This is a genomic window from Pseudomonas sp. MT3, assembly GCF_054720805.1.
This window is the reverse complement of the sequence record NZ_JBTVPY010000011.1, coordinates 1-57,671: the sequence shown is the minus strand read 5'-3', so window position 1 is coordinate 57,671 and position 57,671 is coordinate 1. Positions and strand designations below refer to the sequence as shown.

Genomic DNA, 57,671 nt, shown 5'->3' with positions numbered 1-57,671 from the left:
CGCCGGTGCCACCGTCACCCCGCGCGCCGTGGTGAAGGCTACGCACAAGGCGCTGCAGTACTTCGATGCGCACAAGGCCGAACTGCTCGCGCCCGCCGCGCAAGCGGCCACGGGAGACAGCCATGAGTAACCCCGGCTACCGCGAACTGGCCCTGCAAGGGCTGTGGAAGAACAATCCGGGGCTGGTGCAACTGCTCGGCCTGTGCCCGCTGCTGGGCACCAGCAACTCCGTGGTCAACGCCCTCGGGCTGGGCCTGGCGACCCTCTTCGTGCTGGCTTGCTCCAACGCGGCGGTGGCGCTGATCCGTGGGGCGGTGACCGAGGCCGTGCGCCTGCCCGCCTTCGTCCTGATCATCGCCGCGCTGACCACCTGCATCGAACTGCTGATGCAGGCCTGGACCTACGAGCTGTACCAGATCCTCGGCATCTTCATCCCGCTGATCACCACCAACTGCGTGATCCTCGGCCGCGCCGAAGCCTTTGCCTCGCGCCACGGCGTGCTGCGTTCGACCTTCGACGGCCTGATGATGGGCAGCGGGTTCGCCCTGGTGCTGCTGGTAGTGGGTACGCTGCGCGAACTGCTCGGACATGGCACCCTGCTGGCCGGCATGGAGCTGCTGTTCGGCCCGGCGGCGGCGACCTGGAAAATCCAGATGTTCCCGCATGGCCAGGGCTTCCTGCTGGCCATCCTGCCGCCCGGCGCCTTCCTGGTGCTGGGCCTGCTGATTGCCCTGAAAAACCGTATCGATGAGAGCCTGGCGGAACGCGCCAGGGCGCAGGCGGGCGATGGTCCCGCGAGCGAGCGCCAACGCGTCCGCGTGACCGGAGTGATCGAATGAATGCCGCCAAGCGCGCGGAAATTTTCCGCCGTCTGCAAGAAGACAATCCCAACCCCGAAACCGAACTGGCCTACAGCACGCCCTTCGAGCTGCTGATCGCGGTGATCCTCTCCGCCCAGGCCACCGACGTCGGGGTGAACAAGGCCACGGCGAAGCTCTATCCGGTGGCCAACACCCCGGAGGCCATCCATGCCCTGGGCGTGGACGGGCTGTCGGAGTACATCAAGACCATCGGTCTGTACAACAGCAAGGCCAGGAACGTCATCGAGACGTGCCGCATCCTCGTCGAGAAGCACGGCAGCCAGGTACCGGACAACCGCGAGGACCTCGAAGCCCTGCCCGGCGTCGGCCGCAAGACCGCCAACGTGGTGCTCAACACCGCCTTCCGACAGCCGGCAATGGCCGTGGACACCCACATCTTCCGCGTCGCCAACCGTACCGGGATAGCCCCGGGCAAGAATGTGCTGGAAGTCGAGAAGAAATTGCTGAAATTCGTCCCCAGGGAATACCTGCTCGATGCCCACCACTGGCTGATCCTGCACGGGCGCTACGTTTGCAAGGCGCGCAAGCCGCAGTGCGGCAGTTGCCGGATCGAGGACCTGTGCGAGTACAAGTACAAGACGTCCGACGATTGAGAAATATCGGAAAATTCCTTAGGACTCATTGAAAAAATCTTTTTTACCACCCGGTTCTTTGTCGATATAAGGGGCGCCAACACACCCCGTGTTGTGGAGTGCACCGAATGGCAAACGACAAAGAAGACCTCGAACTCGAGGACGATGTCAGCACAGACGACAGCGATGATGGCGTCGAAGCCTCGGCGGAGGTCGCCAAGACCAACCTGACCAAGCGCCGCATCATCGACAACTACCTCGAAGAGCGTCGCCTGCAGCGTCAGTTGTCCGACTACGACTTCGACCTGTAAGCCTGCTCCTGAACCGTATGAAAAAGCCCCGCATCCTGGCGGGGCTTTTTGTTTGCGTAGGAGCGAGCTTGCTCGCGAACATTGCTTCCCGGCGACTCCGGTGCTGGGCGGTTCGCGAGCAATAACGATGGCGTCCCCCTCGCTCCTACAGGATCAAACCTCGACGCCGGCGCGCTGCACCACCCGGTAGCACGGCTCGTACGCCGCACCGCCCGGCAGCTTCATGCGATGCTGTTCGACAAAGGCCTGCAGCAGTGCGTCCAGCGGCTCCATGATCGCCGCATCGCCGTTGATCTCATACGGGCCGTACTCCTCGATCATGCGGATGCCATGTTCCTTCACGTTGCCGGCGACGATGCCGGAGAACGCCCGACGCAGGTTCGCCGCCAGCTCGTGAGGCGGTACATCGCGACCCAGATCCAGGCCGGCCATGTTCTCGTGGGTCGGCTCGAACGGGCGCTGGAAGCCCTCGTCGATCTTCAGCAGCCAGTTGAAGTGGTAGGCATCGTTGCGCTCGCGGCGGAACTGCTTGACCCGCTTGAGGCCGGTGCTCATTTCCCGCGCCACCTCCGCCGGATCGTCAATGATGATGCGGTAGCGCTGCTGCGCCGCTTCGCCCAGCGTCGCGCCGACGAAGGCGTGCAGTTGCTCGATGTAGGCTGCCGCGCTGCGCGGTCCGGTGAGCACCAGGGGGAATGGCATGTCCTGGTTTTCCGGGTGCATGAGGATGCCCAGCAGGTAGAGGAACTCCTCCGCCGTACCGACGCCGCCGGGGAACACGATGATGCCATGACCGACGCGGACGAAGGCCTCCAGGCGCTTCTCGATATCCGGCAGGATCACCAGTTCGTTGACGATGGGGTTCGGCGCCTCGGCGGCGATGATCCCCGGCTCGCTCAGGCCCAGGTAGCGGCCATCGGTGATGCGCTGCTTGGCATGACCGATGGTGGCGCCCTTCATCGGGCCCTTCATCACGCCCGGGCCGCAGCCGGTGCAGACATCGAGGCTGCGCAAGCCCAGTTCGTGGCCGACCTTCTTGGTGTACTTGTACTCGTTGGTGCTGATGGAGTGGCCGCCCCAGCACACGACGATCTTCGGCTCCACGCCAGCGTGCAGGGCGCGGGCGTTGCGCAGCAGGTGGAAGACGTAGTCGGTGATGCCGGCCGAGCTGTCCAGGCCGAAGCGCCGGCTGTTCAGTGCGTTCTGCGTGTAGACGATGTCGCGCAGGGCGCTGAACAGCATCTCGCGGGTGCTGGCGATCATCTCGCCGTCGACGAAGGCGTCGGCCGGCGCGTTGAACAGCTCCAGGCGCACGCCACGGTCCTGCTGGTGGATTTCCAGTTCGAAGTCGCGGTAGGCGTCGAGGATGTGCTTGGCGTTGTCGATCTGCGTGCCGGTGTTGAGGATGGCCAGGGCACACTGGCGGAAGAGCTTGTAGGTACTGCCCGAGCCCGCTTCGCTGAGCTGGTGGACTTCACGCTGGGAGAGGGTTTCGAGGCTGCCCTTGGGGCTAACCGAGGCATTGTTTACCGGTCTTGGGGACATGCTGTATTCCATGACTTAGGACGCCGGGCGCCTGGGCGCGGGGCCTCCGGAAAATCGGTGCGGCCGCCCATCGGCCGTCATTGCCAGGTGCGGCGCGGCGGGGATTGTCCGGCCCGCGCGCTGCTCCTGAGTCTCTGACAAGCGAATGGCGGAAACTGCTTCCGCAATCGACGCATCCCGCGCCGACGCAGGGTTGAGTATGACCGCTCCGGTGTCGTTCTGATGACCGCCGGGAAAGAAAAACCCCGCCAGGGAGACGGGGTTTCTCGAAGAGTGCGCGGGGGGAATGATCGAAGGATCAGTCCTTGCGCTGCGGCGAAAGCAGCTCGATCTTGTAGCCAGAGCTACCCCAAAGCATCCAGGGATATGGACATCAAAAAAGGCAGCTTTTTCAGAGGGTTAACCGTTTGCCCGCTGTCCATAGAAATTAGCAGACATGGACAAGGACAAGGACAAGGAAAACAGCTAACGACCTATCTCCCGTAGCTCATCCCGGATTCGAACCAGAACCACATCGGTGTCAGAGTTCTCTTCAAGGGCAAGGTACCCGGCCAGGGGTTCTACCCCGTTAGCACGGACACTTTCGAGTAAGCTCACGCCGAGCTGAAGGAGTGTTCATGTCCAAGCGCAAGAAATACAGCCCCGAGTTCAAGCGGGAGGCCGTCGAGCTGGCCCGTTGCTCAGAAACCAGTTGCCGCCAAATCGCACAAGAGATCGGGGTGGCCCCGAGTCTGTTAAACCGTTGGGTTCGAGAAGCGCAGCCTGGTGCAGAAAAGGCCTTTCCTGGCACGGGTAGCCCGCGAGACGAAGAGCTTGCCCGCCTCAAGCGTGAGCTGGCCCGAGTGACCAAGGAGCGTGATTTTTTAAGAAACGCGGCAGCGTACTTTGCCAAGGAGTCATCGAGCGGTACACGGTGATCCAGCGCTGCCGCAACGAGTACCCGGTACGACTGATGTGCCGTTGCCTGAAGGTTTCTGCCAGTGGCTATTACGCCTGGCAGGATCGCGAGCCAAGCCCACGTGCTCAAGAGAATGCGCGCTTGGTGAAGCGCATTCGCGAGATCCATGAAGACAGCCGTGGCGTGATCGGAGCGCCGCGTATGCACGAAGACCTATGCGATGAAGGCGAAACCATCAGTCTGAATCGCGTCGCCCGCCTGATGGCGGCAGAACGCATTCAAGGTTGGCCTCGCCGGAAGAGGCGTGGCTTGGGTCAAGTGGCTTCTGGTCGTCCGGCAGGCGTGAGAAACCTGCTGGAGCGCGACTTCACCGCCCTGGAGCCGGAGCGCAAGTGGGTCACGGACATCACGGAAATTGCCACTCTGGAGGGCAAGCTGTTTTTGTGCGTGGTGCTCGACCTATACAGCAAGCTGGTGATTGGCTGGTCGATGCATCACCGCCAGGATAGGCAGATGGTGATCCGAGCCGTGGAGATGGCGATCTGGCAGCGCCAAGGTGATTGGTCAGTGATCCTGCATTCGGATCGCGGCAGCCAATTTACCAGTGCGGACTACCAGCGCTTTCTGAGTCGCAATACGCTGATTTGCAGCATGAGTGCAGTGGGACATTGTGGCGATAACGCGGCCTGTGAGGGATTCTTCGGCCAACTGAAACGAGAGCGTGTTGTCCGGCAATCGTACCGAACTCGCGATGAGGCACGGGCGGATCTCTTCGACTACATCGAGCGGTTCCATAACCCACGGATGCGTCGTAGAGTCGCCCGGCAAGATTTGAAGTTTTCAGCCCTTTTCAAACCGTCCGTGAAAATGGGGTAGAACCCTGCGAGGCTTAAAGTTCAAAGCCAGAACAAAAAATCTCCTTTGCGATAGTCTCATTTCTCATCGTCGACCAGTGGCGTGCTCCAGATCACTAGCTCAAGGGCCGCAGCGATCTGAATACGGTGATCAGCAAGCGGCACAGGCAGCAGGTCCTGAGCGCGCTCCAACCGACGCAGCAAGGTGTTGCGATGTGTGCCAAGTACTTCAGCGGTCTGAGTGATGTTGCAGCCATTGGCCAGGAAGGCGTGCAACGAATGCTGGAGGCCCCTGGGTTCCGTGGCCAACCGCCCCAGCGTGCTCAAGACGAATTGCCTGGCGGCGCGCAGGTCCTGGGTCATCAGCGAAACCATCCTGACTTGATCGACCGTGGCGACGGAGGGAGCACCCGCCAGGCGCCCCATCAAGCGCTGGGTGGTTAGGGCCTCCAGGTGTGAGCGACGGAAGCCATTCACCCCCATTGCCTGGGAGCCGATTGCCGCGCGTGCTTTTGGAAACTGTTGAGCGACACCTTGCAGCGCGTTCAGGTCCAGCGGCTTTGCCGCACTCATCCAGACCCATAGCGTTGCCGGGCCTGCGAACACGATCAGCGGCGCTGCCGTGCCGGTAAGCTGTGCCAAAGCGCGTGCCATACCCTCCAGAGGTTGGATATCTGCATCGGCGATTTCGCTCCAGATGAGGCAAGCGTGGTGCTTCTGGAAAAGGCTGTAACCGAGTCGCCTGCCGAACTGTTCGGTGTCTACATCTCGGCCAGTGAGCAGGCGACTGACCAGCGGCCGCTTATCGATAGGGTCGTCATGGGGCTGGGCGTTCTTTTCTTCCAGGATAATCTGGGTCACAACCCGCATGTTGCCGTCGATGAACTCCGAGATGGAGCGCGACGAGACCTCCAGGAACTCCTCGAGCACCACTGGGTCCTGCGTCAGACTGAATGCCATCTTCATCCACAACTCCCACGCGGTGTTCTGGGTAGACCTAGCGACATTCATCAACAACTCGGACAGCCCTCTACGGGCAAGCTCCTTGGCAGTGTCCACCATGTCGGCTGCCACGTAAGGTTCCACCGGTTCCCCTGGACGCTGCAGGTTGGAATGCGCCCAATGCAGCAACTCTGCGCGATTGGCGCGCCGACACGCCGCGAGGATGACCGGGTCCTCCAACAGCTCTGCATCTTCTGGTGACGAGAAAAGCGACTGGTTCAGGCGCTCGATCCACTCGGGCGGCAGCGTCTGAGCGATCTCGGCGCCTTTACGCATGAGCTCACGAACGGTTTCAGAGGGGCGTGGCCAGGGGGACGGAGTGCTGGTCATGGGCAGTACAAATCACTCAAAAATACCGAGGAGAAAGGTGCAGTTTGTACCTTGGCGACAGGCAGGGTGAAACCTAGCATGACCTCACTGCCTGAGCAAAAAACACAAGGAAGCACCGTGACGCTCCATGTCCCTTTTTTGGGTTTAGCGCAGTGGCAAGCAGGTCCGTTATTGACGCCCGGAGGTCGGGCAACCATCCGCCTGCGCATCCGTTCCTCTCTATCTGGAGTGTTTTCAATGCTAGCCTCTCGCGATTCCTTGCCAGGTCTACCCTTCGTAACTCGATCGAATTCAGCAGAAGAAATTGCGCTGCTGAGCGACCAGGCGGGTGCGGTCATCATCCGTAACTTCCTGACCCCTGAACAAGTCAGGCGGATCAACGACGAACTCGAAGCACCGCTTGCCGCGCTCGATGCAGGCTCCAAGCACGAACACGCATTGGTTGCCGAGTTTCATGGTCATCAAACCAAGAGGCTCACCAACCTCGTTACCCACAGCAAGACCTTTCGTGAGGAAGTCCTGGATGACGACCTCTTTCACGAACTGGGACGCGTGCTCTATGAGCCGGAGTGCGGTGACTGGTGGCTGACCACGGCTCAACTGATCGAGATCGGCCCCGGCAACAAAGCCCAAATGCTGCATCGGGACATGGCGCAGTACCAACCGTTCGTTGCCATGAACAAGCATGCACCACGCGCCATCACCAACCTGATGCTGGCACTCACGGACTTCACCGAGGAAAACGGCGCGACCCGCTTGATTCCAGGGAGCCAGGACTGGGATGACTTCGAAGAAGTGGGAACGCCGGAGATGACGATCCCCGCCCTATTGAACGCCGGGGATGCCGTACTGTTCGGTGGGAAGGTCGTTCATGGCGGCGGAGCCAACGTAACAACCGACTACTACCGTCGCGGCCTGACGATCCCGATGCAGGCCTCGATCATCACGCCTGAAGAAGCCTATCCGCTGATCGTGCCTCTTGAGGTCGTAAGGACCTTGTCCCCCCGAGTGCAGAAGATTCTCGGTTTCCGCTCTCAGTACCCCAATGGCAGCCCCGGCCTGTGGCAGCACAACTACGCGGACCTGGCGGATTATCTACAGCTCTAGACGCCTCCAACGCAAGGAAAGAGGCTAGGCATCGGATTGCGATGCCTGGCCTTTCGGCAACCAGCCGGTGAACACTTCACTCCTGATAGGCAACAACCCCGAGACGTGAAAACAGTACAGGGGCACCTTCAGTGTCGAACAATGCCGCTGTCAGCGAAAGACCGTCTGCCGGCTGCTTTTCCTGGAAGCTGTGCCCACTGTCACGACGACTCGACAACCATCTACCGCTACGGAGGTAACGGAGCCCTCGCGTTGTGTCAGCAATCTGCGGAAGCTCTTGCCACCTGATTGCCCAAGCGTGCCCGTACCTGCTGTCCACCCAGGTCAAAGCCCTTGCTCACCCAGAGATCCAGCAGGCGAGCCTTGAGTGCAAGGTCGTCGCAGGCGTCGTCGCTGAGCCCATTGCTGCCGACACTTTCAGGCGTGTTGAACGACAAGGTACCCGTAATATCAGTGACGAAGTCGCGAATCCAGCTGCCCCGCGCCATGGCGGTTACGTCTTCCGGCATCTTCAGCAACAGCCCTTGAGTGCCCTTGAGGTAGTTGGGGAAGAGGTCGCCGCGGGCGTAGTTCAGGTCACCCTGATCAGCCACACCTGAGCTTTGCGCCAGGCAGCCGGAGGGTACATTGTACCCGGTCGGGCCCTGGTTGATGAGATTGAAACCGCGCGACTCCGTACGCAGGCCCATGCCAGCGGCGATCGGCGATCGTGGAGTCGAACGAACCGTGAAGGGTTTCGGTTTCGAAGGTGAACCCCATAGCCAATGGAGTTGCGCACACAATGGCAAGGCCTGACGCTTTCGTAATTGTTCTTTTCATGCTGGCTCTCGGACTGACATCTTTTAGCGCTCGCTGATAGCTCGCAGGTTGTCGGAGGTGAAGAAGTCGCGTTTCAGTCGAGGGTTGCCGCTGTCTTCGGTGAGCTAGCGGATGTCGCTCTTGCCCGCGCCGATCGTGGTCATGTCAAAGAGATAACGGTTGTCGACCAGGTGGTACCTGTCTTGTTTTGTCATTGTTCTGTCCAGGAAGCCTGGCCAACCGGCTCGGCCTGCCGGATGCCAGCCACCACAGCGCCCTTTTCTCCCGCGACCGCAGTTTGGCATTACCCGCTCGGCGCCGTCATAATCATCAAGCATGGTCATGTGATCAAGTCTTTTGATTTTTCCCACTCGAGGATAGCATTCGTCACCGCCGGCCCCGGCGGCTGGCGGCAACGCCGAAAGAGGAGAACGCTGAATGGCTCGGATAGGCGCAGAAGAGCGCAGACAGGATTTTATTGAAGCGACCATCAAGGTGATCGCGGAACACGGCATCGCCAATGCCACGACGCGACGCATCGCGGCGGCGGCGGATTCGCCGCTGGCCTCGCTGCATTACGTCTTTCACACCAAGGAGGACTTGTTCTATGCGGTCTACGAATCCTTGATCAACTTGCCGCAGCAGTCCTTGGGACAAGCTCCGGCAGGCGCCACCCCCGCGGAATCGGTAGGGGAAATGCTGCGCCAACTGGTCAAGTGGTTCATCGCGCACCCCGAACGGGCCATCACACAGTTCGAACTCTTCTTCTGGAACCTGCGTAACGACCCGGAAATGGCAGCGAAGATCTACGCCGTTTCCATCGAGGCGACCCAGCAGGCCATACAGAAAGCCACGGCCGATGCGCTGGATCAAACTGCACTGACCACCGTCAGCCGGCTGCTCATCAACCTCTTCGATGGCTTGCTGCTTTCATGGACGGCCCACTGCGACCCCGAGCGCATCAAGACCGAGACCGAGACCGCCTGCAAGGCGGTGGAGCTGCTAGTGGCCAGCTACTGAGACGCCATCCGGATGCGCCGTGCTTCCGTGTGACACGGCAATCCGGGGATCTATCTGGACTACAGACAAGCTGACTGGCGCATCTTGACGCACCGACCACTACCATGACGACCCGAAGTCCTGAAAGCGTCTGGCGCTAGTTCCCCCCTCCCAAGCCACACAGCCAGATAGCCCCCTAGCCCCTCCCCTTGATCACGACGCCAGCGATAGCAGGTCGATTCGGCGCCTTCACGACTGAACTGTTCAAATCGCCCCAAAAAAATAATTTCGCTGTGCATTTTGCATCTTGTCCCGGCCAATCGGCCGTCTCATCATGATCAAACGATCAAGTCAAAAGATCAGTCTCTATAACACAACAATAGGAGGCCATATGTCCTCGCACACTGCTCTTCCGGTTGAGCCACTCGATATTCTGATCATGGGAGCCGGTGTGTCTGGCATCGGTGCGGCCGCCTATCTGCGACGCCATCAGCCCAACAAGACCTTCGCGATTCTCGAGTCCCGTGAGCGAATGGGCGGCACCTGGGACCTGTTCCGCTATCCCGGCATTCGCTCCGACTCCGATCTGTACACCTTCGGCTTTGATTTCAAGCCCTGGACCAAGGCGAAGTCCCTGGCGGACGCCGCAGACATTCTCGAGTACCTGCGCGAGGCCATCGACGAGTATGAACTGGAGTCCCTCATCCAATACAAGCAGACGGTCATCTCGGCGAATTGGCAAACGGACAAAGGCCTGTGGGCGGTGCTGGTAGACGATGGCCACACGGCGCAGCTCCGCACTATCGAATGCCGCTGGCTGTTCAGCGCGGGCGGATACTACCGGTACGACCAGGGGTTCAGCCCCCGCTTCGAGGGAACTGAACGGTTCAAGGGACTGATCGTCCATCCGCAACACTGGCCGGAAAACCTGGACTACGCGGGCAAGCGTGTCGTCGTCATCGGCAGCGGCGCGACGGCCGTGACCCTGATCCCGGCCATGGCGGACAAGGTCTCCAGCATCACCATGCTGCAGCGCACGCCTTCCTACATCATCAACCAGCCCGCCAATGATGCGGTCGCGGCGTTTTTCCGCAGGGTCCTGCCCGAGCAAGCCGCCTACTCCCTGACGCGCTACAAGAATGCCAGGATCACCCTGGCCTTCTGGGCCTTCTGTCAGCGCTTCCCCAAGCTTTCCCGCAAGCTGCTCCTGTGGCTGACCCGCAAGGAGCTGCCGAAAGACTACCCGGTCGACGTCCATTTCAATCCGCCCTACAACCCCTGGGACCAGCGTTTGTGTACGGTTCCCGAAGGCGATCTGTTCAAGGCGATCAGCGCGGGCAAGGCCGACATCGTCACCGACCATATCGAGCGCTTCACTGAGTCCGGCCTGTTGCTGAAGTCCGGCAAGACGCTGGAAGCCGACATCGTGATCACCGCCACAGGGCTGAACATGCAGATGTTCGGGGGCATCAGCCTGTACAAGGACGACAAGCCCGTCGTGCTGAGCGAAACCCTCGCCTACAAGGGCACCATGCTTTCCGGCGTACCCAACTTCGCCTTCGCCGTGGGCTACACCAACTCCTCCTGGACCTTGAAGGTGTGCCTGCTGTGCGACCACTTCTGTCGTTTGCTGGGCTTCATGGACAGCCACGGCTACGACGTCTGCGAACCCACGGCCCCGGACGGGATCGAGACCCGCCCGCTGCTGGATTTCGGAGCAGGCTACGTGCAACGCGCACTGGACAGCATGCCGCGCCAGGGGCCGAGCGAGCCTTGGGTGATGTCGATGGACTACTTCCGCGACGTCAAACTCCTGCGCCGCGGCACAGTGGCTGACGAGTGCCTCGCGTTCACCTCCGTACCCAAAGCGCCGTTGCGCGCAAAGGTTGAGCTGCAACGAGGTAGCCGCGGATGAGTTCCGATCACTTCTGCGAACTGCCTGGCGAGCGCAGGATCTGCTATCGCAGCCACGGCCACGAAGACGCACCAGCGGTGCTGCTCATCGTCGGCCTGGGGCTGCAGTTGACCTACTGGCCGCACTCGCTCATAGCCGGATTGGTCGAGCGGGGATTGCGCGTCATCACCCTGGACAACCGGGATTCGGGCAGATCCTTCTTTACCGAAGTGACACCGCCCTCGGTCATGCAGCAGTTCTTCCGCAAGCGGACCCCGGGCTATGACCTGGGGGACATGGCCGACGACGTAATTGCCCTCATGGATGGCCTGAGGCTGGAGGCGGCGCATGCCGTGGGCATGTCGATGGGCGGCATGATCGCCCAGACGCTCGCAGCGCGTTACCCCAAGCGCATCAGGACCCTCACATCCATCTTCTCCACGACCGGTTCACTGCGCGTAGGCCAGCCCGCGCTCAAGGCCATCCTAAAACTCCTGCGCCGCCCTCCGCGCAATCAGCAGGAAAGCGTTCGAGACTACCTGGACATCATGCGTGTGATCGGCTCGACGCTCGAGTGGGACGAGCAGGGGATGCGCGACTACGCCACGCAAGCCTGGGAGCGAGGTGGCGGCGAAGCGAGCAACCTGGGCACGGCCAGGCAGATCGGCGCAATCATCAACTCGGGTGACCGCACCCAGGAACTCCAGCGCATCCGTTGCCGCACGCTGGTCATTCATGGGGACAAGGACCTCATGGTCGCCACCAACGGAGGCTTCGCCACCGCTGCGGCGATACCCGGCGCGAACCTGGTGCTGCTGCCCGGGATGGGCCATGACCTCCCGGGCTGCCTGTCAGGCACGTTGCTGTCGCTGCTGTCGGGGCACCTGCGCTAATACCAATTTCCTTTAGGGGCGTGCAGCTTGCCGCCCCTTTTTTTATTCAACCGGAGGCTTCTCGCAGCACCTTTGCAGGACACAGAACAACAAGATTCGGGCTTGTTGAAACCGTCAAGCCGTATTCCAAGCGCCCCAGCCGTCAAGACGAACTCGCGCGGGTGCTCCTCCACTGCCCTTTCGACAATCACAACAATCAAGCAAGAGGTATGTATGGAATTCAAGTTCTTACTCCCCAGCAAAGTCGTCATGGAGCCCGGGCTGCGCCAGCGCACCGGTGAACATCTCCTGGCACTTGGCCTGAGCCGCATCCTGATCGTGACCGATCCCGGGGTGAAGGCAGCTGGCCTGCTGGACAGCGTCTACACCAGCCTGGAGAAGGCAGGCATCGCCTTCGAGGAAGTGGCGGATATCAAGGCCAACCCTCGCAGCGAAGACATCAACCAGACGGCGCAGCGGTACCGGGGCACAGGCATCGACGGCCTGCTGGCCGTGGGCGGCGGCAGCGCGATGGATGCAGCCAAGGCCATCAGCGTGCTGCTCACTCATGACGGCCGCATCGAAGACTACGAAGGATCATTCACGCTCTCGCGTGCCATACCACCTATCGTCGCCATTCCGACCACGGCGGGCACCGGCAGCGAGGTGACCTGCTTTTCGGTGATCACCGACACTGCCCGTCATTTCAAGATGAGCGTCCATGATTACCGGGTCGGACCGGTACTGGCTCTGCTTGACTCCCGTATCCTCGACACACTGCCCGCGTCAATTGCCGCCGCGACCGGCATGGATGCTCTTACCCACGCGATCGAGGCCTACACCTGCCGTGTCTCGAACCCGATCAGCGACGGCCTGGCGCTGCATGCCATCCGCCTGATCAGCCAGCACCTCAAATCCGCCGTGCAAGAGCCGGACAACCGGGAAGCCCGGGAGCAGATGCTGGTGGCGAGCCTGATCGCCGGCATGGCATTCGGTAACGCGGACGTCGGCAGCGTGCACTGCATTTCCGAAGCGATCGGCGGCATGTACGACACGCCGCACGGCGTGGGCAATGCGATCTTCCTGCCCTTCGTATTCGACCACAACCGTGACGCCGATATCGTCCGCCATGCCCAGGTGGCCTATGCGCTGGGGATCGATCCCACGCTTTCGCCGGTCGATGCCGCCGAGGCAGCGGTCGGCCATCTGTTCCAGATGAGCAAGGACCTGGGGATCCCCTGCTTCGCCGACGTCAGAGGCGTGCGCGAGGAAGACTTCCTGACCCTGGCGGAGAACTCCAAGCAGAACTTCTCGGACGCCAGCAATGCCAAGTCGATGTCCGTGCAGGCCTACCACGACATCATCACCACCGCTTACCACTTCGTCGCATGAGGGGTGCCGGTCATGAATCAGTCAAACCCCGGCGCCTCGTTGAGACGCACCCTGGGCCCGTTTTCCGTGCTGCTGTTCGGCTTGGCATTTCTAGCCCCGCTTATCGTCTTCGGCACCTACGGCGTGATCTCGCAGGCAAGCGGGAACACCACGGCGATGGCCTATCTGGTCGCGGCGACCGGCGTGGTGTTCACGGCGTTCAGCTATGGCCGATTGGTGAAGGTTTTCCCGGTGGCCGGCTCGGCCTACACCTATACCCGCAAGATGCTGAATGCCAATCTCGGCTTCATGGTGGGTTGGGCCGCCCTGCTCGATTACTTCTTCATCCCGATGCTGATCTGGCTGCTCGGCGCCAGCTACCTCAACATGGCGTTTCCAGAGGTACCCCAGTGGGTGTGGATCACCGGGTTCATCCTCTCCACCTCCTTGCTCAATGTCCTCGGCATCCAGGTCGCCAACCGCTTCAACCTGCTGCTGATGGCGGTGCAGCTCGCCATCATCGCCGTGTTCATCGGCCTGTGCGTGCACTACATCGTGGTGGCCAACGGTCCCGGCGGGCTGCTGTCGGCCAGGCCGTTCTTCGACCCGAACGTGCCCTTCGCCACCACCATGGCCGGCGCCGCCATTGCCGCATACTCGTTCCTGGGCTTTGACGCGCTGTCCACGCTGAGCGAGGAGACCCGCGACCCGGGCCGGACGCTGCCGCGCGCCATCGTGCTGGTCGCGTTGATCGGCGGCACGATCTACGTCGGCTCCTCTTACTTCATGTACCTGGCGCACCCCTCCCCCACCTTCGAGCAGGTGGATGGGGCAGCCTTCGAGATTGCCCGGATGATCGGCGGCGACCTGTTCTTCGCCGTGGTCCTGGCGGGGATCATCGTCGCGCACTTCGCGGCGGGGATGTCCTTCCAGGCCAGCGTCGGCCGGCTGCTCTACGCCCTCGGCCGGGACAACCAACTGCCCCGCAAGCTGTTCGGCGTCCTGCATCCGCGTTTCAAGACTCCGGCCTTCAACATCCTGCTCTGCGGCGTTTTCGGCACCGCCGGTTTTGGCTTGACCATCGCCACCGCGACGTCACTGGTCAACTTCGGCGCTTTTCTCGCCTTCACCGCCGTCAACCTGTGCGCGTTACGGCTCACCTTCGATGCACGCACCAAGGATGGCGCCGGCCTGCTGCTCGGCGTGCTCTTCCCCTTCATCGGCCTGATCACAGCCGGGTGGATGCTGGTCAGCCTGGATAAGGACGCGCTGATCATGGGCTGTGGCTGGCTCGCCCTGGGGGCGGTTTATCTCGCCTGCCGAACCAGTTTCTTCCGCCACCCGGTACCTGACGCGCTGGTGTAGCGACCGCTTTCCAATCGACCCCCTGACGACAACCCCAAGGCAAGCCCCTGGCCTTGCCGTTCAATGGCGAGAATCGACATGCAAACAAAACTCCTGATCAATGGCGCCCTCGTGGCCGGCGAAGGCGAAAGCCTGGCCGTGTACAACCCCTCTTTGGGCAGCGTTCTGGTGCAGACCACCGAGGCCAGCAGTGCCCAGGTCCAGGCCGCGGTGCAGAGCGCGGATGCGGCCTTCGACGCCTGGTCGCAAACGCCGCCCAAGGACCGCGCGGCACTGCTGCTCACCCTCGCCGACAGCATCGATGCACAGGCACCGGTGTTCGCCCGCCTGGAAGCGGACAACTGTGGCAAGCCCTACAGTGCCGTGCTGCAGGACGAACTGCCGGCCGTGTCGGACGTGTTCCGCTTCTTTGCCGGTGCCGTCCGCTGCCTGCAGGGCTCGGCGGCGGGCGAGTACCTGCCGGGGCACACCTCGATGATCCGTCGCGACCCTGTGGGCGTCGTCGCGTCCATCGCGCCCTGGAACTACCCCTTGCTGATGGCGGCCTGGAAGCTCGGCCCGGCACTGGCCGGCGGTAACACCGTGGTCCTGAAGCCCTCCGAGCACACCCCGATGAGCACCCTGAAGCTGGGGGAACTGCTCGCCGAGATCTTCCCTGCCGGCGTGGTCAACATCGTCCATGGCCGTGGCGCCACCGTGGGTGAACCCCTCACCAGCCACGCCCGGGTCCGCATGGTGTCGCTGACCGGCTCCGTGCGCACCGGCAGCCGGATCATCGAAGGCACGGCCGACAGCGTTAAACGTATGCACATGGAGCTGGGTGGCAAGGCGCCGGTGCTGATCTTCGACGATGCCGACATCGACGCCGCCGTCGAAGGCATCCGCGCCTTCGGTTTCTACAACGCCGGCCAGGACTGCACCGCCGCGTGCCGCCTCTATGTGCAAAAGTCGGTCTACCCGGAGTTCGTTCGCAAGCTCGGCGATGCGGTGTCCAGCATCAAGTGCGGGCTCCAGGACGATCCGTCGACCGAGATGGGCCCGCTGATCACCCAGGAGCACCTGGAACGCGTCGAGGGCTTCGTCAACCGCGCCAGGGAGCTCCCGCATATCGAGGTGGTCACCGGTGGCAAACGGGCGACGGGGAACGGGTTCTTCTTCGAACCCACCGTCCTGGCCGGCGCCACGCAGGAGGATGAAGTGGTGTGCCGTGAAATCTTCGGCCCGGTGGTCACGGTTACGTCGTTCGAGGACGAAGCCCAGGCCCTGGCGTATGCCAATGCCTCCGACTACGGCCTGGCCTCGTCGGTGTGGACGGCCGATGTGGGGCGCGCCCATCGCCTCGCCGCCCGCCTGCAGTACGGCTGCACCTGGGTCAATACCCACTTCATGCTGGTGAGCGAGATGCCCCACGGCGGGGTGAAGCTGTCCGGGTACGGCAAGGACCTGTCCATGTATGCCCTCGAAGACTACACGGTGGTGCGCCACGTGATGTTCAAGCACTGAAGGCCCCCAAGACAAAGCTTCCCCACTATCTCCAAGAGGTTATGCATGAACAATATCGAGACGTTCGAGAGGCTCGAGTCCAACGTGCGGATGTACTGCCGTGACCTGCCGCTGGTATTCGATACCGCCCAGGGCAGCACGATCCGCGGCGAGGATGGCCGCGAATACCTGGACTTCTTCGCCGGCGCCGGCGCCCTGAACTACGGCCACAACGACCCGCGCATGCGCGATGCCCTGATCGCGTACCTGTCGTCCAACGGCGTGACCCACGCCCTCGACCTGCACACCACCACCAAGCGCCAGTTCCTGGAGTCGATCGAGCGTGACCTGTTCAAGCCGCGCGGCTGGGACTACAAGGTTCAGTTCACCGGCCCGACCGGTGCCGATGCCGTCGAGGCAGCGCTGAAGCTGGCGCGCAAAGCCACGGGGCGCACCAAGGTCGTCTCGTTCTATGGCGCCTACCACGGCATGACGGCCGGCGCGCTGGCCGTCACCGGCAACCGCACTCGCCGAGGTCCCGGGCTGTCCAGCGACGTGGTGTTCGTGCCGTACGAAGACAGCCCCTACGGCGCGTTCGACAGCATCGGCTTCCTCGAACGCCTGGCCAACGACCCGGGCAGCGGCTCGGAAATCCCCGCTGCCGTGATCGTGGAATCCGTGCAGATCCAGGCGGGCGTCTACCCGGCCTCCAACGCCTGGTTGCAGCGGCTGCGCAAGTGGACCACCGATCACGGCGTGCTGCTCATCTGCGATGAGATCCAGGCGGGCTGCGGCCGCACTGGCGACTTCTTCGGCTTCGAGCGCTCCGGGATCGTGCCGGACCTGATCACCTGTGCGAAATCGATCGGCGGCTTCGGGCTGCCGATGGCGATCGTGTTGATTCGCGCTGAACTGGATGTGTGGCAACCCGGCGACCACATCGGCACCTTCCGTGGCAACCAGCTGGCGTTCCTGACGGCCCAGATCGCGCTCGGTTACTGGCGCGACGAGCCGTTCCTGAAGCGGCTCGCCGACAACTGCGCGGCCATGGAACGCGCGGTCGCCGGCTACGCCGAGATTCCAGGCGTAGCGTCCGCGCGCTGCCGCGGCATGATCGCCGGTATCGACTTCGGCCGCGGCAAAGTGGCCTTCGCCAAGGATGCCCAGCAGCGTGTGCTGCAGGCAGGCGTGCTGGTCGACCGCTGCGGCCCGAACGGCGAAATCATCAAGCTGATGCCACCGGTGAACACCCCCACCGACCAGCTCGAACAGGGCCTCAAGGCGTTCGGCGAGTCGGTCGCGGCAGCGCTGAGCCAGTAACGGCACAAGCCTGCGTGCGGCCTGTACCGATACAGGCCGCACGCAGCCCATCGCATGCAGCAGACAATCCGTCCGTGGCAGGAAATCACGCCAATGACCAACGTCAATTCGATCGTGCAGAACGATCTGTCTTCGCTGATCCACCCCTACACCAACCTGGCGCAACACCGTGAGACAGGCCCTTTCGTGATCACCGGCGGGGACGGCGTGCGGGTCTTCGATGACCAGGGCAACGCCTATATCGAAGCCATGTCGGGCTTGTGGAGCGTTGCCCTGGGCTTCAGTGAACAGCGGCTGGTCAACGCCGCCATCGAGCAGTTCAAACAGCTGCCCTACTATCACAGCTTCAGCCACAAGACCAGCGCACCGGCGGCGGCGCTCGCCGCCAAACTGGCCGAGCTGGCGCCCGGCGATCTCAATCATGTGTTCTTCACCAACTCGGGGTCCGAGGCCAACGATTCGATGGTGAAGATGGTCTGGTACATGAACAACGCGCTGGGCAAACCGCACAAGAAGAAGTTCATCTCCCGTCAGCAGGCGTACCACGGCACTACAGTGGCCTCCGCCAGCCTGACCGGCATCCCGTCGATTCATCGCGACTTCGATCTGCCGGCCATCCCGGTTCATCACCTGACCTGCCCGAACGCCTACCGATTTGCCCGGCCCGGAGAAACGGAAGAGGCCTTTTCGGCGCGCCTAGCAGATGAGCTGGAGCGCTACATCCTGGCCGAGGGACCGGAAACCATCGCTGCCTTCATCGGCGAACCGGTGATCGCGGCGGGCGGCGTGATCCCTCCGCCACAGGGCTATTGGGCGGCGATCCAGGCGGTGTGCAAACGCTACGACATCCTCGTGGTGGTCGACGAAATCGTCACCGGCTTCGGCAGGCTCGGCACGATGTTCGGCTCCCAGCTGTACGGCATCCAGCCCGACATCCTGGTGCTCTCCAAACAGCTCACCTCCTCCTATCAACCCCTGGCGGCCCTGGTGGTTTCCGACGCCATTCACGACGTGCTGGTCAACCAGAGCCAGCGCCTGGGTGCCTTCGCCCATGGGCTGACCTGTACGGGCCATCCCGTCGCCACCGCTGTCGCACTGGAAAACATCCGCATCATCGAAGAGCGCGACCTGGTGGGCCATGTCCAGCGCCTGGCCCCTGAATTCCAGCGCCGCCTGCGCGCATTCGCCGACCACCCGCTGGTAGGCGATGTCCGGGGTGTCGGGCTGGTGGGCGCTATCGAGCTAGTGGCGAACAAGGCCACCGGCCAACCGTTCGCCCAGCCCGGTGTGTTGGGAGGCTACCTGTTCAAACAGGCACACAAGCACGGGCTGATCATTCGCGCCATCTACGACACGATCGCCTTCTGCCCGCCATTGATCACCACGCAAGACGACCTCGAAGCGATCTTCAGTGCATTTGATCGGGCGCTGGCTGACGCGACGGACTGGGCCCGGTCACAGAACCTTCTGTAAACAAAAACAAGAACCTGGAGTGTTGAATCATGCATAACCCCGTTGATACCTGTTCAGGCTTTGACGTATCCGTCGTGGGGCTTGGGGCCATGGGCACGATCATGGCGCAAGTGCTGCTCAAGCAAGGCAAACGCGTAGCGGTCTGGAATCGCTCCCCCGACAAGGCGCAGGTGCTCGTGGCTGCCGGCGCCCACCTCTGCGACAGTGCGCACGCCGCGCTGGCGGCGAGCCCGGTCACCATCCTGGTGCTTCTGGACAACGCGGCGGTACTCGAGGTCCTGCAATCTGCCGAGGTGAACCTTGCACTGGCCAACCGCACGATCGTCAATTACACCACCGAGTCCCAGGAAGAGAGCATGGTGCTTCAGGCGCTCGTCAACCGTGCGGGCGGGCACTACGTCAAGGGCATGATCGTGGCCTACCCGCGCAACGTCGGCCACGCGGAAAGCTACTGCATCCATACCGGCGAACGGGAAGCCTTCGAGCAGCATCGCGCACTGCTGCACGTGCTGGCGGGCCATACCCTGTTCCTGCCCTGGGAGGAAACGTACGCGTTCGCCGCCCTGCTGCATGCCCATTCGTTCGCCGCGATGGTGGCGTTCTACGAAACCGTGGGTACGAGCCAGGCATTTGGCATGCCCGTTGCCAAGATGGCCCGGCTGATTCTCGACACGTCGCGCTTCTTCGTCGCCGATGCACTCGAGGAAGCCGTGCGGCGCCTGGAGCAGCAGGACTTCGCGGGTGACCAGGCAAGGCTCGACGTACATGCCAGTGCCTTCGCAGAGATTGGCCAAGCCATGCAGGCAGCCGGTGCCTGGACGCCGGTGTTCGACGCCGTATGCCAAGTGGTTCAGCGTGCAACGTCGATGGGTTACGGCGACCAGGACATCGTGGCCACCACCCAGGCATTCGCGGCAGCGGCCCTCCCCTCGAAACCCGAGCGTTAGCCGGCGCTGACCCGCCCCGTCATCACGGGGCTTTCCAGGTCCGCTCCAGCCTCACAAAGGCCTATTTAATGGCGCGCTTTATCAAGTCTCCGCAGGCGCCAGGGACCAGACTCGACGGCAATTACAACAATAAGTCCGGAGGTTCCTATGCGTGCTTTTGCTTTTCTACTGGCAGGCCTGGTGCTCGCCCTGCTCCTGACGACCAACACCCCGAAGCCTTACGTAGAAAATCGCGCGGCCGTGCGCACAGGGCACCCGGTCGCGAGCATAGGCGATATCTTCCGCCACTATTGATGGGCGAGGCCCGGCGCTGGTTGCTCTCTGCGCAGGCCAGCTCCACCTACAGTCACGTGCGCCCTCGCCCCAGCAAATGCGGCTGGCGCTTGATACCCCGGCTCTTCTGCCAGTTCAACGGGCTCATGTGGAACCAGCGGTGGAAGGCGCGGCAAAATCCGCTGGCATCGGAATAGCCAAGCATCGTGGCCAGCTCGCCGATGTTGACCCAAGGCCTGGAAAGATACGCTTGCGCCATGCACTGCCGGACCTCATCCAGCAACTGCTGGAAAGCCAGGCCTTCGTGCTCCATGAGCTGACGCAACTCGTTCGGCGTCACCGCCATGACACTGGCCACCCTCTCCGCCGTAGCCCGCCCAGCGGGCAGCAGTTGATGTAACAACTGCTTGATCTGGTCGGACAGGTTGTGGCTGGAGAGCGGCTCCAGGCGCTGCATTCTCCTGGCGACCACCTGGTGCAACGCCTCGTCGGAGGCGGCATTGGGCCGGACCAGGATCGACGGCTCGAACACCATGGCCAGGGAGTGCGCGCCAAAGGTTGGCACCATGCCCAGGGCTTGGGCATAAAGGGCCGTGTCGGTGCTGGCCGAGTGCCTCAGCAACACGGCGCTGGGCAACCAGTGCTCCCCCACCAGCGCCCGCATCAATTGAATGCCCACCGCGCAGGCCAGCTCCTCGGCCTGGCGCACGCCGGGCACGTTCGACTGACGAACGCGATAGCTGAGGGTGACCCACCCGCCTTGATGGTCCAGCCCCTCCTCGGCGGCACCGTTGTAAAGAGCGTAGTGGTTGCGTAACTCCAGCAACACCTCCCCGACCGTGCACGTATTGCGCAGCAGGTAGAGCAGATCGCCAAAGACGCCCGGTGCCCGGAACAACCCATATTGCAGGCCGAACAGCGCATTCCCCGAATGCAGGCTGCAGGCCTCCAGCAAGGCGCAATATTGCTGGTAGGGGAAAAGGCCATCCTCGTGTTGCACGCTGTGGTTCGGCAAGCCGATGTGCCTGAGCATCTGCAAGGGATCGAGTCCCTGCGTCGCAGTGAACGCATGGAACCCGGTAAGGCTGATCGCCCGAACGAAACGAACGGTTGCCATGCGGGTCACGCCTCCGCGGATGGCGGTGGCGACGCGGGGCACGTGGCGTTCGGATCGAGCGCCGGCGCCTGGTGCAATTGGCGTTTCCATTGTTGCGGGCTGACGCCATGCCAGCGATTGAATGCCCTGGAGAACGCACCGAGCTGGGTGTATCCCAGCAAGTCCGCCACCTGCGTCAGGCTGACCGAGGCATCACGGATCAGGCGTGTAGCCATCGCCTGGCGCGTCTTGTCCAGCAGCGCCTGGAAACTCGTGCCCTATGTCAGCAGGTAGCACTATTGAAGGTCCGGCTCACGACTTCTGGTCAATGATGGGTGCATGGATTTTGGCGGGTGATGTGAAGCCTTTCCTCGGGATGATCCAGCAGACTCGATCGGCCTGGCGGCTGGCCAGAAGGGTGACCATGCGTCACCCTTCCGATCGGTCGCCGCATACCGAGCGACGACAGGCGCAGAAGCGCAGCTCGATCAGCCTGCGCGGTCTGCGCTTTCCGCTGCCTGTTGCCGAGCCCACTCGCGCAGGACGAACTTCTGGATCTTGCCGGTAGCGGTCTTGGGCAACTCTGCCAGCGTTACATGCCGTGGAGCCTTGAAATGCGCCAGGCGCTCGCGGCACCAGCGAATCAGATCGTCCCCCGTGGTCGTTGCCCGGGCATCGGCACACAGGGTGACGAAGGCCTGGGGGGTCTCACCCCAGCGCGCGTCCGGGCGCGCCACCACAGCGGCCTCGATCACCTCGGGGTGCTGATAGAGCACCTCCTCGATTTCCAGCGAGCTGATGTTCTCGCCTCCGGAAATGATGATGTCCTTGCTCCGGTCCTTGATTTCCACATAACCGTCCGGATGCAGCACGGCCAGGTCACCCGTGTGCAGCCAACCGTCGGCCAGGGCGCTGCGGGTCGCCTCCGGGTTATGCAGGTAGCCTTTCATCACCGTGTTGCCGCGCACCACCAGTTCGCCAAGGGTGGTTCCATCAGCGGGGACCGGCTGGCCGGTGTCGGCGTCCAGCACAGTGGCTTCCTCCAGCATCGGGTGGGCTACGCCCTGGCGGCTCATGAACCGGGCCCGGTCCTCCAGCGGCAACTCGTCGACGCCCGGCTGCCAAAGGCACAGGGTGCTGGGGCCGTAGCTTTCGGTCATGCCGTAGGCGTGGGTGATGCTGAAGCCGAGCGCCTCCATGGCGGCGATCACTGCGCTGGGTGGCGCAGCGCCGCCGGTAATGACCGATACCGGCCCACCGGGCGCACCGGCATGCTTGGCATGGATCAGCATCGACATCACCACCGGTGCGGCACTCAGGTGGGTCACGCCATGCACGGCGATCGCGGCGTGAATCGCTTCCGGCTGCACCTTGCGCAGGCAGACGTGGGTGCCACCCGACAGGGTCACGGCCCAGGTGTGGCTCCAGCCGTTGCAGTGAAACATCGGCAGGGTCCACAGATACACGCTGCGCGGCCCCAGCTGGAAGATCAGGGCACCAGCGCAGGCATTGAGGTAGGCGCCGCGGTGGTGCAGGACCACGCCCTTGGGATCACCGGTGGTCCCGGAGGTGTAGTTGATGGCGATGGATTGCCACTCGTTGCGCGGTGCGCTCAGCGGTCGGTTGACGTCGCCCTGGGCCAGGAAACGCTCGTAATCCAGATCAGCTACCGGGTCACCGCCCTCGGCCTGGGCATCGTTGATGCCCACCAGCAAGGGCGGCGTCTCCAGCATCGCCAGCGCCTGGTGGATCACGGCGCCGAACTCACGGTCGCAGATCAGTACCCTGGCTTCGCAGTGACGCAGGATGAACGCGATGCTGCGTGCCTCCAAGCGGATATTGATGCACACCAGGACCGCTCCGGCGCCGGGTACGCCGTAGTGCGCCTCCAGCATCTCGGGGATGTTCGGCGCCAGGATCGCCACCCGCTCGCCCGGCTGTACGCCGACCCGCTCGAGGGCGCTGGCCAGGGCACAACTGCGCTGGTGCAGCTGCTGGTAGCTGTAGCGACGGTCGCCATAGACCACCGCATCACGCTGCGGGTAGACCTGCGCAGCGCGCTTGAGGAACGACAGCGGCGACAGCGGCACATGGTTGGCCGCATTGGGGGCCAGTTCGTGTTCGAAGCTCGGCGTCATCATGCCAGGCACCTCGTCCATGGGCAGTCCAGGGGTTGCACGCACATATCCATCTCCTGTTTCTTGTTGTCTTGACCGCCCCTGCAGCCCGGTGAACACCGGCGCCGCAGGGCCAGTCACCGCGGCGCCTACAGGCTGCTGCACTGATGGCCGCCATCGACCACGATCTCGCTACCGCTCATGCCCCGTCCGGCGTCGCTGGCGAGCAGCAGCAAGGCACCGTCGAGGTCCGCCGGCTGGTTGAAACGCCGGCTGGGAATACGCGCACGCAACTTCTGCCCCGCTTCGCCGGCCAGGAACGCCTCGTTTAGGTCGGTCATCACATAGCCCGGCGCCAGGGCGTTCACCTGTATGCCGTGGCGCGCCAGCTCCAGGGCCATGGCCCGGGTCAGGTGAGCCAGGCCGGCCTTAGCCGCGAGATAGGGGCCAACGGCGCCGGCCACGCGGCTGGCGAGGATCGAGGTGACGTTGATCAGGCTGCCGCCCTTCCCCGCCGCAACCATGCGCCGGGCGCTTTCCTGGGCCACGGCCCAGGCGCCCTTGAGGTTGGTATCGAGCACGCGATCCCAGCTGTCATCGTCGCAGGCTAGCAAGGGTTGGCTATCGCTCACCCCGGCGTTGTTGACCAGCACATCCAGCGGGCCCGCGGCATCGAGCACCCGGCAGATATCCTCGCGGCAGGTCACATCGAGGGCGAAGGCACGGGCACGTCCTCCCGCCCCCTCGATGGCCTCCACCAGTTCCTGCAGCGGCGCCTGGCGCCGGGCAGTCACCACCACCTCGGCGCCCGCGGCGGCCAGGGTCATGGCGAAGTGTCGGCCCAGGCCACTGGAAGCGCCGGTAACCAGGGCGCGACGACCGGCGAGGGAGAACAGTCGAACCAGGTCGGGCTGCATCAGTGACTCCCCGGGCGCTGGCCGAGCAGCTTCTTCGCCAGGCTCATCCGGTGCACTTCGCTCGGACCGTCGTAGATGCGGAACGGGCGGATGTCACGGAAGATGCGCTCCACCACCGTGTCCCCGGTCACCCCGCGCCCGCCCAGCACCTGCATGCAGCGATCCACCACCCGCCACAGCGCCTCGGAGCTGATCACCTTGGCCATGCTCGAATCGACATTGCCCCGCTGGCCCTGGTCGAGCACCCAGGCGCAGTGCCAGACCGCCAGGCGCACCACATGCAGGTCCATCTGGTTGTCGGCCAGCATGAAGCCCACGCCCTGGTGCTCGCCCAGCGGCTTGCCGAAGGCGTCGCGAGTGCGCGCATAGTCGCAAGCGATGTCGTGGGCACGGCGCGCGGCACCGAGCCAGCGCATGCAATGGGTCAGGCGCGCAGGCGCAAGGCGCACCTGGGCGTAACGGAAGCCCTTGCCGATCTCACCCAGTACATCGCTCGCCGGCACCCGCAGGTTGTCGAAGCGCAGTTGGCCGTGACCGCCGGTGAAGCAGCGGTCCAATGAATCCAGCTGACGCTCGTGGACGATGCCCTCACGCTGCATGTCGGTGAGGAACATGGTCGCCGTGCCATCTTCCATGCACGCCATGACGATGGCGAAGTCGGCCCCCTCGGCGCCGGTGATCAGCCATTTGCGACCATTGATCACGTAGTCGTCACCGTCGCGGGTGGCGGTTGTGCGCAGCATCGACGGATCAGAGCCCGAGCCCGGCGCCGGCTCGGTCATGGCGAAGCACGAGCGGGCACGCCCCTGGACCAGAGGCCGCAGCCAGCGGTCCTTCTGCGCCTCGGTGGCGACCACGTCCATCAAGTGGATGTTGCCTTCGTCCGGGGCGTGGATGTTCAACGCCACCGGGCCCAGCGGCGAGTAGCCGGCCTCTTCGAAAACGATGGCCTTGGCCACGTGGCTCAGCCCCAGGCCGCCCATCTCGCGGCTGGCATGGGGGGTCAGCAGGCCGACATCGCGTGCACGGTCCAGCAGGTCCAGGCGCAGGGCGTCACTGGGACCGTGGCCGCCCTGGCGGGGGTCGTTTTCAAAGGGGATCACCTGTTCCGCAATGAAGTCTCGGGTCTTGGCCTGCAGCGCCAGGAGTTCGTCCGGGAGGGAGAAGTTCATGGTTGTCCTTGTGGGCGAGTCGGTAACGAGGAGTGGGAGTGGCCAGCCGTGCTCAGGGCACGGCCTTGGGATTGCTGATCGCCAGCTGGGCGAGCGTGATTGCGCGCAATGCGCCAACCAGGTTGCGGCGGGCGTGCGGGGCATCATGTGCACCGGCGCGGATCGCGTCTGCCAACTGGCGGCGGGTCTCGGGCAAGGTGGCGGGCGCCCCATCCACCAGGGCCGCCAGGCGCGTCCGCTCCTGGTCTTCGAGCACGGCCTTGGCGCGGCTTTCCCGAGCGGCGATGGCCATGGCGTTGGCGATCATCAGCACCGGATAGCGCAGCTCGCCAGGCGAGGCCGGCAAGACCTGTTCCAGCAGCGTCTGGCGAGCAATGTCGAGCAGTTCAGCGGCATTCGGCTGGGTCATGGCGCATCGGCTCCAGTCATGTTCAGGATGTCGAGTTCGAGCTCGGGCAACAGGCGTGCAGTCAATGCCAGCTCGAGGGAAGGCTCCTCACCGGAGAGGTGGCGCTGACCTTGCTGCAGGGCGATCACCGCCCAGCGCAAGGTGGCCATGACCTGCCAGTAGTGCAGTTGGCTGCGCTCGATGGAGAGAGCGGACAGCTCGTGGTAGCCCTGCAGGAAATCCTCCAGCACGCCGATGCCACCCGCTTCGAGGTCGGGCCGGGTGAAGCGCCAGCAGGGGGCGGTAAACCAGCCCAGGTCCTCGCAGGGGTCGCCCCAGCCGGTGAATTCCCAATCAAGCACGGCCTCGAGGCCCTGCTCGCTGGCCAGGTAGTTGCCCGTGCGGTAGTCGCGATGCAGCAGGCACAGGCCGCTGCTGGGCGGAACCTGCAGCTCGCACCAGCGCAACCCCCACTCCAGCACCGGATAGGCATCGGCGAGGGTGTCTAGGTAGCGGCGGTAGGCCTGGATGGTCACCAATGCCGACGAGCTGTCCGGCATGGGCAGGAAATCCAGCGTGGCGCACGGCGGGCAGACCTGATGCAGACGCGCCAGGTTGGCACCGAGCTGCGCCGCCAGCCGCGCCTGGCCCTGGGACCCGGCGCCCGCGCTGAGCAACCGCCCGGCGGCGACACCCGGCACGTACTCCATCAGGAAGAACACCCGGTCATGGACGCGAACATCGCGGCATAGCCAGAGCGGGCGCGGCACCTTCACGCCTGCCTGGTGCACCACCTGCAACACGGCGAACTCCTGCTCGCGATCGAGGCTGGCGGGAAGCGCGGAGAGGGCATCGCTACGCAGCACCCAACGCCGGGAACCGGCCCACGGGCCGCCCTCTATCTGCAGATCCAGCAGCCAGTTTTCCTGGATGGCGCCACCGCTCAGGCGCTTGCGGGCCTGGATGACCACCCGAGTTGCCGAAGCCTGTTCGCGGATGAAGTCGGCCAGGCGGTGATCGTCGGGCCTGGCCTCCAGCGCATCGCTGGCCGGATAAATCGTTGGAGAACTGCTCATGGATCGGTGGGCTCTGCCTGGGTTCTGAATGGGCAGAAACCCGGAAGCAAACCCCGGGCCAATTTCCCAATAGTTCGCTGCAGGCCTCATGCAGCCTGGGATTGGGCATTCCCCGGGAGCGGAGCGACAGACCTGTTATTGCAAATATGCAACCAACTAATTCAGTATCGAAACACTTCAACAATGAACAGACTCAGCCATGAACCCTCCCTCCTCCCAGGTCGTCGTGCTGATAAGCCACCTGCAACGTCCCCAGCAACGCAGCCGACTCGCCCATGTGGTGACCAGGCTCACACCGGACTATCCCGACACCCATATCGAGATACTCGATACCTCGGTGACCGAAGCGTTGCAGACCGCCCGGGAACTGGAGCAGACAGGCAAGGTCGATGTGTTCGTCTGTGCCGGGGCCACAGCCGCCTACCTGCGTAAACACCTGACGCGCCCGGTCCTGGCGATGCGAGTGGGCGGCGGCGACCTGCTTCGGGCATTGGGGCAGGCCAGTGAAATCTCCTCGCAGGTGGCCGTGATCAGTTACAGGCGCATCAGCCAGGACCTGCAGGCCATGGCCACGCTCTTCACGGCGCAGATTCATCAGGCCGCCTACACCACGCTCGAAGAGGCCCGCCAGGCCGTGGAGCAGGCCGCCCGGCTGGGCTGCCGCAGCATTATCGGTTCATCGACGGTGGTGGAGCTGGCGGAACAGGCAGGGCTACATGGCGTGCTTTCGCTGAGCGAGGACACCGCGCGAAAGGCCCTGGAGGAAGCCATGGGCATTCTCGACAGCCAACGCATCGAGATCGCCAAGCGACGGCATCTGGATGCCGTGCTGAAACACATCCCCGTCGGCGTCGCGGCGGTCGACAACCAGGGCACGGTGCAGTCGCTCAATCCGGCCCTCGCCCAATTGCTGGAGCTGCCGATCAGTGCCGCCCTGGGGCGACCGCTGGAGCAATTGTGTCCGGAGCTGGACCTGCAGCAGGCGTTGCACAGTGGCGCCAGCGAGGAAAACAGGGTAATCCGCCTCGGCTCGCACGCGGTGGTCAGCAACCTGCTGCCCATCCTGGAAAACGGCGAACGCACCGGCCTGGTCCTGACCTGCCAGGACATCACGGCCGTGCAGCGCGCCGACCAACGCATTCGCTCCACCCGCCGTCCCGGCGCGTTCGCCGCCCGCTATCGGCTCGACCAACTGGATGGCAACAGCAAGGCCAACCGCGAAATGCTGCAACTTGCCAAGCGTTTCGCCACCAGCCAATCGACCATCCTGATCACCGGCGAAAGCGGTACCGGCAAGGAGCTTCTGGCCCAAGGCATCCACAACGAAAGTCCACGCTGGAAGAACCCCTTCGTCGCCATCAACTGCGCCGCATTTCCCGAGTCCCTGCTGGAAAGTGAACTGTTCGGCTACGAGGAAGGCGCCTTCAGCGGCTCACGCAAGGGTGGCAAGCCTGGCCTGTTTGAAGCCGCGCATCGAGGCACCTTGTTTCTCGATGAGATCGGCGACATGCCCGTGCCGCTGCAGACACGCCTGCTGCGCGTACTGCAGGAGCGCGAGGTCCTGCGCCTGGGAGGCACCGAGCCGATTGCCATCGATGTGCGCATCATCGCCGCCACGCACAAGGACCTCAGCGCCGCCATCAAGGAGGGCGAGTTTCGTACCGACCTGTACTACCGGCTCAACATTCTTCGCCTGCAGACCACACCTCTGCGCGAACGCCCCGAAGACATCCCCCTGATCTGCCGGGGCATCAGCCAGCGCCTGCTGGCCCAGGGGCAACCCACGGGCGCGGCCGCCATAACCGAGGCCTTGCAACCGTACCTCTTGCGCCACGCCTGGCCAGGGAATGTCAGGGAACTGGAGAACGTCATCGAGCGAGCGATGCTTTCAGCCAATGAGATCCTCCACGAGCAAGGTGTGGATGTGCAGTCCCTGGCTTACGTCCTGCCCGAACTGTGGGAAGGCCTGGCCCCGCCAGCCCCTCAGAAGCAACGACCGCGCACTAAGGAGGACTTGCACACCATCGGCAAAACCGCACAGCTGCAACACATACAGGAGACGCTGGAAAGCTGTCAGGGCAACCTGGACGAAGCGGCGCGTCGACTGGGGATCAGCCGGACCACGCTATGGCGACGGCTACGATCGGCGAGACAAGTGGATCGTGGGTGATATCTTCCAGCTATCCCGGACACGACGTCAGACGAGACGAGCAAGCCCCTAGCTTGTAATTTTCCCGAATCCACTCGCCATTTGCGGTTGCGTGTAGTCACGCTGACTGCGCCGCACACCTTCTGCCATCTGCGTTCCCCTGAATATAAGGCCAAATGTGTAAGCCCTATTCAGGACGGGACACGTCGATGAATTCTTTCCACACCGATGCCCCTGGGCAGTCGTCACCGAAAGCCAACGAGCCTGCTGCCGGCCGTTTATCGCTGAACAATCACTGCATCTGATTGACTCCGACACACCTCATTTATAAGGCTGCCCCGCCGCTTGTCGGCTGCTGGAAACGCCTCTAGCCTAAATCATATAACTTTCGTTACCACAATTAACTCAGCCGCCGATAACGGACGTAGAGAAGATGTGAGATCGACGGCCAAGCGCTGATATTGAGCGCAGGAATTTCAGGCGACCCACGGTCGTCAGCCTCACGTATGGAGGCGGGGTTATCAGAACAACAACAAAACGGATGGCTCTGCAGCAACACGGGCCACAAGTCCTGCCTTTCCACCCATCGAGGTCATGACAGTGTCAGCAATAGACTTGGCTCCCTCCAGGAGGAACGTCCTTGCGGCGCTGGCGATCGCCTGCGCCAGCGTATTGATAGGCGGTATCTACCCGGTATTCATCGGCACGCTGCTCAGCGAGAGCAGACTGAGCCTGGACAAGGTCGGACTCTTTGTCATGACCGAGCTGTTGGCTTTGGTCGTCGGAATCTTTATCGCCAGCCTGTACGTCAAGCTAAACAGGGTGCGCACAGCCAGCATTCTGGCCAGCCTGGCCGGGTTGCTGACCAATCTGTTGTGCCTGGCTGCTCCCACAGAGTTCTCGATCATCGCCCTGCGTGGTGCAACGGGTATCTCGGAAGGCATATTGGTCTGGATCGCCACAGCTGTGGTTGTCCGTGCGAGCAATCCAACACCCTACTTCGCAGTCTCCATTTTTCTACAGCTGGTTTCACAAGCCGCCACAGCGGCCACCCTATCGATCATCACCATTCCCGTTTACGGCTCGCAAAGCGTCTTCGTGACCCTGGCTGCGCTCTGCGGCCTCTCGATGCTGCTCTCGCTGCTCATCCCCCGAGCACTGGCGTCACCAACTGGCAATGGAAACCGTGGCTTCATCTGGCGACTGCAGCATTTCAGGCCGCTGGCCATAGCATTTCTTCAGATAGCCGCTATCAGCGCCTTCTGGGCTTATCTCGAGCCGCTGGGGGAATCCCTGGGTTATGACGCCCAAGGCATTCGCTCGCTGGTATCCGCCACCCTGTTGGTCGGCGTAATGGGCGCGAGTCTTTCCATGCTCACCGTGCAGCGCTTCCGCTCCGGAATCACCGTCTTCTTCGCGTCATTGGGGATGATGATTATCGGTACAGCCATGTTAGCAACGCATGCCGGCGAGCTGTACCGCTTCGCCATCCTGCTGTGCGCCTACCAGATAATCTGCACCTTCATCGTACCCTTCCAGTCGACGCTGGCCATTGACGTGGACAGAACCGGAAGGGTTGCAACGGCCATTCCCATGGCACAACTGTTCGGTCAGGCGATGGGGCCCTTCATTGCCTCGCTCGCGGTCCACAACGCCCCAGCCCCCGCCTTGCTGACCGCAATCGTCATGGCGGCCATCGCCACACTTTTGTCGGTCCGTGTGCCCAGGCGCGCATTAGTCAAGGCATAACCAGCAGCTCACCCGAACCACCGGTTGTCATCTCTTTATAGTGTCCAGTCCTGAAATAGGTTTACACCTCTCAGGGCGGTTTCTAGACCTCAAAACGCCCGATGCACCGCGTCGGGCGTTTTGTATTTCAGGGCGAGGTGAGGCCGCTCCTGGTTATAGATATCGACCGCCTTGCACGCCATGCGGCGTGCCTGGATCAGGTCTGAATATTGCCGGCTCGGCGCAAGTGTTTTACAGAGCTTTGTAGACACGACCATCAAGACGGCAACCTCATTCAGCCCAAACCAAAAGAGAGACCGTGCTCCAGACGCATAAGACCAAGGCCGCACCATAATTGGGATTAGAAGGTGTATTCCAACCCCGCCCCCGCGTACCACGATCGCCCCGGCGCTGCCTCGTAATAACGTCCGTTGCTGTCGCCGACTATCACCGAGCCGACGTACTGGCGATCCAGCAGGTTGTCCAGGCGCACCAACTGGTGGAAGGTCCAGGGCCCTAGGTGCTGCTCGAAGCGGGTGCGCCAGTTGAACACCGCGTAGCTGGGCGCCGGCTTGTCCTCGTTACTGTCCTCGACATAGACCTTGCTGCGGTACTGGCCCTCGAAGCCCATGCTGATGCCATCCTGGGGCTTCCACACCAGCTCGCCGAACAAGCTGCTGCCGGGCACGCCGGGCAGGTGGTTGCCCTTCTCGATGGTGCCGCCGCTCTCGACGAAGTCCTCGTCGTAGGTGGCGTCCAGTCGGGTGTAGGCCAGGTTGGCCTGCCAGTATTCGGACAGGTCGCTCTGCACGCCCAGTTCGAAGCCGCGGCGCAGGGTCTTGCCGGCGTTCTGGTAACTGGTGCGGCCGCCGCTGGAGCTGGCGACGACGATCTCGTCGTCGGTGCGTATCTCGAAGATCGCCGCGTTGACCCGCGTATTGCCGGCCACCTTGGCCTTGAGGCCGATCTCGTACTGGGTGCTGGTGGCCGGGTCGAGGCCAAAGTTGAAGCTCTCGGTCAGGCCCGGCGCGTAGGCCATCTCGGCCTGGGTCGGGGTCTCGAAGCCCTTGCCGGCGCTGACGTAGCCGTGCAGCTCGGGGGTGAAGGCGTACATCACCGAAAGCGACGGGTTGTTCTGCTGGTACTTCTTCGAGCCGCTGGAGTCACCGTTGGCGAGGTAGCGGTCGTCCACTTCCATCTTCATGGTGCTGTGCCGCAGGCCGGCGTCGAAGGTCCAGTTGCCCAGTTCCCAGCGCGCCTGCACGTAAGGGTCGAGGCTGGTGGCGATGTCGTTCTCGTTACGGCGCATCTCGCCCTTCACGCCCAGCTGGTCGCCGCTGAAGTTCTGGAAGCCCTTACGGTCATCCTCGCTGCGGTCGTAGTCCACCCCGGTGGTGACGGTCAGCTCGCCCGGTACGCCATGCACCGGCTGGATCCAGCGCAGGGTACCGCCGTGGAACTCGCGGTCGAAATCCACCACGCCACCGCCGCGCTGGGAGTTGGAAGCCACCGTCCTGGGGATAGACAGGTACTGCACCACGCTGCGCTGGCCGGCGTAGAGGTTGAACTGCAGGGTCGCGTCGCCGAAGTAGCGCTCGTAGTTCATCCCCAGTTGCTGGTGGTCGATGCTCTTGCGTGTGTTGTACAGCTCGGCGGCCGGGGCAACGGAGCGCGGGTCTTGCTGGTAGGCGTCCCAGGTCTGGCCCAGCGGGTCCTGCGTGTTGTTCTGTTCCAGGCTGCTGTAGATCAGCGCCATCCAGCTGTCTTCGTCGGGCTTGAAGTTGAGCTTGGCGAAGGTCTGGTCGCGGCGCGCGGCGCTATGGTCGCGGTAGCCGTCGGTGTCCATACGCGAGGCATCGAGCAGGAAACCAGCCTGGTCGGTGCCGCCCTCGGCATAGAGGTGGTTCTTGTTGAAGCCGTCGCTGCCGAAGATGGTTTCCGCGCCGACTTTCGGCGGGCCGTAGCCGTCGCGGGAGAACATCTGGATCACCCCGCCGCTGTTGCTGCCGTAGAGCGTCGACACCGGGCCGCGCAACACTTCGATACGGTCGGCGACGTCCAGGTTCAGCGTGGCGGCCTGGCCCTGGCCGTCCGGCGTGCTGGCGGGGATGCCGTCGCTGAGCAGCTTCAGCCCGCGAATGCCGAAGGCCGAACGCGCGCCGTAGCCACGGGAGGAAATCTGCAGGTCCTGAGCGTAGTTCTGGCGGTTCTGCACCACCAGGCCGGGCACCCGCTGCAGCATCTCGGAGACGTTGACGCCGAGTTGGCCATCGCCGAGCTGCGGTTGCTGCAGAACATCAACAGAAGACGGGATATCAAAAGTAGGTGCAGGTATTAATCCACCCGAAACCACCTCTGGAGTAAAGTTATATAAACCTCCCGAAACATCATCGGCATTGGAAAAACAACTGAATATAGTTCCAAACACAAGCTGAAGCGATATAACAGTCACACACCGCCGGGGCATCTTCCACCTCGAGCCGAACGTAGACAAAAAGCGCGGCTATAAACGAGAAAATATAAAAATCCGCCAACCTATTCAGCAATACCGAACCACTAGAAAAACCTGTAGATTCTAGCTATATAGCTTGGCACTCAAGCTAAACCTCAACCACTAGAAACGACGAACATCCCTGTCCGTCGAGAATATAATCTACCGAGATATATTTGAGCGGGTACCGTCAACCGGCCCTTTCCCCTCGTGAGAGTCCCAAGCCTGATTGATCAGATATGCAAAGATGGCTTTTAGCTGCTCATCAGTGAAATCTGCAAAAGCAGGCATTCCGCCGCCATTTTTAGACAATGCTCCTTGACGTACGACCGACTCAAAGAAATCGTAACTTGGAGGCGGTGCGTAGATAAGATTGGGGACGCGCCCGCCTGCGGCGTTACCGTGGAGACCATGGCACTCTATACAGCCACTTGCCTCAAACAGCGCTTTGCCAATCGCTCCAGCTTCTTCAGGCTGTCTAGGAGTGAGGGGGGCAGGCACTTTTTGCATTTGCGCAAATGGTGGGTATTCTTTTGTGCCGCCAACTTTGAAGGCCAGTAGACGCGGCGAGGTCCTAGCCTTGAGAGCAGAAGCGGCGTCCGAGTTCAGAGAACCAGTTGCAGCTGCCGTCCCCGTCCCCGTCGCCAGCAGAACGTATTGCTCGCCATCAACCATGACTGTCGACGGGGCTGCTCGCACCGCACCGCCAATCTCGTGACTCCACAACGTTTTGCCCGTTGCATCGTCCAACACCTGGAAATGCCCGTCGCCGGTGCCTTGGAAAACCAAGCCGCCGGCAGTGTGCAGCAAGCCGCCGTTAGTAGGCATCGGCAAGCGCGACCGCCACTTCACGGCGTTCTTGCGCACATCCCAAGCGACTGTCTCACCATAAGTTTCGTACTTACCGTCGGCGGAACGCTGGATAGGCTCAAACGACTGGCCACCGAGGGCAGAGTCAGGATCATCTTTGACGAGAGTCGGCTGAGACATCGCCGGTATGAATACAGTCTCGTCGTCCGGATTGAACGCTAGTGCCTCCCAGCCATGCGCGCCGAGGCCATTAGGGAGTTGCATATAGCTCTTGCTGGAATTCAACCAGTACTGCCCTTCCCGTCTCATGATAGGTCGACCATTGGCATCCAACCCAGAGGCCCATTCCATCGGCATATAAGCGCCCCCGGAAATGAACTTACCGGTTTTCGCATCTAGGGCATATGCGAATCCACTCTTCGGCACACTCAGAACAGCTCTCTTCGCTTTCCCACCCACCGTAATGTTGGCGACCATAATGCCGACGCTAGAATCATAATTCCAAGCATCCTGAGGCGTTTGCTTGAAGTGCCATTTGTATTCGCCAGTACTTGCATCCAATGCCACGATGGAGTTTGTAAAAAGCTCATCGCCCGCATTCTCACCACGCCGAGACGGATCGAACGGTGCGGGGCCCCCTACCCCGATGTAGAGCAGATTGAGCTGCGGATCATAGGTCATGGCATCCCAAGCGCTTCCGCATCCATGAGACTTCGAATACCAATCCTTGCCCCAGGTTTTGGCAGCGCTCTCATACAGCGCTGATTGAGGTTTCGAGGGATCGTCAGGAACCGTGTAGAAGCGCCAACGATGATCCCCACTCTTTGCGTCAAATGCATCTACATATCCGCGAGTCGTTCCTGTATCGAGACAGGCATTACCTGTAAATACCAGACCATTACCCACGCGTGGCGCAGCGGTGATAGCGTACATATCGGCCGAATCACACGATTTGGCTTCCCATACTTTCCTTCCGCTATGTTGGTCGACAGCGATTAAACGGCAGTCTCCCGAAGCAATAATGACATTGCTTCCGCTTAACGCCACACCACGATTGAATCGGCGCCCCCAATACCCTGCGAAAGACAAGCCCTGCTGCGCATTCTCATCCTTGAAATTCCAGATCAGCTTGCCGGTTTTCACATCGTTGGCAATTATCTGGCCGTTAGGTGCGCCTTGAAAAACAATGCCATCCTTGACCAGAGGGTTACCGACCAAGCCGTCGCTAACGGGTAACTCCACCCACCAGGCCAGCCCCAAGGACCCAACATTGTCCTTATTAATTACCTTTAATTCCGAGGAGTGTTGCATCTCACTGGAGTTACCGAGAAACTCCCAGTCCGTATTTAGCTTTTGAGTTGACTGACCTTCAACTCCACAGCCAGCAACAGCGATTGCCAGCGAAGCCAAAATTATTACCCTCATATTTCCCTCTACCTTATCAGTGCCAGAGTCGAGAAAATTTATGCAATTTCTGTCAAAAGCATAAATAGTTCACTGGACAAATCGAAGACGATTGCACATACGAAAAACCAACTAATCAGTAATTTCTCATCCGCCGTCCGAGTGGAAAACCCAATAGCCTCAAACCCTTCTGGCGGCCCGCTGTCATCTGGCCAAGTCAATCGTCCAAGACCGATGTTGGTCATTTGATCAGCAACGCAGGCGCCATGCCAGAAAAATATTTTTTACATTTAAAATCAATTACTTATAAAATAATGTCGCCCTAGGCAGCCCTGGAAGGTGTCCAAAACGCGCCATAAACTCCAGCGATACGGGCTGCCAGGCGCACCAGAAAGCAGCAAGGCGAACAACGGACAGAGCACTGCTGCGAGTTCAAGGAGCTTCGCGATGGTTGTTCCTCAATAAAATCAGCCGCCTTATCTGAGAGTCACGACGTTTTCCTATTTGCTCTCTGCAGGTACCCGACCAATAGGCGAGAATATTTTTCACAACAGAGACAATGTGTCTCGGCGCACACTACCCGGCCGGTTAGAAAACTCTTATAACCGTTCCATTCCTCACAATGGGATCATGGATTTTTCAGGATCAAGCACCCTTCAATCTCTTGATCAGTCGCTTATGCTGAGGGCCGGCTCATTACCGAAATATTCGCGGCGCCTGGGAGTTCAATCACCAAAAAGATGCTCATCGCCAGCCGGCGCATATCCTCTACCTTCGTGAAGAAGGGAGAATTGTGCAGTACGGACAAGAGCATTAGACCCAGGAATTTTGGCCCATGCGTGGATAGAAACTATTGGCAATGATGCCCGGCCTGGGGTCAATTGCGACCACTCCCCGAGAGGCCTGAAGCACGAATGGCTTCGTCACAACTGGTGGTATCTTCTGCCCAGCGGCGCTGCATGTACGTCACTGCTTTACCTTTGTATCCATCCTGGGCACAGGTGTAGGCATAGCTCTGGACATCTACCATGGACTGGCGACAGGAATCATATGAGGCGAGGGCCTGGCTTTTTTGATCTGGCCAGCCATGCAACTTTTGCAGGGCATCCTCGGCTGCCTCGTAGAGGAGCCCCGTGGCACTAGCATCATCACAGACTTCATCGACCTTGGCATGCAAGGCATATGCATCCTTGAACAGCGATCTGGCCTTATTCGCCGCCTCTGCATCGGTGTAGATGTCCTGCGCCAAAGCCGTCAGCGACCATATCAAGAGCAACACCAGGTTTAAGACTTTCATCATTCAGCATCCTCCTGCGCAGCAGTAGACCCTGTATTGGATTAAACGTGGATTTGCTCCGCGGATAGGAACAAGGAAATAGATAGAGCAGTGACACGCAGAGAAAATAAAATAAACAGAAGCCTTGCAGGAAAAATCACGATAATCGGCATTTCGCCATATGCAAAACCGTGTGGATATGCATTGCAAGGACTCCACTTCGCTAGTGCTGCACACGCATGATCAAACCAGCCAGATAAAAAGGAGGGGCCACCGATAAATAATGCCCCTCAAACTCTCACTCTAAGACTTCCCACATGGCGAGAGCACAACCATACATAGCGAATCGAAGCCGCTAATTATTTAACTTGCGCGAACACCACGCCCCGTCGTGAAAACAGTACGGGAGCGTCATGGCCGTCGAGCAGAGCGGCCGTCAGCGAGACGCCGTCAGCCGAGTGCTGCTCCTGGAAACGCTGCCCTCCATCGCTACTGCGCACCATCAGCCCATTGAGGCCGACCGCCAGTACCTGGGAACCCGACACGGCAACGGATGTGACCGAGCTCTTGCTTTCCAGCGGCACACGACGAAAGTCCTTACCCTCCGCGGAACCGTGCAACAACGTGCCACGCTGACCGCCTACCAGCAGGCTTCCATCGGGCAACGCTGCGCCAGACCAGAGGGTGCCTTCGTAGCCGGTATCCAGGTAACTCCAGTTTTTTCCCTGGTCATCGGAGCGCAGCAACTGGCCACGTTCCGCAGTGGCATAAAGGCTGCCGTGGCTGTCGGCAAAAAGCCCCATCAAATTGAGGTCGGCACGACTGGCCCCTGGAGGAGCCTTCAGCGTCTGCTCAGTCCAGGTTTTGCCAGCATCGTCGGTGGTCAGCACCAGCGACCACAGGCCAACCGCAACGCCCTGTCGGGCATTGAAGAAATGCACTGCGAACAAAGGCCTATCCTGATCGGTGGAGAGGTGCTGGATCTGCCAGGTATCGCCGCCATCGTTACTGGCCAGGATCGCTCCCCAGTGCCCAACGGCCCATCCCTGTTTGGCATCGATGAAGCTCACACCGGTGAGCGGCACCGAGACGGGCACCGACTTCGCCTGGCGGTAGCTTGCCCCTTGATCGTCCGACAACAGCACTATGCCGTGGTCGCCAACCGCAACTATGCGCCTGTCTGCCCATGTGGCATCCAGCATGGTTGCCTGGGCGGCATTATTCGCCAGCACTGCCGGCACCGAGCTCAGGGGAGCCGCCTGTGGAGAGGCCAGCGGCAGCAAGGCTACAAGAGCGGCACTCAAGACTGAGTTCAGGTATCGCATGGATCTCTCCTCAATGCGCCAGCGCGCCGATCATGCGCACAGGGCGCTTGCGCGGGAACACCCGCTCCAGCCAGACGGCAAAGGCCGGCAGCACCGTCATCGCCATGACCATGTTGACGATGAACATGAACGCCAGGAGCTTGCCCATATCGGCCTGGAACTTGAGTTCCGAGAACGCCCAGGTCGCCACGCCGACCGCCAGGGTGATGGCAGTGAAGATGGTGGCCACGCCGACCTCCAGCAACGCGTGTTCAACGGCCTTGACGATCGACTGGCCGTTGGCCTGATGCAGTTGCAGGCGGTTGTAGATGTAGAAGGCGTAATCCACGCCGATCCCCACCGCCAGCACCATCACTGGCAAGGTCGCGATGGTCAGGCCGATCTGCAACTCCTTCATGAACCAGTAGCCGATGAAAGTACCGATGGTCAGCGGCAGGCAGCACACCAGCACGGCACGCAGGTCGCGATAGACGGCGAACACCAGCAGGGCGATGGCTGCGTAGACGTAGAGCAGCATCGGCGTCTCGCTCTTCTCGACCTCCTCGTTGATCGCCGCGAGCAGGCCGGCATTGCCGGAGGCCAGGCGGATGGTGATACCCGGCATCGGGTACTGGGCGCGGAAGGCCTTGGCTGCCTCGAGCACCCGGTTGATGGTGGTGGCCTTGTGGTCCGCCAGGTAAAGGTGCACAGCAGTCATGCTGCAATCGGAACGCATGATTCCCGAGGTGCGCGCGACCTCGGTGGCCAGTCCTGAGTAGTTTTGCGGATCGATGGGGACCGCACTCATCTTCGGATTCCCCTCGTTGTAACCCTCGTTGAACTGGCGCATGTTGGTGGAGAAGGACGCCACTGACAGCACCCCCGGAACACCTTGCATGGCCCAGACGAAGCGATCCTGGTATTGCCCCAGGGCGACGTCCTCGCAGGCGTTCGCCGCACCATCGCCGGCACCGTCCGGCTTGTCCTCGAACACCACGGAGAGCCAATCCAGGCCAATGTCGTAGCTGTTGGCAATGGACACCGCGTCGCGGTTGAAACGCGAGTCCTCGCGCAGTTCCGGCGCGCCAGCCTGCAGGGTCCCCACGACACGGTCACGGCTCTGCCAGACCGCGGTGACGAACACCACCAGCGCCAGGCACAGCACCAAGCGGGCATTGCGCCATTCAGCCAGGCGCGCCACCCCGTGCAGCCAGCGGGTGCGGCGCTCGCGGGAAAGCTCCTCGGCCTGGGCGTATGCCCCGTCGACACGCAGCATCGACGCCACCAGCGGCAGCATCACCAGGTTGGTGATGATCTTGTAACCCACCCCGAGCGACGCCGTGATCGCCAGTTCGCGCACCATCGGAATGGGGATCAGCAGCAGCGTCACAAAGGAAACAAAGGCCGTGACCAGCGCGAGCGTTCCCGGAATCAGCAGGCCGCTGAAGCTGGAGCGCGCCGCCTCCTCCACGGTCTTGCCGCAGGCGATTTCCCGCACGATGAAGTTGATCTGCTGTACACCGTGGGAGACCCCGATGGCGAATACCAGGAACGGCACCAGCACCGCCAGCGGATCCAGGCCGTAACCGAGCAGGCGCAGGCTGCCGAACTGCCAGATCAGCGAGGTCAGCGAGCAGCCCAGGGCCAGCAGGGTGAAGCGCACGGAGTGGCAGTACCAGTACACCGCCGCCGCGGTCAGCAGCAGCGCCAGCAGGCAGAACTCCAGGACCGAGGACGCGCCCTTGGCGATGTCACCGATCTGCTTGGCGAAACCGATGATCTGGATTTCGTAGTCGCCATTCTCGAACTTCTGGCGGATCTGCTGCTCCAGAACCTGGTTGTAGGCCACATAGTCCAGGTGGGCGCCGGAAGCATCGAGCTCGTTGAGTTCGGCAATGACCATTGCGCTGCTTTGGTCGCGCGATACCAGGGTGCCGATGAAGCCCCCCTGGGCGGTGGAGTTGGCGATCATGCCGACGGTCTGGTCATCGAGGCGCTCCGGCGTCACGGTGCCGGGAATCAACGGGTCGGCGCGGAAGCCCTCCTCGGTGATCTCGTTGACGAAGGCGTTCGGCGTCCACAGCGAACGCACGCTGCTGCGCGAGACGTTCGGCAGGAAGGTCACCGCCTGGGTCACGTCATACAGGCGCTGCAGGCCGGCCTTGCTCCATATGCTGCCGTGCCGCGCCTTGACCACTACGGTCAGGCGATTGGCACCCAGCAGGTCGTTGCGATAGGCCTGAAAGGTCTCGACATACTCATGACCGATCGGCAACTGCTTTTCGAAGCCGGCGTCCATGCGCAACTGCACGGCGAACCAGGCCATGCCCAGCGTAAAGACGGCCAGCAACGCCAGGACCGCCCAGCGCCGCATGAATAGCCAACGCTCCAGGCGTGGCAGCACGCCACGCCTCCTCGCTTCAGTTACAGGAGTGTTCAAAGCATGCCTCACAGGGTGTGCGAAACCGCCAGGCCAACGTAATCCCGATCACGCAGCAGCTGGTCGTAAGGTGTGTCGCCATCGTTGAACTTCGCGTAGTTCAGGTTGACTTGCCAGTTCCCCGGTGTACGCACGAAGTTCAGATACAGGTTCATCGAGCTGGCGCCTTTGGTATAGGTCGAGTAAATCGATGGCGTCCGGCCGCTGCCCAGAGAGGTTTGGTAGTAAATACCCGGCGTTACCGTCCAGCCCGGAATCACTGTGCCGTCATACGTCAGGCTGAAATCCATATGGAGCCCGGAAGAGGTCTTGTCGCCATGAGCAGTAGGCGGGAAATGCGACAAGTCCTGAACCCAGCTATTGCCCCCTGCGGAAATCAGCTCGCCGTCGTAGCTGTCATGCAGCCCAGGGTATTTCACCACTACCAGCTCCGACAGGAAGGTAGCCGTGCTGGCCTTGGTGAATTCCAGGAAGTCCGGGGAGTTGGCGTTGGTCATGCTGTAGAGGCCGGTCAGATGCCACTGGAGCTTCTTGGTATCTTTCCAGCACTCCCCGCCCCGGCCCGAACAAGGCGCGGGGCCAAATGCGAGACCAGGCACGGGGTTGAGCGGCACCGCCTCCTTTGGTCGATAGGAAAGCTCGGTACCCACTGCCCAGTCGCCGACTGGCATGTTGGCGCTGATCCCGTAAAGCATGCGGTCTTCCGGGTAGACCCATTTGGGTGCGAACGTGGTCTGGTCGTATTCCACTTGCGGCAGCTTGTCGTGATAGCGCAGCACGTAGAAGCCGTAGTTGACGTCGCTATCCTCCGGCTGCCAACGCACCGAGAGTCCCCACTGACCGCTGTCACGGGCATCCTTGTCGGTGTAGCCGTACTGTTTCATGCCGTCGCCGATCACGTTGTAGGTCGACCAGTAGCTGCCCACCGGCGGCATTTCGCTCTTGTTCCAGCCGAACTGGTAGTAGAACTCGACGTTCACGCCATGGCCCAGCCCCGAGGCGAGGCTGAGCATCGGGGCCGGCAGCACGGCCTCCTTGAGCTGAACCCCCGGACTCGAGAGCGCCTGGAAGTCATAGGAGTTGGTGGCATTTATGCCGCCGATAGCGAACAGACTCTCGCCCCAGTTGATCACCTGGTTGCCCAAGCGCGCACGGACCTGATGATCACCAACGTCGAAGCTCTTGCTCACCCACAGATCGAGAAGACGTGCCTTGAACTTCAACTCGTCGCGCGCGGAATCGGTCAGCCCGTCCTTACCGATATCTGACCCCGCCGCTTGCCAGGACTGCGTTTCGGCAGCCAACGCCCCCGTGGTGTCGGTGGCAGCGAAGTCGCGCTTCCAGCTGCCGCGAGCCATGAAGGTGAAGTCCTCCGGGAGCTTCAACACCAACTCGTGGACACCCTTGATGTAGTTGGTGAAAAGGTCGCCCTTGCCGTAGTTCATGTTGCCCTGGTCACCGATACCGGATGTCGTCGGATCCAGGCATCCGGCGGGGGGGTTATGGCCGCCGGCACCGGCATTGATCAGATCGCATCCCGGCGACTGGGTGCGGATACCCATCCCTGCCGTGATGGTGGAGTCGAACGAGCCATGGACGTTTTCCGTCTCGAAGGTGAACGCCATGGCCAGCGGTGTTGCACAAGCGAGGACAAGGCCCGATGTTTGCGAAATTATTCTTTTCATGTCGGCTCCTGATTCGCGCTTAGCGCTCGCTGATGGAACGCAGGTTGTCGGAGGTATAGAAGTCGTGCTTCAGCCGCGGGTTGCTGCCAGGCTCGGTAAGCCAGTGGTGGTCGTTCTGCCCTGCGCCAACGCTGAACATGTCGTACAGGTAACGACCATCGGCAAGGTTGAACTGCACCATTGCTCCCATATCGCAGGTTCCCGTTTCATAAACGGGGATCGAAAAGGCTTCGCGCACCTTCCAGAGCTGCCCTTGCTTGTCGTAGTCGTTGGCCACCAGCAGGTTCCAGCTGTCCTCATCGATATAGAACACCCGCTTTGGAGCCATGTGACGCATACCCTGGCGCACCGTGGCCTCCACGACCCAGACACGATGCAGCTCGTAATGCCGGGACTCGGGAGCAACGAAGTCCTTCTGCGCAACGTCCGTAATCTTCGCGGAAGTGTCCAAAGCACCGAAGGCGTTGTACGGAACCAACAGTTCCTGCTTGCCCACAAGCTTCCAGTCGAAACGGTCGAGCGGCCCGAAGAACATGTTCGACTCGTCGATGGTGAACTGGTTGTCCATGCCAATTTGGGGCGCATCGTAGGAGTAGGCCGGCATGCGGCGGACACGGCGCTGGCCGGGGAAGTAATAGAAGGTCGCCGATTGCTCGCCGGCATTGGTCGCCACCACCCCGGCCTGACCAGCCAGGGAGGCCGGCTCCTGGAACAGGAAGTAGGACTCGAGCTCAACGCGCCCGGTCGAGGAGAACAGGGCACTGCCCTTCTCGGCCCATCCGGTACGAGCGAACATATCGAGCTTGGTATGCAGCCACTCGCCGCCCTGGCGTGGCGAAATCCCGGTCCTGTACCCCTTCATTTCAAGCCCCAGCCCGCGGTAACGCATCTTCATGTTCCACATCACCTCCGCACCGGTGGTGGGCATGGGGAACGGAATACCGGGGACGTGCGCCTCCTGCAGGGCCAGACCCGAAGCATCCAGGGTCGCGAAACCGACGTTTTTGCGGGTGTTCTCGACCACGAAATCCGGTGCGCCGCAGCTACGTCGGGTTGGGTAGACATCCATGCGATAGCCCGGGATCTTCTTGAACAGCTCAAGCTGACCAGGAGACAGCTTGCTCGCATACTGCGCGACGTTTTTGGCATCGATGCTGTAAAGCGGCTTATCGCCCTTGAACTTCCAGTGCTGACCTCGCACCTGACCGTAGCTCCAACCTACGTCTTGCTGGCCGGGCGAAGTCCAGGCCGGGATCACCCCATCGGCACTTGCGGCCACCTCCCCTCCCAGCGGCGTCAGCTTGGCGCCCAGTAACGCAGGATCCTTTTCCGCAGCCTGAGCCGAACAAATCGCAGTCGATGCGGCAATGGCCACGAGCAGATGCCTGACGCCACGACAGGTGGAAATGCCGACTTCTGGTCGCTCAATCACTTCATTCATTGGAGGATCCTCACGGGGCTTTGAGCGGTGGCGAGATCATCCCGGAAGGGGAATCAGCAGTACCGCGCGTTCTTAATCAAATGACATGATCATGCGACCAAGTCTATTGATTAAATAGCAATTCACATGCCAATCCATCAAAAGGCATAAATACCCTTATTTATCATTCTGTTACGATTTATTAGCCCAAAATCAGCGGTGCGCACATCGCCTGCACCGCACCAGGTGTGTCACCAGGCCGCACCACTTTGGGAATTAACGGAACACATGTTACGAATTAGTTTCCGAATTGCGGGCACAGGCGCAAATGTTCGGCATCAGTAGCGGCCGCGTAGGCGCCGGGGGCATCGCAGCCTGCACCATGGCTGGAAGAACGAGGATCCTGTAGCATCCGCGCCATTGCCACCGGGACGCTGTAAACGGCATCGCCACAGAATGGAGGTTCGTACGATATGGCTAGAGTGGGCGCTGAACTGCGTAGACAGGACTTTGTAGAAGCAACCATCAAAGTGATTGCTGAGTATGGCGTGGTCGATGCAACGACCCGGCGTATCGCTGCTGCCGCAGACAGTCCCTTGGCATCACTGCACTACGTGTTTCATACGAAGGACGACCTTTTTTATGCAGTCTATGAGTCGCTTTTCAGCCAACTGAAACAGGCCCTGGAGCATGTACCTGCCAGTGCTACTGCAGCTGAAAGCGCGGCAGAGATGCTTCGCCAATTAATCGCATGGCTAACCGCGCATCCCGATCTGACCAGGGCACAATCCGAGCTGTTCTTCTGGACCCTGCGCAACAAGCCAGATCTGGCGAGGAAGATCTACACAATGGCCACTGAAGCCACAGAACAAGCCATGGAAAGGGCTGTAGGATCGCAACTCGACAAGCCCCGCCTGAAATCCGCCAGCCGCCTACTCGTTCAGTTGGCCGATGGCCTACTCATTGCCTGGCCGGCCCATGGAGATCTGGAGCAGTTGAAGGTCGAAACGGAGACGGCCTGCCTAGCACTGAAGCTGCTCGTAGAAAATCTTTAAATCTCTCACTCCAGCCCCTGCGTTTTAATTCTGCGGGGATGGAGTAAGTTCGAACCACCTCAGAACGATCGCTCAGCACCAACGTCCTGGTAATCACACCCAGAAAGCCATGGACCGCCGCCGAAGGTATGATGCATCGGGCGCATCCGGCTCGGCGAACGGAGCCTGCCACCAAATGCTCTTGGTAACTGATGCCGTTGCCTGGACGCCGCAACCTAGATGATTGGCGGCCCCATCAGAGAAGCGCGACGGATGTCGCAAGTGTAATGACGAGTGAAGTTCCAGCCCCGCCAGAATCTCAATTTGCCTGAGGTCGAGCGCTGATCTGATGCGTTGCTCGACCGCACCAGCACGATGCTGCGCTGACTCCCGGCAAGCGCAGATCGCGCGTTGATACCAGCACTCAGTAATGCCTGAATATCTCGCCAATGCTGGCTACCGGATGTCCGATACGCGGGTCATCCACTCGACTTGGAGTGGCTGGTTTTAGAAAGTACACGGCGCCGAAGACCAGAGCGAGACTCAGAAAGGCAAACGTGAAGTGACGCATCGCGAACCTCCAGCATTGGTGCTTTTTATTATTGATGGCCCCAGTCTGGTCATTGGTCCGCGCGAAAGCTTGGCATATTGCGCCACTAAATAATCATTTTGCGCAGGATGATTCCTCGCTCCAAAGGTTGCCAAGCCATGCTGTAGTATCGTCATACCAGCACTACGCAAAGTGGCGTGTTATCCCCGCCCCACTAGCGTTGGCCGCTGTACCGCACCTTGCTGAATGAATCGCCCAGGCATCCAAATGGCTTCTCTTGTCCGCGGTTTCGCTCTATCAGAATTTGATGAGTTCGCGATCAGCCAAGGGCTCGAACCGCAAACCATCCTGGCTGAAGTCGGACTCCCCAACGACGCGATGGACGGTTTGATCTCCGGCGCCCAATTCGTTGCTCTGCTGGAGCTGTGCGCGACGCGATCACGCAATCAACTGTTTGGGCTGCAACTCGGTCTCCACCAGGGGGCACAGGCCCTAGGCAGCTTGCTATACGTGGTGAAAAGCACCAGTACATTGGGCCAGGTGCTCGAGGCATTGACTCAGTGCTTCCACTTTCATAGCACCGGAGCGGACCTCCACCTTGAACGACAAGGCGGGACTGCGCGACTTCTCTACGATGTGACCGACGGCGATATCATGCTGGTAAGGCAGACTGTGGAGCTGGCCATGGGAGTCTGTGCTCGGCTCATCCAGGACTTGCTGGGGCACCCATGGAACCCCCTCGGATTGCTACTGCGACATCCTGCAGGAGAAAAGCCAGGCGCCTACAGGCACTTTCTCGGTGTCACACCGCACTTTGGCAGTTCGGTCAATGCGTGGGTTTTCGATGAGTCGTTGCTGGAGTCACCGCTGAGCGCCATAGATGAAGGGTTCCATGTGCTAGCCAAACATCATATTGGCGAACTGACCCAGATCACCTCGCAGGAACTCCCCTCTTACGTAAAAAAGCTGCTGCGCAGGCACCTGCCCAACAGCCGGGCCACTCTCGATCAAGTCGCCGACCAGATGCGGATCAGTCCTCGAAGCCTGCAACGATACCTGCAATCAGAGAGCACGAGCTTTCAAAAGCTACTCGACGAGACACGGCAATCTATGGCCAATCGATACATATGCGACTCATCGCTGAGCCTGACACAGCTTTCGGAATTGCTGGGCTATTCTGACCTCAGTGCTTTCTCCCGCGCTTTCACTCGCTGGAATGACATGAGTCCTCAGAAATGGAAGCAACGCCATCGGGTTACCCGATGGTCCGCTACCCTAGGATTCAGCGAAAAGTCGCCTGCTCATGAAGCCCAGCAGCTCGCATCAATCGACAGCTCTGATGTCGAGTAATGACTTTCTGTAGGTCTCCTGCCAAAGTCACGAATGCTAGGCCGTCCAGAAGGCACAAAAAATGCCGTTCACTCCGTTGATTCGAGCCATCAGCCTCACGGGCTTCAGGGAGTTTGCCTCTCGCCAGGGCCTCAATCCGATTGAAATGCTTCGGCGCGCTTCATTACCGCAAGAAATATTGCGAAGGCAGGAGGACCTCCTCTCCTACCGCAGATTCTGCGACCTACTTGAGCTGTGCGCTCTTTACTCTGGCAATGCTTTGTTCGGCCTGCAGTTCGGTCTCTATCAAGGAGTCGGTGTATTCGGTGACCTGTTTTATCTGATACGAAACGCTAAAACGGTAGGGGCTGCCCTGACCGAACTGCAAGCCAGCTACTCGCTGTATTTCAACGATGCGGAGATAGGGCTCGAGATCAAAGATGGGCGGGCAGTACTCAGCTATAGCCCGATCGAACGCGATATCCCCGGGTTACGGCAGGTGGAAGAGTCGTCGTGCGGGATCGGATTGCAGTTGATGCGGACCCTTGTCGGCAAAAACTGGCAACCCAAAGCAATACGAATTCGGCACTTACCCCTCCAATCCGAGTCAAGCTATCGGCAGACTCTCGGCCAACTACCCATTTTTGGCGCTCCTCGTGCCGAGATGGAGTTCGACGCGTCCGATCTTTCACTACCCTTGAACTCGGCAAACGAAACGCTTCATAGATTGATAGCCGAACACATGAGCAAGATCGAACGGCTGGCGGCCGATGAGTTACCCATCTACGTCAAGCAGCTGCTGCGATATCTACTACCCGGCGGGCGTACAACTACTGAGAAAATCGCCGCTTGTCTGGCTATCCAACCACGCACGTTGCAGCACTGGCTTGCACTCGAAGGCACCTCCTTCCAGCAGCTCTTGGATGAGGCTCGTCAGGAAATGGCGCAGCAATATCTCGAAAACCCGGCGATAAGTATCGCGCAGATGTCTGGGCTATTGGGTTATTCGAACCCCAGCGGATTGAGTCGTGCATTCAATCGATGGTTCGGAATAAGTCCATTGGAATGGCAAGAGAAACATGGCATCAAGAGGCAGCCTCGGCTCCTGCGCAATACTCGCCCAAGGGCGCATAGCTGACACTCCAGCTCTCTGTCGCCCCAGGAGCTTATCAACAGCGACTATGAACTCGCTGGCTGAGCGGAGGCTCGAGAACTCTACAGACGGGTACATCCTATCCGATATAAAAAAACCGCCCCGTAGGGCGGCAAAGGGTAGGCTTTCTGCCCACCATGGAGTAATCCCGCGCAGAGACTTCATCCGCAATGGATAGCAAACCAACTAGCGAGGAGCTAGCGCAAGCGATTGAAAAGAGGTTTCCTTCGCGCGTACCAGCGCAACATACGCGTAATACAATTGAATCGCACCGTAAGACCAGGTGATAAAAGCCCAAGTCATGAAAATCATATGCGTGTTGTCGCCTGGGATCGGGAAGAAGTCATATGTGATTGCTACAGCCAGTGCGACCAATCCTCCAACTGCAGTAGCCAATGCGTGCAAAGTCTCTCTCGCACGCACCAGTTGCGAAACGAAGTAGAAAAGAAAAATCGTGTAGCCCGACCACATAACTACGTAGAAATAAGGACGCACGCCATCAAGGAAGCCAGCCAGGAATACGACGAATGTTCCGGCAAACGCAGCCGCAAACAGCAGGACCTCTATAAAAACCGACGGCTTATAATTATGGGTAACCGCCATCAAACCAAGAACAGCAATAATCGGCATACCGAAACTACGGGAAAACGAATCCAGATAAAGCGAAATCCCCAGATTGAATTCAGATCCAGTAGCAATGAATATGCAGAAATTGGTAGCAGAGAAACCAACAATCCACAACTCCAAGCCTAGTAAATAGTTTTTTTTCTTAAAGAACTTTGCACCGTAGATCCACCCGGAGAGCGCCAACACAACACACGAAACAAGTGCACATAAATCTCTGATTTCCATAATGGAAGCCTCTATCAAATACTCAGTTCGAGAAATCACTTCACCAAAGGAGCGAGTGCAGCAAGATATTCGGCCAGCGCCTTGCGATCATCCTCGGAAAACCTCGCAATAACAGCTGTCATCGAGCCCGACGGATCCTTACGTGTGCCCTGGGCAAATCATTCAGCTGCCTGAGCAGATAGTCGTGTTCTTGTCCGGCCAAGCGAGGAACCCGATCCCTCCCCTCCAGGACCACGAAGGACTGGTTGCCCACCGAGAGCAGGTCGCGGGCTGCGGTCAATCCGGCCAGGCCCGCGCCGATGATGGCGGTCGCCTGCATCACTGGTGGACGTATCGGCATGTGCCAATCCAATTTTCAGGCCCAAGCTTCCCACCGCCACCGAGGCTCCGGTAAGTTTCAATAGCGGCCTACGTTGTGAATCCAACTTGGTGTCAGATGTGGGATTTCTGGCCATTCTCACAACCTCAGGTAATTATTATTAATGTCAACTAGCCCACCAGAAATTTGGGCACAGTAATTGCGCTACCGGCATGACAATCCGAAAAAGAAATGAGTTATCGAGATAATTACTCGAACAATCTCTTTCAAATTGGCACGCATGCCTTCAAGTTTTTAAAGCAACCGACGGTGTTCTCACCTAGCTTGCAGCAGCGGCTTTACGAACTTTGCGGTCCGTCCATTCGTCATACTTCCTGGCCGCCGCAAAAGTGGCTTTGAGGGCACACCATTGGAATGGCTCCGGCAGCATGGAAGGCGTCTTATGGTGTAATGCCGTCAAGAGCGGGTTCTCGACACCGTTGATTCTCTCGGCAAGCAACTGCCCCATGAACGAATGGGTGGCGAGACCATGGCCCGAGCAACCAGCCACATAATGGATGTTCTGCTGCGCCCCGGTTACGCCCACCACAGGCAGCGCGTCGTATGCTGCGCTGATGTATCCGCTCCAGCAATGCTGGATACCCAGGTCCGGCAGGTTGGGGAAGCGCTCACGCAACGTCTGCGCCAATGCGCCATAGGCGCCGTTGTCCGGCACGTTGGGAGTCTTCGAACCGTAGACATAGTTCAGCTTCTTGACGGTCAACACCATCGTGTTGTGCGCCGTCAGGCGGTGACTCTCCATGGTCAGGTGCGGGGTGATGATTCCCTCTCGGCCGTGCCAACCGAGCGACGCCAACTGCTTCGAAGACAGCGGCTGGGTTTCGATCGCCGAAACCCGTATTGGCGCAACCTTGTTACGCAGCAGCCCCAACTGTGGCGTGTAAGCGTTGGTCGCCAGCACCATGAGTGGTGCGCTTGCGCTACCGCGAGCGGTCTTGCAGGTAATGGTCGGACCCTCGCCGTAGGAGAGCAGCGGAGTTTTTTCGTACAGCTTCACCCCTGCCTGGAGCGCCGCACGGCGCAACCCGCTCACGTACTTTCCCGGATGCAGCGTACCGCCGCGCTGCTCGGAGCCGAACAGGAAGGCTGGCGGAATTCCACGCACACGCATTTCGGCCTGGTCCACGAAGCGAGTGAAAGAACCCAGCTCGCGGCCGACTTCCATGCACTTGCGTAGCCACTTTTCCTGTGAGGGATGTACGGCAGCCCGGATGACACCGGAAGGGTTGTAGTCGCAGTCGATGCCTAACTCGGTCATCCGTCTTTCCACGTAGCACACAGCCTCGTCGTAGAAACGGATGAACTTCCGCGCATGTTCAATACCGACGCGTCTTACGAAGAACTCGAACTCGATCCCCATGCTGCCAAGCAGATAGCCGGCATTTCGCCCACTGGCGCCGAAGCCGCCGAACTCCTGCTCCAGAACGATGACTTTTGCGCCGCGAGCGGTCAGCTCAAGCGCCGTGGACAAACCGGCAAAGCCTGCTCCAACCACGATTACATCGGCGCTGACACGCCCCTCCAGCTCCGGCTGCTGATCAACCGGTCGCTCCACCCACCCGCCAAGGCTGCGAAACCGCAGCGATCCGAAATCGCTACCGGCTAGTTCGTTTCTACGGTTCATGCACTGCACTCCTGGCGGGTTCAGTTGTTGTTTCACAGCACTGTAACGCTGCACTACATTTTACGCAACACATGTTATTTAATCATTTGTTACACAAATAAAATCCTCCCCGATAGCCCAGTAGTAGAAACGAGTTACCGCGCCTGATCGGCAGGCGCAGGGCTGGACAGGGGGGCAATGCAGAAGGCGCGGCATAGGTATTGACACACCGGCGGCCAGGAAAAGCTTGGCGCTGCCGAACCGCAAGACAGGGGATGACCACAATGAAACGGCGGGGTCGTGACCATCCCCAGCGGATGCTTTATATGTTCGCCGGCTCGCGGTAGTTGACTGGAGTACCCAGCCAGCCAGCCCAGCGTTTTTCCCAATACAGGTTATGGAGCTGGGTCACTTGTTTGCCTGGCCCGGCCATGTCACCCAGCAGTTTTCCATCAACGCTGTTTATCGGCATGATGCCGCCGGCGGTCGAGGTCAGAAAGGCTTCATCGGCATCATGCAACTGATCGACGTGCACCCGTTCTACACGAGTCGGCATACCGACCTCCTGGGCAAGTTCCAGGGTGGTCTTGCGGGTAATTCCCTCCAGACAGCCGCTGTCCGGAGTAAACAACGTACCGTCCTTGATCAAGAATATATTGGAACCGGGCGCCTCGGTCAGGTAACCATCCGCATCGCACAGCACAGACCAGTCACAGCCGTTCTGCTTCGCCTCAACCAGCGAAAGCTTCAAATCCATCCAATGGAAGTTCTTGGCCGTCGGGTCCACCGCTTTGGGCGGTATGCGAATATATTTCTGGCTGACCATAAGGTCGATTCCGCGAGATCGCATCTCATCGTTCGCAATATAGGCGTAGGGAACGACAAAGGCGTAGAAGCAGTTCTTGTACGCGCTGAGGTCACCGCGTTTTTTCGGCGTCTGACCGCGTGTTACACACCACCAGATATAAGCCTCTTGGGTACCTGCCAGCTTGACCAGGTTGGTCAGGACTTCCGCTGTTTGTGATTTGCTATAGGGATTGTTCAGGAAAAACTTCTCACAAGCCCTTCCAAACCGGTCGAGGTGATCCTCAAGTCGAAAAATAAAGCCTTTGCTGGCGCTGACAACATCATAGGCCGCATCGGCGTGAATGAAGCCGGTATCGGTAATCGGGATCGCTGCTTCGTCTATGCTGCAATAGATGCCATTGATAAAAGCCGATCCATGAGCATATTTCGGATCGTGCTCCAGCCGGATATGAGCTGGATCGTTCTGCATAATATGCTCAGCTTGAATAATTTCCACAGTAGACCCTTACTGTTTATTTCCAGTTAAAATCAAGTGCGGCGTGACGCCCTCTCTCCGACCGTGCCAATCGAGCAATGCCAATTGTCCTGGAGAGAGGGCGTCGCAACGAGCCGAGACACGCCCCTCTCCCCTGAGCTACGCCTTCCTGGAACCGTCGGTACATTGGGGGCTTTCCGCCGGTCTCATGATCCAGCGTCCGCCGATCTCCATTTCTCCAGACCTTCCTAGAATCCTTTCCCTACTTCCGTGAACGAGGGCATGTCGAGCAGGTCGCGCGGCTCTCGCATCTGGCCATCGATTTCCACCCACCCCAGAAGTGTCTGGCTGGCACCCCAGCCGAGCAGACGCTGCAGTTCTTCCGGCAGTTGGCGGACGCGATCAATCGGAATGGAGAGGAGGTGGTTCTCTTCCGAGCGCAGGAATGCCAGGTCATAGGCCATGGAGAGCCCCGTCCGCGGATGATCCGACTTGTTGGCACCACCACCGTGATAAACCGAGCCCATCCATAGAAGTGCCGATCCGGCCGCCATTTCTGCCGGGACGGTTTCTTCCTGAGTTGGCATTCGCTCATCGTCCCATGTGTGACTGCCAGGGATGACACGGGTAGCCCCGTTCTCTTCGGTGAAGTCGGAAATGGCCAGCATGATTTGCAGCCTGGCCTCGCGGCCGTACTGCGGATGACGCCAGAGCGACGTGGCATCATCGCGATGCAGAGGCTGCAAGCCTTGCCCCGGACAGATCTGGATAGCCTGGGTGAAGCTGAGTTGAATATTGGGCGCAACCTCGACACGCTCACTTCCGCTCCATACATGGGTCGGGGTTTGCAGGATTCTCTTCGCCGATTCGATAAAGAGTGGATTCAGCGCAACACTCACTGCCGCATCGCTTCGCGCGATCAGGCGGGCGACACGTCGAGTTTGCGTACCTGCAAAATAGGCATCCTCACCATAAGGCGTTTCATTCAGATAGCTGTCGAGCTCTCCGCGAAGAGCTTCCAGATCATGGCCTGAAATAAAGTTGGAAATGATCACACCGCCATCACGCTTGATGACTTCAACCACTCGCTCAACTGGCTCACTGCGATCTAAGGTCGTCAGTTTTTCCGTATCCATTTGCACGCCTCATTACCTGGTTTGATGTTGTGAAGACCGTCAGAAGCCTGCGTCGCAGTGCACTCTGATTCTCCGTCCTCGCCGGCAATCACCAGCGCCGCGACGGAAATATTCCGCCGTCAAAGAGCTCCACCGGACACCTCACCGCAAACAGGAAAGTCGATGCGCTGGCGCCGAATGACTTCTTTCATTGGCGGGACCTCGTGGACGCCCTGGCTGTCCAACTGACCGCTCTGGAATCAAGCATTGGGCAATGCCAGACATTTTAGTTACCAGATATGATCAAATGAACAAGTCACTTGATCAAGAGCAAATCATGTGCCAAAAAAAGAAGGGCAGGTACAACACCGGGAAAATCAGGTAGTTGGGCCTTTGTCGAACCAAGAGGAGTGATACTCGCGTACTCAAATCGTGCACCGGCTTGTTTCGGCATGGCGCACCAATCTGAGTATTTACGAAACAGTCGTTACCTTAATGGTGCACGGGAAGGCATCGTGGACACGCATCAGAGCCCCATCGCTCGGGCAGGACTCATGACCCGGTGAGCAGGCAGCCATGCGGTAGCCTCCGCGCCGCCGACACCAAGCCAGGTAGCAAGCGGCAATGCCGTAGTAAAGGAGAGGCCGTATGGCCAGAATTGGCGCTGAACTGCGCAGACAGGACTTTATAGAAGCCACCGTGAAAGTGATTGCGGAGTATGGGGTAGCCAATGCGACAACCCGGCGTATCGCTATGGCTGCAGGCTCTCCGCTCGCCTCGCTGCACTACGTATTCCACACCAAGGACGAGCTGTTCTATGCGGTCTACGAGTCGCTGATCAACATCCCCCAACCATCCCTGGAGCATATGCCGGCCGGCACCACCACAGCGGAATACGTAGCTCAGATGCTACGCCAGCTGGTCAGATGGTTCGCCGCCCACCCCGACCTAGCCACGGCACAGTTCGAGCTGTACATCTGGACCTTGCGCAATAACCCGGAAATGGCCGGCAAGATCTATGCGGTATCCGGCGAGGCCACGGAACAGGCAATCGACCGGATCACCGGCTCCACGCTGGACAAGGCCACGCTGACGACAATCAGTCGCCTACTCATCAATCTGTTCGATGGCCTGCTGCTTGCCTGGTCCGCCCATTGCGACCTGCAACGCCTGGAGGCGGAAACCGAGACAGCGTGCCGAGCGCTGGAGCTGCTGGTGGCCAGCTATTGAGCCCGCGACACCCTCGCACAGCATCATCAACATCGCCTCCATGCTCGGCCTGCGGGTCGGCACCGGCTACAGCCACTACTGCGCAGCCAAGGCGGGCGTGGTACAGCTGACAAAATCGCTGGCACTGGAACTCGCCCGCTACCGCATCCGCGTCAACGCCATTGCCCCCGGCTACTTCAGGACGGAGATGACCGACGGTTACTTCGACGGCGACAAGGGCCAGGCTTACATCCGCGATGCGGTGCCCCTGCGCCGCCTGGGCCAGCTGGAGGAACTGGAGGGGCCCTTCCTGCTGTTGGCCAGCGAAGCCGGGGCATATATGTCCGGCGCCGTACTGGCCGTAGATGGCGGACAACTGGTCGGTAGCCTCTAGTACCCCGCACTCATGTGCCGTACAACGTCCCGTGAGTGCTCGGCGCTTGCACTGCCGCTCCGTTCACGGAGGAACGCGGATGGGTGCTTTCTTCGGTCATTTTCCCTATGCTGGGTCAGACTTCGACGCATTGCGGCCTCGCTGCGGCAATTGCGACTCCGATTGACTGACCGATGAAATTGCATATTCCCAATGCCAGAGCCTCGCCCCCGTCCTTCCCTCAGCGCCGACCATCGCGCCAATGAAAGCGAAACCAATCCCGTCAATCGTCGGGGGCGCCCCATGGGAGACCACAACGCGAAACGGGCCGAGTTGCTCGCCGCCGCGATTGCAGTAATCGCCGAGGACGGCTACGCCGGCGCCTCGATGCGCAAGGTGGCAAAGCACGCTGGATGCACGACCGGAGCCGTGACCTATTACTTTGCCAACAAGGAAGAGATGGTCAGTGCCGTAGCCCAGAACTTGTTCGACAAGGTCGAAGCGCTCATGGAAATCAACCGCGACCGACTCGACGTCAAGTCGCTCATCCAGCAGTGGCATCAATGGATCAGCTTCGAGGATCTGGACAGCTGGCTCGCCTGGCTGCAACTGCTCTCCCATGCCCGCCACGAGCCTGCATTCAGCAATGTCATCAAGCAGCGTTACGCCCATTTCCACCAGATCTCCGCTTCGTTGATCGAGGAGGGCCAGCGCCAGGGCAAAATACGCGACGATATTCCCGCCGACGTGCTTTCGGATCAGATCAGCGCCTTCAGTGATGGCTGGCTCATGATGCTGCCGATCGACCCCGAGCGTTTCAGCGCGGAGCGGGGACAAGCATTGCTAGACGCGCTCATCGTCCTGATTTCCCCACCCAAGGCTCCTAGGCGCACGTCCAAGGCAATGACCACCGCGCAATAAGCATTCCCCCCTCTCGGAGGGCTGCGTCGCGACATGCCGGCCCTCCTCCACAACCGTCCTGTCCGGCTGCCCTTCGCCCTCCCTCAGAGGCAACTGCGTTCCGCCGGGTCTTACTTCACTCCTGCCCATTCAGTTCAAGCGCGAGACATCCACGGGAAGGACGAACTACCAGAGAGATCCATCGCTGCCTGAAACGCTACATGGTCGGAGAGCTATATCCGCTGATACTGGCTGATCTGTGGTCTGTCCCGGAGCTGGTGGACAGGTAGTTAAGAGTTACTGCTCGCATAGCGCCGTTCAAACTCCATCGGGCTGAGATAGCCCAGCGTCGAGTGGCGGCGACGGTGATTGTAAAAGCGGATGTAGTCGAACAGGTCGGTTTTCGCCTCGTGGTAGCTGGCATAGCGCGTCAGGTACACCCGCTCAGCCTTCAGCGAACGGAAGAAGCTCGCGGCGTTGTCCCAGCAGTTCCCGGGACGTGAATGGCTGGGCACGATTCGATGTCGCCGAAGTAAGGCCAGGTAGTCGTACGCGCAGTATTGGCTGCCTCGATCCGAGTGCAGCAGCACTTCTTCTTTCGGCTGTCGGCGTGCAATGGCCATCTCCAGCGCGGCGTGTACCAAGGCCTGCTGCATGCGGTGGTGCATCGCCCAACCGACGACGGCTCGTGAATAGAGATCGAGCACGACTGCCAGATACAGCCAACCTTGGGCCGTCCGCACGTAGGTCATGTCCGAGACCCAGTGCCGATTGGCGCGATCCGAGGCTAACTGGCGATCCAGGTGGTTCGGGGCAATCGGCAGAGCATGACGACTGCTGGAAACCAGCCGCCAGCGCTTGCGCGAGCGAACGCGCAGACCGGCTTCGCGCATCAGTCGAGCAACTCGGTGTCGACCACACGCATGCCCCATGGCCGCCAACTCGGCCTTGATTCGGCGATCGCCATAGATCCCATTCACCTCATAGTGGATGGTGCGGATCTCCTTGCTCAGACTCCGATTCGCCATCTCTCTCGCCGAAGGTGGCCGCTGCTGCCAGGCATAGAAGCCGCTGCGGGATACGTGCAGCAGCCGGCACATTGGCGCTACGGGATAGCGACCAGCCAACGCCTCGATGGCGCGGAACTTCACTTCGTGGGCTGCGAGAAGATGGCGAGCGTCTCGGCTACATGGCGAAGCGGCGTGCCGGCAAGTACCTGATCTACCGCCTCGCGTTTGAAGGATTCGGGAAAACGTCGTCTGGTCTGGGTCATGAACACTCCTTGCGGTGGACATTATCCACCTTAAGTCAGTGTCCACTCAGCCCGGGACAGACCAAGGCTCACGCTTTCCAGATATCGTGTGAGCCTATCCTAGCTAAGCTCATGTATGATGTGAAAAGCTAAATGAGGAGAAACATAATGCGACTGCTTCATACTATGTTACGTGTAGGTGATCTCGATAAATCCTTGGACTTCTACACCAGAATCCTGGGAATGACCCTACTGCGCAAGTCGGATTATCCTGAAGGTAAGTTTACCTTGGCTTTTGTCGGCTATGGAAATGAAGAAGACAGCAGCGTTATCGAACTAACCCACAACTGGGGAGTGGATAGCTACGAAATTGGAACTGGCTATGGCCATATTGCCCTTGAAGTTCAAGACGCTGCCAAAGCGTGTGATGACATCCGAAATAACGGCGGCACTGTTACGAGAGAAGCAGGACCTATGAAGCACGGCACGACGGTCATCGCCTTCGTTTCTGATCCGGACGGATACAAAATAGAATTAATTGAAAAGAATTAATATACTTGGCGAGGCACCAGCCTCGCCAATCTAACCTTTAGAACGCAACGACTCATTCTGCAACTCCATAATCTCCAATACTAGCGAAACTTCTCTAGCTAAAGCCTTTTCATATTCCTCCTTGTAGAATTTTAACTGCGACTTTAAATGCTCTAATTCCTGTGAGCTTTGACCTAAAGAAAAAGCACGCTCAAACTCTGAAGCTGCCTTATCTATCGAAGCAATAAGGTCAGAAAAAACAGGCCGCGACCTCTTTATACTTCCTCTCTTACGCCCTGAATCGCCCCTAGTTTCGTAGACACCTCCAAGCCTCATAATGAG

48 protein-coding genes and 4 pseudogenes (1 of these 52 running past the window's edge) are annotated in these 57,671 nt (G+C 60.4%); 25 read left to right on the top strand and 27 right to left on the bottom strand.

The annotated features are described in order from the left end of the window. The 4 genes from rsxG to ACYCAX_RS13155 form a co-directional block, all read left to right on the top strand. On the top strand, positions 1 to 130 hold the final stretch of the coding sequence (gene rsxG, locus ACYCAX_RS13170) for an electron transport complex subunit RsxG (RefSeq protein WP_294973164.1). Its footprint begins 524 nt before the window's first position; 130 of the gene's 654 nt are visible here — the last part of the coding sequence; its start codon lies off the left edge, out of view; its stop codon occupies positions 128 to 130. Beyond that, entirely contained in the window at positions 123 to 839 is a 717-nt protein-coding gene (locus tag ACYCAX_RS13165) for an electron transport complex subunit E (protein ID WP_294973162.1), read from the top strand. The genes rsxG and ACYCAX_RS13165 overlap by 8 nt, the downstream gene beginning before the upstream one ends. Then, positions 836 to 1,474: an endonuclease III gene (gene nth / locus ACYCAX_RS13160; RefSeq protein WP_015476182.1), complete on the top strand. Its 639-nt coding sequence runs from the start codon at positions 836 to 838 to the stop codon at positions 1,472 to 1,474. Before ACYCAX_RS13165 ends, nth begins: the two co-directional genes overlap by 4 nt. A 107-nt stretch (positions 1,475 to 1,581) precedes the next feature. Next, entirely contained in the window at positions 1,582 to 1,764 is a 183-nt protein-coding gene (locus ACYCAX_RS13155; protein ID WP_015476181.1) for a PA3496 family putative envelope integrity protein, read from the top strand. A gap of 153 nt (positions 1,765 to 1,917) precedes the next feature. Here the strand turns inward: ACYCAX_RS13155 and ppnN are convergent, their stop codons facing one another. Further along, a complete protein-coding gene (gene ppnN / locus ACYCAX_RS13150; RefSeq protein WP_041712481.1) occupies positions 1,918 to 3,309 on the bottom strand; it encodes a nucleotide 5'-monophosphate nucleosidase PpnN in 1,392 nt (463 codons plus the stop codon). A 617-nt stretch (positions 3,310 to 3,926) separates the two neighbouring features. Here ppnN and ACYCAX_RS13145 point away from each other — a divergent pair. Then, a protein-coding gene (locus ACYCAX_RS13145) for an IS3 family transposase (protein ID WP_460248208.1) occupies positions 3,927 to 5,083 on the top strand; the annotation gives its coding sequence in 2 pieces (ribosomal slippage) (positions 3,927 to 4,176 and positions 4,176 to 5,083; 1,158 coding nt in all). Positions 5,084 to 5,139: 56 nt separating this feature from the next. On the opposite strand, the gene ACYCAX_RS13140 is transcribed toward ACYCAX_RS13145, so the two are convergent. Next, positions 5,140 to 6,339: a PucR family transcriptional regulator gene (locus ACYCAX_RS13140; protein ID WP_460248207.1), complete on the bottom strand. Its 1,200-nt coding sequence runs from the start codon at positions 6,337 to 6,339 to the stop codon at positions 5,140 to 5,142. Positions 6,340 to 6,630: 291 nt separating this feature from the next. Here ACYCAX_RS13140 and ACYCAX_RS13135 point away from each other — a divergent pair, with 291 nt between their 5' ends. Beyond that, entirely contained in the window at positions 6,631 to 7,500 is an 870-nt protein-coding gene (locus ACYCAX_RS13135) for a phytanoyl-CoA dioxygenase family protein (RefSeq protein WP_081519986.1), read from the top strand. 281 nt (positions 7,501 to 7,781) lie between these two features. On the opposite strand, the pseudogene ACYCAX_RS13130 reads toward ACYCAX_RS13135, so the two are convergent. Together ACYCAX_RS13130 and ACYCAX_RS13125 are read right to left on the bottom strand one after the other, a co-directional pair. Next, positions 7,782 to 8,259: pseudogene (locus ACYCAX_RS13130) on the bottom strand (DUF1302 domain-containing protein); the annotation flags it as partial. Positions 8,260 to 8,342: 83 nt separating this feature from the next. Further along, positions 8,343 to 8,504, bottom strand: a pseudogene (locus ACYCAX_RS13125) (DUF1329 domain-containing protein); the annotation flags it as partial. A 232-nt stretch (positions 8,505 to 8,736) separates the two neighbouring features. On the opposite strand from ACYCAX_RS13125, the gene ACYCAX_RS13120 reads away from it, so the two are divergent. The 10 genes from ACYCAX_RS13120 (at position 8,737) to ACYCAX_RS13075 (ending at position 20,315) form a co-directional block, all read left to right on the top strand. Further along, the gene (locus ACYCAX_RS13120) at positions 8,737 to 9,318 is read left to right on the top strand and encodes a TetR/AcrR family transcriptional regulator (protein ID WP_460248206.1); all 582 of its coding nucleotides are present in this window, start codon (positions 8,737 to 8,739) and stop codon (positions 9,316 to 9,318) included. A 370-nt stretch (positions 9,319 to 9,688) separates the two neighbouring features. Further along, positions 9,689 to 11,212, top strand: coding sequence for a flavin-containing monooxygenase (locus ACYCAX_RS13115; RefSeq protein ID WP_460248205.1), 1,524 nt, complete (start codon positions 9,689 to 9,691; stop codon positions 11,210 to 11,212). Continuing rightward, positions 11,209 to 12,084: an alpha/beta fold hydrolase gene (locus ACYCAX_RS13110; RefSeq protein WP_460248204.1), complete on the top strand. Its 876-nt coding sequence runs from the start codon at positions 11,209 to 11,211 to the stop codon at positions 12,082 to 12,084. The genes ACYCAX_RS13115 and ACYCAX_RS13110 overlap by 4 nt, the downstream gene beginning before the upstream one ends. A gap of 213 nt (positions 12,085 to 12,297) precedes the next feature. Further along, positions 12,298 to 13,455 carry an iron-containing alcohol dehydrogenase gene (locus ACYCAX_RS13105; protein ID WP_460248203.1) on the top strand — a complete coding sequence of 386 codons (1,158 nt, stop codon included), beginning with the start codon at positions 12,298 to 12,300 and terminating at the stop codon, positions 13,453 to 13,455. 12 nt (positions 13,456 to 13,467) lie between these two features. Next, complete coding sequence (locus tag ACYCAX_RS13100; protein WP_460248202.1) at positions 13,468 to 14,799, top strand: APC family permease; 1,332 nt, start codon at positions 13,468 to 13,470, stop codon at positions 14,797 to 14,799. Between the two features lie 78 nt (positions 14,800 to 14,877). Continuing rightward, the gene (locus ACYCAX_RS13095) at positions 14,878 to 16,302 is read left to right on the top strand and encodes a gamma-aminobutyraldehyde dehydrogenase (RefSeq protein WP_460248201.1); all 1,425 of its coding nucleotides are present in this window, start codon (positions 14,878 to 14,880) and stop codon (positions 16,300 to 16,302) included. 45 nt (positions 16,303 to 16,347) lie between these two features. Continuing rightward, positions 16,348 to 17,601, top strand: a complete 1,254-nt coding sequence (locus ACYCAX_RS13090) for a diaminobutyrate--2-oxoglutarate transaminase (RefSeq protein ID WP_460248200.1) — start codon at positions 16,348 to 16,350, stop codon at positions 17,599 to 17,601. Between the two features lie 54 nt (positions 17,602 to 17,655). Further along, positions 17,656 to 19,074: an aspartate aminotransferase family protein gene (locus ACYCAX_RS13085; RefSeq protein ID WP_460248199.1), complete on the top strand. Its 1,419-nt coding sequence runs from the start codon at positions 17,656 to 17,658 to the stop codon at positions 19,072 to 19,074. Between the two features lie 29 nt (positions 19,075 to 19,103). Next, on the top strand, positions 19,104 to 20,021 hold the full coding sequence (locus tag ACYCAX_RS13080; protein ID WP_460248198.1) for an NAD(P)-dependent oxidoreductase: 918 nt from the start codon (positions 19,104 to 19,106) through the stop codon (positions 20,019 to 20,021). A 147-nt stretch (positions 20,022 to 20,168) separates the two neighbouring features. Next, positions 20,169 to 20,315 carry a hypothetical protein gene (locus ACYCAX_RS13075; RefSeq protein ID WP_460248197.1) on the top strand — a complete coding sequence of 49 codons (147 nt, stop codon included), beginning with the start codon at positions 20,169 to 20,171 and terminating at the stop codon, positions 20,313 to 20,315. Positions 20,316 to 20,367: 52 nt separating this feature from the next. On the opposite strand, the gene ACYCAX_RS13070 is transcribed toward ACYCAX_RS13075, so the two are convergent. From ACYCAX_RS13070 to ACYCAX_RS13040, 7 genes and pseudogenes are all read right to left on the bottom strand, one after another. Beyond that, positions 20,368 to 21,411, bottom strand: a complete 1,044-nt coding sequence (locus tag ACYCAX_RS13070) for an AraC family transcriptional regulator (RefSeq protein ID WP_460248196.1) — start codon at positions 21,409 to 21,411, stop codon at positions 20,368 to 20,370. Positions 21,412 to 21,416: 5 nt separating this feature from the next. Further along, a pseudogene (locus tag ACYCAX_RS13065) lies at positions 21,417 to 21,656 on the bottom strand (helix-turn-helix domain-containing protein); the annotation flags it as partial. Between the two features lie 222 nt (positions 21,657 to 21,878). Beyond that, positions 21,879 to 23,549: an acyl-CoA synthetase gene (locus ACYCAX_RS13060; protein ID WP_460248195.1), complete on the bottom strand. Its 1,671-nt coding sequence runs from the start codon at positions 23,547 to 23,549 to the stop codon at positions 21,879 to 21,881. A 107-nt stretch (positions 23,550 to 23,656) separates the two neighbouring features. Then, positions 23,657 to 24,424 (bottom strand): SDR family NAD(P)-dependent oxidoreductase, encoded by a 768-nt coding sequence (locus ACYCAX_RS13055; RefSeq protein ID WP_460248194.1) that lies wholly within the window; start codon positions 24,422 to 24,424, stop codon positions 23,657 to 23,659. After that, on the bottom strand, positions 24,424 to 25,596 hold the full coding sequence (locus ACYCAX_RS13050) for an acyl-CoA dehydrogenase family protein (RefSeq protein ID WP_460248193.1): 1,173 nt from the start codon (positions 25,594 to 25,596) through the stop codon (positions 24,424 to 24,426). Before ACYCAX_RS13050 ends, ACYCAX_RS13055 begins: the two co-directional genes overlap by 1 nt. Positions 25,597 to 25,648: 52 nt before the next feature. Continuing rightward, positions 25,649 to 26,005 (bottom strand): DUF6285 domain-containing protein, encoded by a 357-nt coding sequence (locus tag ACYCAX_RS13045; RefSeq protein ID WP_081519970.1) that lies wholly within the window; start codon positions 26,003 to 26,005, stop codon positions 25,649 to 25,651. After that, on the bottom strand, positions 26,002 to 27,060 hold the full coding sequence (locus ACYCAX_RS13040; protein WP_460248192.1) for a phosphotransferase family protein: 1,059 nt from the start codon (positions 27,058 to 27,060) through the stop codon (positions 26,002 to 26,004). The genes ACYCAX_RS13045 and ACYCAX_RS13040 overlap by 4 nt, the downstream gene beginning before the upstream one ends. A 199-nt stretch (positions 27,061 to 27,259) precedes the next feature. Here ACYCAX_RS13040 and prpR point away from each other — a divergent pair, with 199 nt between their 5' ends. Further along, entirely contained in the window at positions 27,260 to 29,230 is a 1,971-nt protein-coding gene (gene prpR / locus ACYCAX_RS13035) for a propionate catabolism operon regulatory protein PrpR (protein ID WP_460248191.1), read from the top strand. Between the two features lie 579 nt (positions 29,231 to 29,809). After that, a complete protein-coding gene (locus ACYCAX_RS13030) occupies positions 29,810 to 30,958 on the top strand; it encodes an MFS transporter (RefSeq protein WP_460248190.1) in 1,149 nt (382 codons plus the stop codon). Positions 30,959 to 31,047: 89 nt separating this feature from the next. Here the strand turns inward: ACYCAX_RS13030 and ACYCAX_RS13025 are convergent, their stop codons facing one another. From ACYCAX_RS13025 to ACYCAX_RS12990, 8 genes are all read right to left on the bottom strand, one after another. Beyond that, on the bottom strand, positions 31,048 to 31,290 hold the full coding sequence (locus tag ACYCAX_RS13025; RefSeq protein ID WP_460248189.1) for an integrase core domain-containing protein: 243 nt from the start codon (positions 31,288 to 31,290) through the stop codon (positions 31,048 to 31,050). An 8-nt stretch (positions 31,291 to 31,298) separates the two neighbouring features. Then, a complete protein-coding gene (locus ACYCAX_RS13020; RefSeq protein ID WP_460248248.1) occupies positions 31,299 to 33,353 on the bottom strand; it encodes a TonB-dependent receptor family protein in 2,055 nt (684 codons plus the stop codon). A gap of 237 nt (positions 33,354 to 33,590) precedes the next feature. Then, positions 33,591 to 35,648, bottom strand: a complete 2,058-nt coding sequence (locus ACYCAX_RS13015; protein WP_460248188.1) for an outer membrane protein assembly factor BamB family protein — start codon at positions 35,646 to 35,648, stop codon at positions 33,591 to 33,593. Between the two features lie 871 nt (positions 35,649 to 36,519). Continuing rightward, a complete protein-coding gene (locus ACYCAX_RS13010; RefSeq protein ID WP_460248187.1) occupies positions 36,520 to 36,942 on the bottom strand; it encodes a hypothetical protein in 423 nt (140 codons plus the stop codon). 335 nt (positions 36,943 to 37,277) lie between these two features. Then, positions 37,278 to 38,243, bottom strand: coding sequence for a WD40/YVTN/BNR-like repeat-containing protein (locus ACYCAX_RS13005; RefSeq protein WP_460248186.1), 966 nt, complete (start codon positions 38,241 to 38,243; stop codon positions 37,278 to 37,280). 10 nt (positions 38,244 to 38,253) lie between these two features. Beyond that, positions 38,254 to 40,596 carry an efflux RND transporter permease subunit gene (locus tag ACYCAX_RS13000; protein WP_116424792.1) on the bottom strand — a complete coding sequence of 781 codons (2,343 nt, stop codon included), beginning with the start codon at positions 40,594 to 40,596 and terminating at the stop codon, positions 38,254 to 38,256. Between the two features lie 74 nt (positions 40,597 to 40,670). Then, positions 40,671 to 42,347, bottom strand: coding sequence for a DUF1302 domain-containing protein (locus ACYCAX_RS12995; RefSeq protein ID WP_366520641.1), 1,677 nt, complete (start codon positions 42,345 to 42,347; stop codon positions 40,671 to 40,673). A gap of 19 nt (positions 42,348 to 42,366) precedes the next feature. Continuing rightward, entirely contained in the window at positions 42,367 to 43,788 is a 1,422-nt protein-coding gene (locus ACYCAX_RS12990; RefSeq protein WP_460248185.1) for a DUF1329 domain-containing protein, read from the bottom strand. A gap of 452 nt (positions 43,789 to 44,240) precedes the next feature. On the opposite strand from ACYCAX_RS12990, the gene ACYCAX_RS12985 reads away from it, so the two are divergent. The 3 genes from ACYCAX_RS12985 (at position 44,241) to ACYCAX_RS12975 (ending at position 47,818) form a co-directional block, all read left to right on the top strand. Further along, complete coding sequence (locus ACYCAX_RS12985; protein WP_460248184.1) at positions 44,241 to 44,822, top strand: TetR/AcrR family transcriptional regulator; 582 nt, start codon at positions 44,241 to 44,243, stop codon at positions 44,820 to 44,822. 796 nt (positions 44,823 to 45,618) lie between these two features. Next, a complete protein-coding gene (gene qhpR, locus ACYCAX_RS12980) occupies positions 45,619 to 46,701 on the top strand; it encodes an AraC-like transcriptional regulator QhpR (protein WP_460248183.1) in 1,083 nt (360 codons plus the stop codon). Positions 46,702 to 46,762: 61 nt separating this feature from the next. Beyond that, entirely contained in the window at positions 46,763 to 47,818 is a 1,056-nt protein-coding gene (locus ACYCAX_RS12975) for an AraC family transcriptional regulator (RefSeq protein WP_460248182.1), read from the top strand. Positions 47,819 to 48,019: 201 nt separating this feature from the next. Here the strand turns inward: ACYCAX_RS12975 and ACYCAX_RS12970 are convergent, their stop codons facing one another. The 5 genes from ACYCAX_RS12970 to ACYCAX_RS12950 all read right to left on the bottom strand — a co-directional run bounded on the left by ACYCAX_RS12970 (position 48,020) and on the right by ACYCAX_RS12950 (position 53,085). Further along, entirely contained in the window at positions 48,020 to 48,685 is a 666-nt protein-coding gene (locus ACYCAX_RS12970; RefSeq protein WP_460248181.1) for a hypothetical protein, read from the bottom strand. 118 nt (positions 48,686 to 48,803) lie between these two features. After that, positions 48,804 to 49,004, bottom strand: coding sequence for an NAD(P)-binding protein (locus ACYCAX_RS12965; protein ID WP_460248247.1), 201 nt, complete (start codon positions 49,002 to 49,004; stop codon positions 48,804 to 48,806). Between the two features lie 319 nt (positions 49,005 to 49,323). Then, on the bottom strand, positions 49,324 to 50,688 hold the full coding sequence (locus ACYCAX_RS12960) for an NAD(P)/FAD-dependent oxidoreductase (RefSeq protein ID WP_460248180.1): 1,365 nt from the start codon (positions 50,686 to 50,688) through the stop codon (positions 49,324 to 49,326). Between the two features lie 301 nt (positions 50,689 to 50,989). Next, positions 50,990 to 51,970, bottom strand: a complete 981-nt coding sequence (locus tag ACYCAX_RS12955; RefSeq protein WP_460248179.1) for an aminotransferase class IV — start codon at positions 51,968 to 51,970, stop codon at positions 50,990 to 50,992. Between the two features lie 227 nt (positions 51,971 to 52,197). After that, complete coding sequence (locus ACYCAX_RS12950) at positions 52,198 to 53,085, bottom strand: phytanoyl-CoA dioxygenase family protein (RefSeq protein ID WP_460248178.1); 888 nt, start codon at positions 53,083 to 53,085, stop codon at positions 52,198 to 52,200. A 627-nt stretch (positions 53,086 to 53,712) separates the two neighbouring features. On the opposite strand from ACYCAX_RS12950, the gene ACYCAX_RS12945 reads away from it, so the two are divergent. The 3 genes and pseudogenes from ACYCAX_RS12945 to ACYCAX_RS12935 all read left to right on the top strand — a co-directional run bounded on the left by ACYCAX_RS12945 (position 53,713) and on the right by ACYCAX_RS12935 (position 55,567). Beyond that, positions 53,713 to 54,294, top strand: coding sequence for a TetR/AcrR family transcriptional regulator (locus ACYCAX_RS12945; RefSeq protein WP_460248177.1), 582 nt, complete (start codon positions 53,713 to 53,715; stop codon positions 54,292 to 54,294). A 19-nt stretch (positions 54,295 to 54,313) separates the two neighbouring features. Further along, positions 54,314 to 54,667 (top strand): annotated as a pseudogene (locus ACYCAX_RS12940) (SDR family NAD(P)-dependent oxidoreductase); the annotation flags it as partial. Between the two features lie 282 nt (positions 54,668 to 54,949). Beyond that, entirely contained in the window at positions 54,950 to 55,567 is a 618-nt protein-coding gene (locus ACYCAX_RS12935) for a TetR/AcrR family transcriptional regulator (protein WP_230986163.1), read from the top strand. Positions 55,568 to 55,836: 269 nt separating this feature from the next. Here the strand turns inward: ACYCAX_RS12935 and ACYCAX_RS12930 are convergent, their stop codons facing one another. Together ACYCAX_RS12930 and ACYCAX_RS12925 are read right to left on the bottom strand one after the other, a co-directional pair. Then, the gene (locus ACYCAX_RS12930; RefSeq protein ID WP_460248176.1) at positions 55,837 to 56,697 is read right to left on the bottom strand and encodes an IS3 family transposase; all 861 of its coding nucleotides are present in this window, start codon (positions 56,695 to 56,697) and stop codon (positions 55,837 to 55,839) included. Continuing rightward, the gene (locus tag ACYCAX_RS12925) at positions 56,694 to 56,819 is read right to left on the bottom strand and encodes a hypothetical protein (RefSeq protein WP_401091904.1); all 126 of its coding nucleotides are present in this window, start codon (positions 56,817 to 56,819) and stop codon (positions 56,694 to 56,696) included. The genes ACYCAX_RS12930 and ACYCAX_RS12925 overlap by 4 nt, the downstream gene beginning before the upstream one ends. A 147-nt stretch (positions 56,820 to 56,966) precedes the next feature. Here ACYCAX_RS12925 and gloA point away from each other — a divergent pair, with 147 nt between their 5' ends. Beyond that, entirely contained in the window at positions 56,967 to 57,350 is a 384-nt protein-coding gene (gloA, locus tag ACYCAX_RS12920; RefSeq protein ID WP_460248175.1) for a lactoylglutathione lyase, read from the top strand. A 30-nt stretch (positions 57,351 to 57,380) separates the two neighbouring features. Here the strand turns inward: gloA and ACYCAX_RS12915 are convergent. Further along, the coding region (locus ACYCAX_RS12915) for a hypothetical protein (protein ID WP_460248174.1) at positions 57,381 to 57,671 on the bottom strand (291 nt) is incomplete at its 5' end.

What these genes read in the sequence shown, in the direction of transcription:
- ACYCAX_RS13040 (WP_460248192.1), bottom strand. Translation starts at nt 27,060, where the DNA reads ATGAGCAGTTCTCCAACGATTTATCCGGCCAGCGATGCGCTGGAGGCC.
- ACYCAX_RS13070 (WP_460248196.1), bottom strand. Translation starts at nt 21,411, where the DNA reads ATGGCAACCGTTCGTTTCGTTCGGGCGATCAGCCTTACCGGGTTCCAT.
- ACYCAX_RS13140 (WP_460248207.1), bottom strand. Translation starts at nt 6,339, where the DNA reads ATGCGTAAAGGCGCCGAGATCGCTCAGACGCTGCCGCCCGAGTGGATC.
- ACYCAX_RS12950 (WP_460248178.1), bottom strand. Translation starts at nt 53,085, where the DNA reads ATGGATACGGAAAAACTGACGACCTTAGATCGCAGTGAGCCAGTTGAG.
- ACYCAX_RS13090 (WP_460248200.1), top strand. Translation starts at nt 16,348, where the DNA reads ATGAACAATATCGAGACGTTCGAGAGGCTCGAGTCCAACGTGCGGATG.
- ACYCAX_RS13025 (WP_460248189.1), bottom strand. Translation starts at nt 31,290, where the DNA reads ATGGTGCGGCCTTGGTCTTATGCGTCTGGAGCACGGTCTCTCTTTTGG.
- ACYCAX_RS13095 (WP_460248201.1), top strand. Translation starts at nt 14,878, where the DNA reads ATGCAAACAAAACTCCTGATCAATGGCGCCCTCGTGGCCGGCGAAGGC.
- ACYCAX_RS13155 (WP_015476181.1), top strand. Translation starts at nt 1,582, where the DNA reads ATGGCAAACGACAAAGAAGACCTCGAACTCGAGGACGATGTCAGCACA.
- ACYCAX_RS12935 (WP_230986163.1), top strand. Translation starts at nt 54,950, where the DNA reads ATGGGAGACCACAACGCGAAACGGGCCGAGTTGCTCGCCGCCGCGATT.
- ACYCAX_RS13120 (WP_460248206.1), top strand. Translation starts at nt 8,737, where the DNA reads ATGGCTCGGATAGGCGCAGAAGAGCGCAGACAGGATTTTATTGAAGCG.
- ACYCAX_RS13110 (WP_460248204.1), top strand. Translation starts at nt 11,209, where the DNA reads ATGAGTTCCGATCACTTCTGCGAACTGCCTGGCGAGCGCAGGATCTGC.
- ACYCAX_RS12970 (WP_460248181.1), bottom strand. Translation starts at nt 48,685, where the DNA reads ATGGAAATCAGAGATTTATGTGCACTTGTTTCGTGTGTTGTGTTGGCG.
- ACYCAX_RS13055 (WP_460248194.1), bottom strand. Translation starts at nt 24,424, where the DNA reads ATGCAGCCCGACCTGGTTCGACTGTTCTCCCTCGCCGGTCGTCGCGCC.
- ACYCAX_RS12945 (WP_460248177.1), top strand. Translation starts at nt 53,713, where the DNA reads ATGGCCAGAATTGGCGCTGAACTGCGCAGACAGGACTTTATAGAAGCC.
- ACYCAX_RS13105 (WP_460248203.1), top strand. Translation starts at nt 12,298, where the DNA reads ATGGAATTCAAGTTCTTACTCCCCAGCAAAGTCGTCATGGAGCCCGGG.
- ACYCAX_RS13050 (WP_460248193.1), bottom strand. Translation starts at nt 25,596, where the DNA reads ATGAACTTCTCCCTCCCGGACGAACTCCTGGCGCTGCAGGCCAAGACC.
- ACYCAX_RS12965 (WP_460248247.1), bottom strand. Translation starts at nt 49,004, where the DNA reads ATGCAGGCGACCGCCATCATCGGCGCGGGCCTGGCCGGATTGACCGCA.
- gloA (WP_460248175.1), top strand. Translation starts at nt 56,967, where the DNA reads ATGCGACTGCTTCATACTATGTTACGTGTAGGTGATCTCGATAAATCC.
- ACYCAX_RS13085 (WP_460248199.1), top strand. Translation starts at nt 17,656, where the DNA reads ATGCAGCAGACAATCCGTCCGTGGCAGGAAATCACGCCAATGACCAAC.
- prpR (WP_460248191.1), top strand. Translation starts at nt 27,260, where the DNA reads ATGAACCCTCCCTCCTCCCAGGTCGTCGTGCTGATAAGCCACCTGCAA.
- ACYCAX_RS13060 (WP_460248195.1), bottom strand. Translation starts at nt 23,549, where the DNA reads ATGGACGAGGTGCCTGGCATGATGACGCCGAGCTTCGAACACGAACTG.
- ACYCAX_RS13135 (WP_081519986.1), top strand. Translation starts at nt 6,631, where the DNA reads ATGCTAGCCTCTCGCGATTCCTTGCCAGGTCTACCCTTCGTAACTCGA.
- ACYCAX_RS13080 (WP_460248198.1), top strand. Translation starts at nt 19,104, where the DNA reads ATGCATAACCCCGTTGATACCTGTTCAGGCTTTGACGTATCCGTCGTG.
- ppnN (WP_041712481.1), bottom strand. Translation starts at nt 3,309, where the DNA reads ATGTCCCCAAGACCGGTAAACAATGCCTCGGTTAGCCCCAAGGGCAGC.
- ACYCAX_RS12990 (WP_460248185.1), bottom strand. Translation starts at nt 43,788, where the DNA reads ATGAATGAAGTGATTGAGCGACCAGAAGTCGGCATTTCCACCTGTCGT.
- ACYCAX_RS13045 (WP_081519970.1), bottom strand. Translation starts at nt 26,005, where the DNA reads ATGACCCAGCCGAATGCCGCTGAACTGCTCGACATTGCTCGCCAGACG.
- ACYCAX_RS12995 (WP_366520641.1), bottom strand. Translation starts at nt 42,347, where the DNA reads ATGAAAAGAATAATTTCGCAAACATCGGGCCTTGTCCTCGCTTGTGCA.
- ACYCAX_RS13000 (WP_116424792.1), bottom strand. Translation starts at nt 40,596, where the DNA reads ATGCGGCGCTGGGCGGTCCTGGCGTTGCTGGCCGTCTTTACGCTGGGC.
- ACYCAX_RS12925 (WP_401091904.1), bottom strand. Translation starts at nt 56,819, where the DNA reads ATGACCCAGACCAGACGACGTTTTCCCGAATCCTTCAAACGCGAGGCG.
- ACYCAX_RS13075 (WP_460248197.1), top strand. Translation starts at nt 20,169, where the DNA reads ATGCGTGCTTTTGCTTTTCTACTGGCAGGCCTGGTGCTCGCCCTGCTC.
- ACYCAX_RS13100 (WP_460248202.1), top strand. Translation starts at nt 13,468, where the DNA reads ATGAATCAGTCAAACCCCGGCGCCTCGTTGAGACGCACCCTGGGCCCG.
- ACYCAX_RS12985 (WP_460248184.1), top strand. Translation starts at nt 44,241, where the DNA reads ATGGCTAGAGTGGGCGCTGAACTGCGTAGACAGGACTTTGTAGAAGCA.
- ACYCAX_RS13010 (WP_460248187.1), bottom strand. Translation starts at nt 36,942, where the DNA reads ATGATGAAAGTCTTAAACCTGGTGTTGCTCTTGATATGGTCGCTGACG.
- ACYCAX_RS13165 (WP_294973162.1), top strand. Translation starts at nt 123, where the DNA reads ATGAGTAACCCCGGCTACCGCGAACTGGCCCTGCAAGGGCTGTGGAAG.
- ACYCAX_RS12960 (WP_460248180.1), bottom strand. Translation starts at nt 50,688, where the DNA reads ATGAACCGTAGAAACGAACTAGCCGGTAGCGATTTCGGATCGCTGCGG.
- nth (WP_015476182.1), top strand. Translation starts at nt 836, where the DNA reads ATGAATGCCGCCAAGCGCGCGGAAATTTTCCGCCGTCTGCAAGAAGAC.
- ACYCAX_RS13005 (WP_460248186.1), bottom strand. Translation starts at nt 38,243, where the DNA reads ATGCGATACCTGAACTCAGTCTTGAGTGCCGCTCTTGTAGCCTTGCTG.
- ACYCAX_RS13115 (WP_460248205.1), top strand. Translation starts at nt 9,689, where the DNA reads ATGTCCTCGCACACTGCTCTTCCGGTTGAGCCACTCGATATTCTGATC.
- qhpR (WP_460248183.1), top strand. Translation starts at nt 45,619, where the DNA reads ATGGCTTCTCTTGTCCGCGGTTTCGCTCTATCAGAATTTGATGAGTTC.
- ACYCAX_RS12975 (WP_460248182.1), top strand. Translation starts at nt 46,763, where the DNA reads ATGCCGTTCACTCCGTTGATTCGAGCCATCAGCCTCACGGGCTTCAGG.